Genomic DNA, 53022 nt, shown 5'->3' with positions numbered 1-53022 from the left:
ACCTTCACCCACCAGTACCCCCTACCCAGCGGCCCCGCCTACCTCACCGACCACCTAGGCCTCCAAGCCCGCTTCACGGTCTAGAGCTACCGTCTGGGCGTGGACATTGACTGGGGTGCCGAGGTTGCCGACCAACTGGAGACGCACTGGCAGGAGCTGCTCCGCCCGCGGCTGGACGGGCTCACCGACGACGAGTACTTCTGGCAGCCAGTGCCTGGCTGCTGGACGCTCAGCCGCCGTGGTCAGAGCGCTGCGCCGCTCTCTCTCGGTGCCGGCGACTTCACGATGGACTACCAGCAGCCGCCGCCAGATCCGGCGCCCGTGACCACGATCGCGTGGCGGCTGGCACACCTGTCCGTCGGGCTCGCTTCGACCAGTGCTAAGCGATTCGGGCAGCCTGCGGCCAGTGAAGCGACGTACTCGTTTGCGGGCACGGCTCGGGAGGCCCTGCGGCAACTGGACGACGAGTACGCGGTGTTTGTTGCCGGCGTGCGCGGTCTGGGCACGGGTGGGCTGAGCCAGCCGCAGGGGGAGCCTCCTGCCTTCGCGGAGGCGTCACTGGCGAAGCTGATGCTGTACGTGAACGCGGAGGTCATCCACCACGGCGCTGAGATCTGTCTGCTTCGGGACCTTTATCTGCAGAGAACCTGAAGGCCGGGGCGGCAGCCTAGGGTGATAGATCGGTAGATGATCGATCGCGGAGCGTGGAGGAATTGTGCTCAGGACTGTTGTCACACTGGTGAGTTGCGCGGCTGTGGCGGTTGCGGCGGCGGGGGTGCCTGGACAGGGCGTGGTGCGGGCGGTGGAGACGCGGAGCGTTCAGGTGTGGCTCAAGCCAGATCTGGCTGGTGCTGAGCGGTTTGCCATGGCTGTGTCTACGCCGGGTAGTGCGCAGTTCCATCAGTACTTGAGTCCGAACGAGTACACGGCTCGGTTCGGGCCGACTCCTGCCGCGGCTAAGGCGGTGGCTGATCGGTTAACGGCTGCTGGGCTGAGCGACGTACAGGTCAGTGGTGGGCGGGACTATGTGTCGGCAACTGGACCTGTGTCGAACGTGCCATCGGAGCTCGGTGCTGAGGTGCTAGCGGTGACCGGGCTAAGCACCGGCAGGCGCGCGCTGGCTGCGGCGGCTTCAGGAAAAAAGACACCGCAGTGTTCGCAGTACTGGGCAGAGCACATGCAGAGCTTCAAGCCGGCGTACAAGGGACTGACCACGGCGGCGCTGCCGATCTGCGGCTACAGCGCCAAGCAACTACGTGCTGCGTACGGCGCCTCGCGCGCCTTCAGCGGTCGGGGTCAGACCGTCGCGCTGACCGAGCTTCAGTTCGGGACCTCGATGCAGAAAACCATGCAGGAGTGGGCGAAACGGAACAACCTGCCGCCGCTCAAGCGCGGCCAGTACCGGGAGCAGACGGTCGGTCGCCCGTGTCCCACCGCGAGCACCCGCAGCGCCACCCGGTACGACGACGAGACCGAGATGGACTCACAGGCGGTCTACGCGATGGCACCGGACGCGAAGCAACTGGTGGTCGTCGGCAACGGCTGCAACGAGGACGAGGGGCTACTGAACGCGGTTCACGGCGTGCTGCTGGGAGACGGCCACCGGCCGAGCGCCACGATCGTCTCCAACTCGTGGGGAATCCCCGGCGACGGCGAAACAGGAAAGACCCTGCATGCACTGACACTCCGGGCTGCCGCCGAAGGTGTCGGCCTGTACTTCGCCTCTGGCGACGCCCCCACCCTGGATGCGGTTGGAGAGCAGCCGTTCGCGACTGCCGTCGGTGGCACGACACTCGGCCTGGGCGCGCACAACGAGCGAGTGTTCGAAACCGGCTGGTCGAACAACACCGTCTCGCTCGATGACGGCAAGTGGAACGACCTGGGCGGCGGCTCCGCAGCAGGCGGCGGCACCAGCCTCACCTTCGCGCAACCCGCCTATCAGAAGGGCGTCGTACCGGCGTCGATGTCGCACGTGCGGGTCCACGGCAAGACACACGTCAACCGGGCCTCTCCTGACATCTCTGCGATCGCCGACCCCAACACCGGCATGCTGGTCGGCCATAGCGACGATGACGGCCACTACGTCACCCAGTCGACCGCAGGCACCAGTCTGGCGACCCCAGTGATCGCAGGCCTCATCGCGGGCGCCCAGCAGGGCCGGCGGACGTCGTACGGGTTTATCAACCCAGTCCTCTACCGCTTGCACGGCACTCCGGCGATCCGCGACGTCCTGCCGCTCGGGCCCAAGACACCCCAGCAGAACCGTGTCGCCTACACCCCGGCCACGGCCGACTACACCCCGAGTCTCGAGTACTTCGACTACCAGGGCCCGGGCACCTTGGTCACCGCCAAGGGCTACGACACCACGACCGGCATCGGCACCCCGAACGGCCTGCATTTCCTCCTCGGTCTGCACCTTGCTGCAAAGTGACCCAAAACAGGCCGGGCATGGCTGGCTTTTAAGGTAAGGGTTACCTAATATCTTCCGATGGGTCCCCACGGGGAAGGACCTGACACGGGGTATGCGCGGCGTCACTCTGAGCGGTGCCGAACCTCGTTTCCCCTGCAGCAGAAAAGGAAGAAAAACACCCATGAGCACGACACCCCTGGGACGGCGCGGCGCGGCCGTGACCGCCGCGGTCCTGAGCCTCACGCTCGCCCTCACCGCCTGCGGCGGCGCCGAGGACAAGCCCGGCGCCAAGCCCGGCGGCAACGCCGCCACGACGCACACCGTCAAGGCCGGCAACGGCGACATCGTGGTCCCGGCCGCCCCGCAGCGGGTCGTCACGATCGGCAACACGGACCTGCCGTTCATCGACATGGGTGGCGCGCCGGTGGGCGTCACCGGGGTGGCCCCCTCCGAACTCAGCTTGTTGCCGGCCGACCAGCAGGAAACGTACAAGAAGGCCACGGACGTCGGCGGCGAGGTGGACCTCGAGAAGGTCGCCGCCCTCAAGCCGGACCTCATCCTGGTCCAGATCCCCGATGCCGAGTTCAAGAAGATGGAGAAGCAACTCACGACGATCGCCCCGACCGTCTTCTGGGGCCTCGACACCGAGTGGAAGGCGATCGCCGAAGGGATCGCGGACGCCGGCAACGTGAAGGACTCGCTCACCCGGCAGAAGGCGGAGTACGAGAGCCAGGTCGCCAAGATGAAGCAGACCTACGCGGAGCTCATCAAGACCACCAAGTTCGTCAACCTCGATCGCTACTCCAACTCCGATCCCGGGACGTACGTCGTCGGGGACATCGGCTGCGTCGAGATCGCCCAGGACGACATCGGCTTCAACTACCCCCAGGCGCCTGCAGGCAAGGACCCGCTGGCCTACACGTCCCTGCCGTTCGAGCAGCTCACCAAGCTGTCGTCCCAGTACGACGTGATCACCTACCCCGCCGACGACAAGGGCCAGCCGACCACGGTCTTCGCGCCGGTGGTCGACACCAACACCTGGAAGGCACTGCCGCTAGTGACGTCGGGTCACGCGCTCGGTGTCTTCTGCCCCGGCAACAACTCGTACGGCGCCGTTCTGCGGTACCTGGGCTCACTCGGCAAGGCGCTGGCAACCCTCCCCGCCAAGAAGTGACAGCTCTTACCCTGCGTCGACCCAGCGATCCGGGCACCGTCACGGTGTCCGGATCGCGGCGTCGACTGATCGGCCTGGTCGTCGCGCTCGTCGTGCTCCTGGCGTTGCTGGTGGCAAGCATCATGATCGGGTCAACGGCCATTTCACCCACTGTGGTGTGGAATGCCTTGTTCCATCCGTCGAACGACATCGATCAGTTCGCGATCCGGGACTTCCGCCTGCCGCGCACCATCGTCGGGTTGGTTGTCGGTATGGCGCTTGGCGTCGGCGGTGCGTTGATCCAGGCCCTGACCCGGAACCCGCTGGCCGATCCGGGCATCCTCGGAGTGAACGCAGGCGCCTCCTTCGCGGTCACAGTCGCCGTTGGGCTGCTCGGAATCCGCGACATCCAGAGCTACATGTGGTTCGCCTTTGCCGGCGCGCTGATCGTCACCCTGATGGTGCTCGCCCTCGGTTCGACCCGGCGCGGCCAGTCGCCGGTGATGATGGTTCTCGCCGGGGTCTGCGTCGGCGCGGTGCTCGGTGGTGCCGGTTCGGCCCTCGAGCTGACCAACCCGGACGCCTTCGACGCGATGCGATCCTGGAACGCCGGTTCGATCGTGAGCCGCCCGCTCGACCTGGTGTGGCCGCTGCTGCCGTTCTTCGCGGTCGCGCTCATCCTTGCCTTCGCCGTATCCGGCCCACTCAACGCCATGGCCCTCGGTGACGAGCTGGCCGTCGCCCAAGGCGTCCAGCTGATCCGCACCCGGATCCTCGCGATCATCGCGCTGACCCTGCTCGCCGGCGGCGGTACGGCGATCGCCGGGCCGATCGGCTTCGTCGGGCTGATGGTCCCGCATGTCGCGCGCTGGATCGTCGGCCCGCACCAGCGCTGGATCTTCGCCTACAGCGTGGTGCTGGCTCCCAGCCTGCTGCTGGCCTCCGACATTCTCGGGCGGGTCGTGATGCGGCCCGGCGAGATTCCCGTCGGCATCGTCACTGCCTTCGTCGGTGCCCCCGTGCTCATCGCGCTGGTGCGGCAGAAGAAAGCGAGCGGGCTATGAGCGCACGCGTGGACTTCGGGCGGCGGGTGCTGGTGCTGCGGCGCCAGAGAGTCGCCGTACGGCTTGAGTGGCGCTCGGTCATCGTCTGCTCGGTTCTCGCCCTGGCAGTCGCCGGTACGGCGGTGCTCGCGCTGATGACCGGCTCGTTCCAGCTCAGTCCAGGAGAGGTCGTCTCCGCGCTGACTGGTCAGACAACCGGGCTCGTCCGCGACATCGTGGTCGAGTGGCGGCTCCCCCGCGTCGTGGCGGCGCTGGTGTTCGGTGCTGCGCTGGGGGTGAGCGGCGCTGTCTTCCAGTCGACACTGCGCAACCCGCTCGCCGACCCCGGCATCATCGGCTTCTCGCAGGGCTCGTACACCGGCGCACTGATCGTGATCCTGCTCATCAACGGCACCTACTGGCAGTTGGTCGGCGGAGCACTGATCGGCGGAGTCGCTACGGCCCTCGCCGTGTATCTGATCGCTTACCGGCGAGGTGTGCAAGGGTTCCGCTTGATCATCGTGGGCATCGGCATCTCGTCGATGCTCGGCTCGTTCAACACCTGGCTGATCCTCAAAGCCGATCTTGATCAGGCAATGGCCGCTGCGACCTGGGGTGCCGGGTCACTCAACGGCGTCTCCTGGCCGCAGGTCGCCGTCGGTGGCGCATGCATCGCCGTACTGCTGCTGCTGGCAGCGATGTCGAGCCGGCCGATGCGGCAGTTGGAGCTGGGCGACGATGCGGCCGCAGCCCAGGGAGTGCGGGTCTCAGCGGTTCGTCTCGGGCTGATCCTGCTGGGGGTGGCGTTGACGGCAACGGTCACCGCTGCGTCGGGCCCGATCGCGTTCATCTCGCTGGTCGCGCCGCAGATCGGACGTCGGCTCACCCGCACTGCCGGGATCACCCTGGCTCCCGCCGCCTTGGTGGGCGCGCTGCTCTGTCTGGCGGCGGACTACCTCGCCCAGCACGTCGCACCAACACCGTTGCCGGTCGGCATCGTCACCGTCATCCTCGGCGGCGGCTACCTCGGCTGGCTGCTGATCACCGAAGCCAGGAGACGCCTGTGACCACCCACACCGCCAACGGTCTGACGACATCCTCCGGTGGCTCACGACTGCACGTGGAGTCGGCGACGATCGGCTACGACAAACGCGTCATCTCCCGAGAGCTGTCGGTGGCGATCCCCAACGAGTCGTTCACAGTGATCGTGGGTCCGAACGCGTGCGGCAAGTCCACCCTGCTCCGCGGTCTGTCCCGGCTGCTGAAACCGTCGGCCGGGCAGGTCGTTCTGGACGGTGCCGACATCAACTCCTTCAAGACCAAGGAGGTGGCCCGGCGGGTCGGTCTGCTGCCGCAGTCCTCCATCGCCCCCGACGGCATCACCGTGGCCGACCTGGTGGCCCGGGGCCGGTACCCGCATCAAGGGTTCGCCCGGCAGTGGACCGAGGCCGACGAGAAGGCCGTCGTACGGGCGATGAAACAAACGGCAGTCACCGACCTGTCCGGCCGTCTGGTGGACGAGTTGTCGGGTGGTCAGCGCCAGCGGGTGTGGGTAGCCATGGCGCTCGCCCAGCACACCGACATCATGCTGCTCGACGAGCCGACCACCTTCCTCGACATCACCCATCAGATCGAGCTGATGGAACTGTTCACCGACCTGCATCACGTCGGCCACACCCTGGTCGCCGTACTGCACGACTTGAACCAGGCCGCCCGCTACGGCACTCACCTGATCGCCATGAAGGACGGCCACATCGTCGCCGAAGGCGCACCGGCGGAGATCGTGACCGCCGACCTCGTCCACGAGGTCTTCGGACTGCGCTGCCTCGTCGTCCCCGACCCAGTCGCCGGTACGCCGTCCGTCGTACCGCTGGGCCGCGAACGCCCGGCGCACTTCAAGAAGGGTGAGCGTGCTTCCGTTGACGGCTCATGATCGTTTGCAGCTGACCGCGAGCCAGCGAGGCAACTGGGTAGCGCGAAGCCTCGCTCCTGAGTCCTCGGTGTTCTGCGCGGGCCGGCTGATCTGGCTGGACGGCCCGATCGACCCGATCCTGCTCGCGTCCTCGGTCAGCGCGGTCTTCGCCGAGACCGATACGCTCCGGGCCCGTTTCGGCGACGACGACGGCGTCCCGTTCCAGTACGTCGACACCACCACGACGCTCCCGACCGAGATCATCGACACCGGCCAGGACGACGCCCAGGTCCGGGCCCTGGCCCGCGAACAACTCGCCGGGACGGCCGCCGCCGGAGAGCCCGCGACAACCTCGACACTGGTCCGCCGCGCCGACGGGACCTGGGCCTGGATCCTGGTCACCAGCATCCTGCTCGTCGACGGCTACAGCATCTTCCTCTTCATCCGCCGCGTCGCCGACGTCTACACCGCGACCCAAGCCGGCGAGCCGGTCCCGGACCGCTGGTTCGGCGACTTGAAGAACGTCCTGGAGACCGAGCGGCCTGACACTGCCGAGGCGGCGGCAGACGTCGCGTACTGGAACGGCGTCCTCGCGATCGAGAACGCCGGCCACGAGAACGTCGAAGACGTCGCCGGGCTCTTCGCCTCCTCCAGCCTGCCGGTTGCCGTCCCGATCCCTGACGACCTCTATCCGAGAGTCCAGCAATTCGCCCGCGCCGCGCGGGTTTCCTGGACCGATGCCCTGATCGCCTTGTGGGGCGTCTACACCGCTCTTGCCGACGGTCGTGACTACGTCGCGGTCCGGGTCCCGCTGATGCTGCGCGACGATCGCGAAGCGCTGAAAACACCCAGCGCAATCTCCAGAGCGATCCCGATCGCCACCAGCATCAGCCCACACCACACAATCCAGAACGTCCTCGAAACCGTCGCAGAGCAGTTGAAGACTGCCCGGCGGCACACCACTGCCGAAGACCACCAGATAGCCCGCACCTGGCCCGGCGGCCAGGCGTCCTATCTCGCGCTGCCGACGATCAACATCAAACTCTTCGAGTCGGCACCGCGCCTGGGCGACACCGGTGTGATCACCGAGCGAGTCAGCAGTGGCCCGGTCGGTTCACTCGACCTCGTCATCCACCGCACCCGCGACACCGGAATCCGGCTGGACCTGTCCAGCGGATCCACCGCCGGCGACCCAATCGCGCACGCCGACCGACTCGGCCGCTTCCTCACCACGGTCCTCGACGGCTCCCCCACCCAGACCCTGCACCAAGCAAGCACCAGGCTCACACCCGACACCGACGGCCCGGATCCGTCCTGGGCACAGGGCGAAGCGCTCGAGGTTTCCGGCGCGACTGTTGACGAGCTGGTACGCCGACAGGTGGCAGCAAGCCCGGACTCGGTCGCGATTGTTGCTCATGGCACCGAACTTACGTACCGCCAGTTCGACGAACGGGTCAACGCTTTCGCCCACCACCTGGTCGAGGACGGCGTACAGGTCGGAGACCGGGTCGCCGTCGCGATGACCCGCTCGGTCGACCTTGTCGTAGCACTGGCCGGCGTACTGCGCGCCGGAGCGGCCTATGTGCCGATCGATCCGGAATACCCCGCGGAACGCATCGAACACATCCTCCACGCCGCCGCACCCGCCGTGGTGATCACCGACGAGTACATCGCCGAAGCGCAGGAACGCCTGGCCAAGGGCGCGAAAACCGCTCCCGTTCTGGCCCGGCCGCTGAACGATCTCGACGCTGCGGTCGTCATCTTCACCTCGGGGACGACGGGCAATCCAAAGGGCGTCGCCGTCGCCCACCGCGCACTCGTGAACCGCCTCGCGTGGGGCCAACGCCTACTGGGCTACAGGCCGGACGACGTGGCGATGTCAAAGAGCGGTGTCGGTTTCGTCGACGCCGTGACCGAGTTGTTCGGGCCACTGATCGCCGGCACCCGAATCGTCGTCGTACCGACCGAAACCGCCCAAGACCCAGCCGCTCTGCTCGACACGATCGCCCGGCACCGAGTCACCCATCTGCTGACCGTGCCCAGCCTCGCCGACGTCCTCGTCCGGCACCACGACGCACCCACCGCGTTGGCCACCGTCCGGCACTGGATCTCCTCCGGCGAACCACTGGTCCAGGCCACCGCGAACAGTTCGCGAACCGCCGCACCACAAGCAGAACTGCACAACTTCTACGGCTCCACCGAAGTCACCGGCGACGCCACCACCGGACCCCTTGAGATCGGCGCCCCGGTCGCCAACACCACCGCACACGTCCTCGACACCTGGCTGCACCCGGTTCCTGCCGGAGCAACAGGCGAGCTCTACCTCGGCGGCGTCCAACTCGCCGACGGCTACATCGGCAACCCGGCCCTCACCGCTCAACGCTTCGTAGCCGGTGAAGACGGCACCAGGCTCTACCGCACCGGCGACCTCGTGCGCTGGAACGCCCAAGGACAGCTCGAATATCTCGGCCGCAGCGACGACCAAGTCAAGATCCGCGGAAACCGCATCGAACCCGCCGAGATCCGCTCCGTCCTCGAACAACACCCAGCCGTGTCGGGTGCGGCGATCATCGCACTGGACCACCCCGCCGGCGGGAAATACCTCGCCGCCTACACGACCGGGGACGAGGTGCCGACCGATGAATTGCGCGAGCACCTCGAACGATCGCTCCCGGACTACATGGTCCCCACCACCTACACCCACCTGGACCGATTCCCCGTTACCCCTAACGGGAAACTGGACCGCCGCGCCCTCCCACAACCAGACCTCACCGCGGGCAGCACCGACAGCCGGGCTCCGCAAACCCACACCGAGATCACCCTCGCCGACATCTTCCGCGACGTACTCCACCTCGATACCGAGCTCGGCATCGACACCGACTTCTTCCGCCTCGGCGGACACTCCCTCCTCGCCGCCCGCGTCGTCGCCCGCACTAACGCACTCCTCGGCACCGCACTGACCTTGCGCGACGTCTTCGACCATCCACGCATCAGCGAACTCGCCCGCATCGCCGACGCCAACACCGGGACACCCTCGACACGAATCGGGGAACTACCCCGCCCAGCCGTCCTCCCTGTCTCCTACGGGCAACAAGCACTCTGGCTGATCGATCAGCTCGGTACGCCGGGTGGGCGGTACGTGGTGCCGGTGGTCCTGCGTTTGCGGGGCGATCTGGATCCTGACGTCCTGGCCACGGCGGTCCGGGACGTGGTGTCTCGGCACGAGGCACTGCGCACACTCTTGGTGGAGAACAACGGCACGCTGAGCCAGGTCGTCGTACCGGCGAAAGAGGCGGCCGACCGGCTCTCAATGCTCGTCGAGTACGACGTCACGAGCGTGGATACGCGGGTGGACGCGGTGGTGCGGGCCGGGTTCGATCTGGCGATCGATCTCCCGATCCGGGTCGCGCTGCTCCACGCGGGCGACAACGACTGGGTATTCGTTGTCGCCGTCCATCACCACGCGGTGGACGAATGGTCGTTCCCGTCGCTGCTGGGCGATCTGTCGACTGCCTATCAGGCGCGGGCCGCGGGGCAGGAGCCGGGATGGACTCCGCTACCGGCGCAGTACGCGGACTACGCGATCTGGCAGCGCGACGTCCTGGGCACAGCCTCGGATACGCGTTCACCACTTTTCGAACATCTCGCCTATTGGCGTGACGTCCTCGCGGATGCGCCCGAGGAGTCCACGATCACGCTGGACCGGCCTCGACCGGCCGCGCCGACCCACCGCGGTGCGGATCTGCGCTTCAGCATCCACCCACAGGTGGTGACCGGCCTGCGTCAGGTTGCGGATGCGCACGGCGTGAGCATGTTCATGACTCTGCAGGCCGCGACCGCGTTGACCGTCTCGGCGTTGGGCGCCGGGACGGACGTGCTGATCGGCTCACCGGTCGGCGGCCGCACCGAGGACGGTCTGGAAGAGCTGGTCGGATACTTCGTGAACACGTTGCCGATCCGCCATCGATTCCACGCCGGGGACTCGATCGCCGAGGTTCTGCAGTACACCAGACGATCGGTACTCGGCGGGTTCGAGCATCAGGCCGCGCCCTTCGAGGAAATCATTCGTGCGCTGGGCACCGAGCGCTCCGTTGGCCGGAACCCCCTGTTCCAAACCATGCTCACCCACCGCGTCGTCGGCAGCCGCCGTGCGAACAGCCTGCGCCTCGATGGTGTCGAGACGACATCAACTCCCGTCTCGGTGGGCGCGGTCAAGACCGATCTCGACCTCGACATCTTCGATTCGCACACCGAGCTGAGCGGGAGACTCGCTTACGCGACCGACCTGTTCGACGACACCACCGCGGAGCGGTTCGTCACCGTCCTCAAGTCGGCACTGGCGGCTATCGCTGCCGATCCGAACGCGCGGATCGGCGACCTGGGCCTGTTGCCCGCACCGGAGATGCGGCAACTGGACGCCTGGTCGCGTGGTGAGCCGGTTGAGGTTCCCGAAGCGACTCTTGACGAGCTGGTACGCCGACAAGCCGCGGCGAGCCCGGATGCCGTCGCGGTCATCGCTGACGACGGCACCGAACTCACATACAGCCAGTTCGATGCCCGGGTCAACGCTCTCGCCCACCGCCTTGTTGAGAAGGGCGTGCAGGTTGGGGATCGGGTCGCGGTCGCCCTGCCGCGCTCCACCGATCTGGTGGTCGCATTGACCGGGGTACTCCGCGCCGGGGCGGCGTACGTACCGATCGACCCTGACTATCCGGCCGAACGCGTCAAGCACATCCTCGCGGACGCCACACCCCGGGTGGTGATCGACGACGAATTCGTGCAGCAACACTTCGATGCCGGCGTGGTCGACCCACCGCAGCTCTCGCGTCCGCTCCTTCCGACGGATGCGGCGTACGTGATCTTCACTTCCGGCACCACCGGACGCCCCAAAGGCGTGCAGATCAACCACCAGGCAATCGTCAACCGCCTGTGCTGGATGCGCGACGACTACCAGGTCGGTACGGCGGATCGCGTGCTGCTGAAGACCCCGTTCACGTTCGACGTGTCGGTGTGGGAGTTCTTCCTGCCGCTGATCACCGGCGCCGTAGTTGTCGTAGCTAAAGACGGCGGGCACAAGGATCCGCAGTACCTGCTCGAAGCCATCGACCGGCACGCCGTGACCGTCACCCACTTCGTGCCGTCAATGCTGCAGGCCTTCCTCGCCTCGAGCCCGGACAAGTCCTCAGTGGCTTCGGTACGGCGCGTGTTCTGCTCCGGCGAGGCATTGCCGGTGTCACCCGCGGCCGATGCCGTTGCGCTGTTCGAGAACGCGGAGGTGCACAACCTCTACGGGCCGACTGAGGCAGCCGTCGATGTGACCGCTCACCCGGTGGTTGGGGTCGATGCGGTCAGCGTGCCGATCGGCGGCCCGGTGGCGAACACGATGACGCGGGTTCTTGATGCCTGGTTACGTCCGGTGCCGGTCGGTGTGGCGGGCGAGCTCTACCTGGGTGGAGTCCAGCTCGCGGACGGGTACGTCGCTCGCGCGGGGCTGACCGCCAGCCGATTCGTCGCTGCCGACGACGGCGCGCGGTTGTATCGCACCGGCGACGTGGTGCAGTGGAACACCCAGGGACAGCTGGAGTACCTCGGCCGCGGCGACGACCAGGTGAAGATCCGCGGAAACCGGATCGAGCTCGGCGAGATCAGCGCGGTCCTCGAGCAGCATCCCGCGGTCTCGGGGACGGCCGTCGTCGCGCTGGACAATCCGGCCGGCGGCAAGTACCTCGCGGCCTACGTCATCACGGATGCCGAGGACGCCGCGCTGCGCGAGCATCTCGCCCAGTCGCTGCCGGACTACATGGTGCCCGCAACGTTCGTGCGCCTGGACCGATTCCCCGTTACTGCCAACGGAAAACTGGACCGCCGCGCACTGCCGCAACCGGACCTGGGGGCAGGTGCGGCCGATGGCCGGGCACCCGAGACCGAGACCGAGATCGCCCTCGCCGGCATCTTCCGCGACGTACTGCACCTCGACATCGACCTCGGCGTCGACAGCGATTTCTTCCGCGTGGGTGGCGACAGCATCTCCGCGGCACGACTCGTTGCGTCCGCGCGTGAGCACGGTCTGACGTTCAGCTTGCCGGATGTCTTCGTGCAGCGCACGATCGGCGCCCTCTCTGCGCTGGTTGAGCCGCCGGTGCCTGCGGCCGGGCCGGTTCTGATCCCAACTCCTGCTGCCCTGGAGCGCTTACGCGAGGCGGACGCCGCACTTGACGAGTATGTCTTCACCGAGCTCATCAACGTGCGGACGACCGAATTAATTGTCTCGGAGTTCCGCTCACTCGTCGCCACCACGGATGCGCTTCGTCTCTCGGTTGATGCGACCAGCCGACGGCTCTGGTTCACCTATCTGCTGCCGCCGGAGGCAGCCGAGCCCCAGACCGTGGAGTTGGATGCCGAGAGCAACCTTAGGTCGGCCGCCGTTGAGCTCGTCGACATCTCGGCCGGCCGCCCGGCTGCGCTCGCCTACACACAGACGGCCGCAGTGCTCGCCGTCCACGCGGGAACGGTCGACCGGGCATCGCTGCACCGGCTGGCGGAGGCACTTCGGCAGTCCGCGTCCGGCGGAGTAGCGCTCGTCCCGGCACTCGAAGCCGTTGAAGCAGCCGGTGACGCGATGACTACAGACAGCCTTGATCGCTGGAAGAGTCTGCTCGCCCGGGCTCAGCCGATCGAAGAGGACACCTTTGCCTCCGGCAACGTCTCCGGCTTCCGCTGGGACAGCCCCCTCGCCGAGGACGTCGCGAGCAAAGCCATCCGCGACGCACTCCGCTCAACAGGCATCGTCGTCATCGACGAAGAGGTCCCGCTGACTCCCGATGGCAACCCGATCGGTCCGTTCACGGCGGCTGCCACCATCGCTCTCGACGAGCCCGAGCCAACCAGGACCGCCGAGCTGGCGTTGCTCCGGTACCACAACAAGACCGGACGGAGGGCGTTGCGACGTACCCCCTCCCCCGCAGTACTCCTGACGCGGGTCTACGACGGTGGGTCACCAGGCACGGAGGGCACCGAGCAGCTGTATCGCGCGGTGATCCGCTATCACCTTGCTCCGGACTCGACGACCATCACTTTCCTCGGTTTCGCGGACTCCGTTGTCACCGAACTCCGCGAAGCTCTGAGCCGAGCTTCCTTCAGGTTAGGGTTTTGACATGCCACGCCGCGCCCGTCCGACCGTCGTACACGCCATTGTCCTGCGGGAGCTGGAGGTGGCGCGCATCGTCGACGTCACTCCCGGCCTGCGCCGAATCACCCTGACCGGTGATCAGCTGGGCCCGTTCACCGGACCTGACGGTACGGCGTTCCCCGCGTTCGCCAGCCATGGTTTCGACGACAACATCCGCTTGGTCTTCCCGTACCCCGGCGACACCGAGCCGGTGCTCCCGACGTACAAGGACGGCAAGTACCGCTGGCCGTCCGACCCGCCGTCGCTCTGGCGGATCTTCACGGTCCGCCGCTACGACGCGCAGACGCGCGAGCTCGACATCGACTTCGTGAAACACGGCGTGGGCGTCGCGACGACGTGGGCGTACCGGGCGAACCCGGGCGATCGCCTCCACGTCGGTGGACCATCGGTCTCGAACGCCTTGGCGGCAGGGTACGACCGGTACCTCGTGATCGGTGACGACACGGCCATCCCGGCCATCGACCGGTTGCTCACGGAGCTGCCCGACGAACTGCAGGCCGAGGTCTACATCGAGGTGGCCGAGGAATCGCACCGGATCGACTTCCCCGCGCGCGACGGCGTCGAGGTGACCTGGGTGGTGCGGAACGGAGCGCCGGCGGGCGCCGAGCCCTTGCTGCTGCAGGCGGTCCGCGCGGCCGGCCGGCACGACGGCTCGATGTTCGTCTGGCTCGCCGGGGAGCAGTCCGTCGTCCGTGATCTGCGGCGCTACCTCATCGAGGAGCGCGGTGTCGACAAGGCCGACATCGACTTCACCGGTTACTGGCGGCGCGCCGAGGTGGTGGCGCTGGAAGAGGACCCCGCCGTGCCGGACCCGGAGCGCAACGAGAAGGCCTTCGCGAAGTTCCACGAGATGTCCGAGTTGCTGCCACCACTGGCGATTCGGGCGGCCGCGAACCTCGGGATCGGCGACTGCATCAGCCGCGGCGTCCGCACCGTCCCCGCGCTCGCGCAGCACACCGGCGCGAAAGAACGCTCACTGGCGAAGTTCCTGCGATACCTGCAAGCGATCGAACTCGTGGACCGCGACGGCGACGAGTACAAGCTCACCGAGACCGGTGAATTCCTGACCAGCGAGGCCGTCCTCGACCACCTGGTCGCCGACGGGGTCGACTTCCGGATGTCGCAGGCCTTCCACGGCATCGAGGAGGCGGTCCGCCACGATCGTCCGGTGCTGGAGTCGGTGACCGGCCAGGACTGGGACGCCCTCCGTGGCGAGCCGCCGTTCGAGCACAAGCGGCTGGAGAGCAAGTCCGGGTTCGTGCATCTCCTCGCCGAGCCGCTCGCGAAATCCCCCGTCCTCGCGGGCGTCGGCAAGGTCGTTGTCCACGCCGCCGGCGCCGCGGTCCACGCCGACTACCTCACTGCGACGCATCCGGAAGCAAGCGTCACGATCGTGGCGCTCCCCACCGCGGCGGATTGGTTCCGCAGGGATGTTCCGGCCAGCATCGCGGACGAGTCACAACGGGACCGGATCCGCATCGTCGAGCACTCGGTGTTCGAGCAGACCGAACCCGCGGACGCCGTACTGCTGGTCGAAACGCTCGGGCAGTACCCGGACGCGGAGGCGAGGCTGATTCTTCAGCGGGCCGCTGCGAGCCTCGGCCCCGACGGCCGGCTGTTGTTGGTGGAGGCAACGTTCGATCCCACTGAGCTGGACGAGCACGACGCAGAGCTCGACATCCTGCGGTTGACGCTCCACGGATCCGGCTATCGCACCACGGACGAGCTCGAGGCTGTCATTGCCAGTGCCGGCCTGACAGTGGTCGAGAAGTCGCTCGTCGGATGGGGCAACACGTTGCGAGTGCTGGCCCCCTGACAGGTAGTGCGGTCCTCGTGACCGCACTACACACATCCCGCAGGATCAGACTGCGCTCTTGGTCATGAGGGTACTTCTTCACCGGCTTGCAGCTTCTCGATGACCTCGATCCAGTGCCCGAGGCGCGAGTCCTCGGCCAGGGTGATGAAGTCGATCCGGTCCACGCCCGCGGTGCGCCAGCGCTCCACCAGATCCATCAGCCGGACCGAGTCCATCCCCTGGTCGCGGAGGCTCAGTTCGTAGTCGATCTCCGTCGGCGCGATGTACAGGACGTCGGCGACGTCGGCGATCAACTGCTCGGTGGTAAGACTCATCAGAACTCCTTGTTTCCTTGCTTGTCGATGACTGTCAAACGCCTGCGATCAGGACTTCCTCGCCGCTGTACGGCCGCAGGCCGTCGGTGCGGTCCGCGAAGTAGCGATCGGCCAGGCCTGCTGCCGAGACGTACTCGGCATCGGCGAATCCTGCCTGCCGCACCAGTTCGGTGATCTGGTCAGGCGTGTAGAAGCCGATGAACGGCGTACCGGCCCGTCGAGCACCCTCTCTGGAGGCTCGACGGATCTGCACGTCCTCGGGCAGGAGATCCTCGAGATGCCGGAAGAACGTGAGGATCAGCGAAGAGCCCACCGGCAGACTCGCTACCTGCTTGAGGGTCGCCGCCGTGGCCTCTTCGGTCAGGTACATCGTGACGCCCAGCCAGGACACCACCGCGGGACGCGAGGCGTCGAAACCCGCCGCCTGCAGTCGCTCCCACCAGTCGTCGTTCGCTTCGAAGTCGACCGGGACCAGGCGCAACCACTCCGGGATGCCGTAGCCGAGTTCGATCAGCCGGCTCCGCTTCCAGCCCTGCGTCTCCGGCTGGTCGATCTCGAAGACCGTCATGGCCGAGCCCGCGTCGGGGTGCCGCTGCGCGTAGGTGTCCAGACCGGCGCCGAGGATCACGTACTGGTCGACGCCGCGGCTCGCGGCCTGCGCCAGCAGGTCCTCGGTCAGCCGCGCCCGCCCGACAACCGTGGCCCGCTGTCCTCGTGAGACGGCAGGGGCCACATCCGGGCGCTCCCGCCAGCCGTCGCCGTCCTGCGCCAGCCGGGCGCCCAGCGCGTCCTCGAGAACGTACGGTGGCTCGTCCACCTGCGTGTGCAGGGCGCGCCACAACGCGGTCCGTACTGCCGTGTTGTCCGGCGTACCGACAACGCTGGATACCTTCCCCGCCCCTCCGCCCCGGTCTGGGCTTCCCGTCATGAGCCAGTCCTTCCTACCTTGTTGTTCATGCTCCGTCCGGCCTCCCAAGCGCTCCACAGCACGCCGTACACGCCACCGGCTGCGACCAGCTCGTCGTGGGTGCCGCTCTCGATGATCCGGCCCAGTTCCATGACGACGATCCGGTCACAGGTCGCGGCTTGGGAGAGGCGATGCGCGATCACCAACCCGGTGCGCCCGTGCAACACCGCGTCAGCGGCCCGGTCCAGCAACCCAGCGTGGGTGGAGCCGGCCTCGGCGGTTGCCTCGTCGAGGATCGCCAGTTCCGGGTCAGCGAGCAGGAGCCGGGTGAGGGCGAGCTGTTGGGCCTGCGCATCGGTCAGCGGATGTCCGCCGGTGCCGACCATCGTGTTCAGACCGTCCGGCAGCAGGTCGAGCAGACCGGCCGCTCCCGTCGCATCCAGCGCGGTGTGGATGTCGTCGTCGGTGGCCGTCGGGGCGCCGAGCGTGAGGTTGTCCCGCAGGGTGCCCACGAACACGTGGGTCTCTTGGGTGATCAACGTCGTCCGGCCGGGCTGGGCCACTGTCCCGTTCTCGGGGAGATGGATGCCGGCGATGACGGCAGCCAGCGTCGTCTTGCCGGCCCCGGACGCACCGACCACAGCAGTGCGCTGACCGGTCGGGATGTCGAGGGTGAGGTTGTCGAACAGGCGGGGGCCGTCGCCGTACCGGAAGGCGATGTTGTTGAGCCGCACCGCGACGCCCGCGGTCGCGGTTGCCGACGGCTCGCCTACTTCCTTCGGAATCGTGGCGACACCAATCATCCGGCTGAGCGATGCCAGGGCCGACTGGAGGTCGTTGACGACGAACACCAGTTCGTTGACCGGACCGAGCAGGCGCAGGACGAGCAGCATCGCGGCGGTGGCGGCGCCGACCGTGGACATATCCGCATCGATCAGCACGAAGCCGACGACGAGGACGGTGGCCAGGCTGAGACATTCGCCGAAGTTCAGGCGGATGCTCAGCATGACCCCCACGGCGCGGGCGCGCAGCGTCCACACCGCGACCCCCCAGGACGCGGCCAGCACACTGCGGTGCCGCTGCTCGGTGAGCCCGAGCCCAAGCACGGTGGCGTAGCCACGCTGGGATTCGAGGATCTGCTGGGCCCGGGCGCTCATCGCCGCACGTTCGGCCGCGTAGACCCGCGGGCCGATGCGGAGGTACCAGCGCATGACGAGTACATACACAGGCAGTACGACGGCGAACGCGACGGCGTACGGCCATTCCAGCGCCGCGAGCCCACCCAGCGACACGACAATGGTGAATGCCGTGACAGTGAGCGCAGGGATCACTGCGGGGGCGGCATCGGCGACGGCGGTGACGTCATCGCTGGTCCGGGAGATCAGATCACCCGTCCCGGCGCGTTCGACCAGGTGCTGCGGGAGCGTCATCGCACGGCTCACGAGTTGTTCGCGCAACCCGGCAAGAATGGTGTGGTAGACGCGGGTAGCCAGCACGATCGTCACCGCGGTGCCGGCCGCGCCGAGAACTGCCGAGAGGACCATCGCGACCGTGACCATCGCGACGGTGCCGAGGTCGGCGGTACCTGCCCGTACCCGGTCGACGAGGAACCCGATGATCAGCGGCGGGATCACGTTCACGGCGGTACTGACGATCCCCAGCACTCCGACAGCGGCGAGCCGGAGCCGATGCCCGCGGCTGAGCCGCCATACCTCTCTGGCCGTCTCCCTGCCGCTCGCGACCGGCAGCGCGGCTGATGCTTGGCTCACGACGATCTCCCAACGCGCACCGGTGCGTCCTCGAGCAGATCGACGACGCGGTCACAGCTGTTCAGCAACGCCGGGGACGAGGTGATCAGCAGGGTCGAGCGACCCGCGCGGACGGCGCGCAGCCGCTCCGCGATCGTGTGCTCGGTGACCGAGTCGACCGCCGTGGTCGGGTCGTGCAGTACGAGGATCGGTGCGTCGCTCGCCAAGGCGCGGGCGAGCGCAAGTCGTTGGAGCTGACCGCCGGAGAACCGGTTGCCGTCCGCGCCGACCGGAAGGTCGAGGTCGGCGGCGAAGTCGTCGCAGGCCGCGGCTCGCACCGCCGCTGTCACCAGCTCGGGTGCGGCCGCCGTGGCAGTGAGGTTGTCGCGGATCGTCCCGCTGAACAGCGTCACCCGGTGCGGCGTGAAGGTGACCCGGGCGCGGTACTCCTGCGCACTCAACTCACCCGCCGCGATGCCATCCAGCCGCACCGCGACCTCGCTGCCGGCTTCGCGCGGATCCAGTAGCGCCTCCGCGACGCGAGCCGCAGTCACGTCATCGGTGCGGACTCCCACAAGTTCACCGGGCTCGATCCGGATCGTCGTTGTGGGTGTGGAGATCTCCAGCACTGGCAGTTGCGTAACCGGCGGCGGTACGGCGTCGTCGGACTCGGATGCCACGGCAGCTTCGGCCTGCAACGCGTCGAGGATGCGTGCGGACGACGCACGCGACCCGGCGAGGTTGGGGATGGAGTCGTTCGCGATCGACTGGATCTGCGGCAGCAACGCCTGCGCGAGCCCGACGGCAGCGATCAGCTCGCCGATGCTCAGCTGACCGTCCACGGCGAACCAGCCCGCCAGGCCCATCACCGCTGCGACGAACACGCCGGTGACCACACCGGAGCCCATCAGGAACCGCCCCAGCAGACCCGCGTTGCGCTTGGCGCCGACGAGCGTCTCCTGACTGGCCTGCTGATACCTGCGGGTCGCCTCGGTCTCAGCGCGAATCCCCTTGACCACCCGATATCCGGCCACGACATCCGTAGCCAGTCCAACTGTCGTGGCCAGCAGTCCCTGGTACTCGCGGGTGTCGCGGGACAGCCGCTCGCTGAGCACACCCATCAGCCATACCGCCACCGGCGCCCCCACCAGCACCGCCAGCCCGAGGATCCAGTGCGTCGTCAGCAGTGAGACGGCGATGAAGCCGATGGTCACCACCCTCGCGATCGGCATGATCACGAGCTGAACCCCGTTGGCCATCCGACCGACGTCGTTGGTCATCAGCGAGACAACGCTGCCGTCCGGCGCGTGGGCGCCGCCGGCAACCGGATGCAGTACGCCGGTCGAGAGCGTGCTCCGGAGGCGGTGCTGCAGCAGCTGAATGGCATACGCGGTCAGTTGGATGGCGAACTTCGCCGCCGCCGTGAGCACGACGTACAGGCCCATCAGTACGCCGATCCACAGCACCAGCTGCCCCGCGTCCCCGGTTGCCAGCGCCCGGTCGATCGCGAGTCCCATCACCACCGGGACCGCCGCCTCGCCCACCTGCCACAGGGTCGCGGCCAACGCGGCGGGCACGGTCACCCGCCGTACAGAGAGGATCACGCGCAGCAGAAATCGGCCGGAGGTGGTTTCCGGATCGGCCGCGAACGACTGGACCTCGGGTGGATCGGCGGGCGCCTGCAGGGTCAGAGGTATCCAACGGGTCAACGGTCCCCGGCCCAACTGGGACAGGTCTTCCCGGTCGGGAGGTGGGATGGATGGCGGCACGGCGCAAGGTTAGCCTAACCTTCCTTGATGTGGCAGTGATCGTCACCTCGTCCCGAGAGAAGTGGGTGTGCTTCCGTTGACGGCTTTTGATCGTGTGGAGTTGAGTACGAGCCAGCGGGGCAATTGGGCGGCACGGAAGCTCGCCCCCGAGTCTTCGGTCTTCTGCGCGGGCCAGCTGATCTGGCTGAACGGCCCGATCGACGCCGCCACGTTCGCCTCCTCGGTCAGTGCCGCATTCGCCGAGACCGACGCACTTCGAGTCCGCTTCGGCGACGAGGACGGCGTCCCGTTCCAGTACGTCGACGCGACCACGACGCTCTCGACCGAGATCGTGGACACGGCCCATGACGACGCTCGGATCCGAGCGCTGGCCGGCACCCGGCTCACCACCCCCACCGCCGAGCCGACCACGAGCTCGGCCCTGGTCCGCCGCGAAGACGGAACCTGGGCCTGGATCCTGATCACCAACATCCTGCTCGTCGACGGCTACAGCATCTCCCTGTTCATCCGCCGCGTCGCGGAGATCTACTCCGGCGACCCGACGCCGGACCGCTGGTTCGGCAGTCTGCAGAACCTCACCCACGAATCCAGCACGGAGGCAGGCCGCGCGTACTGGAACGACGTCCTCGGAGTCGAAACCGCCGGCCCGGCGGAGGACCTGTCCGAGGCCTTCGTCGCCTCGAGCCGCCCGGTCGTCGTCCCGATCCCGGACGACGCCTACCCCAAGGTTCAGCAGCTCGCCCGCACCGCGCGAGTCTCTTGGACCGACTCCCTGATCACCTTGTGGGGCGTCTACACCGCGCTCGTAGAGAGCCGCGACTACGTCGCGGTCCGGGTTCCGCTGATGCTGCGCGACGATCGCGAAGCACTGAGAACACCGAGCGCGATCTCACGAGCGATCCCCGTCGTCGCCACCATCAGCCCGTACGACAACGTCGACGACGTCCTCCGGGTCGTCGCGGACCAGTTGAAGACCTCGCGGCGCCACACAGCTGTCGAAGACCACCAGATCGCCCGGTCCTGGCCGGGCGGCCATGCGTCGTATCTCACCCTGCCGACGATCAACATCCGGCTCTTCGACGCAACGCGGAGCTTGGGTGCCAGCGAGACGATCAGCACCGGACCGGTCGGATCCCTCGACCTCGCCATCTACCGCACCCCCGGCGCCGGGATCCGCCTGGAGCTGTCAACGGGCTCGGACACCAGCGATCCCGCTGTGCATGCCGACCAGTTCGGCCGCTTCCTCAACGCCGCCCTCGACGGCGCGCCGACCCTGTACGAACTGATCACCCCCGGCACCTCATCGCCGACACGAGGCGAAACAGTCGAGGTGCCGAGAGCGACTGTTGACGAGCTGGTGCGCCGACAGGTTGCCGCGAGCCCGGACTCGGTCGCGATTGTTGCTCATAGCACCGAACTTACCTACCGCCAGTTCGACGAACGGGTCAACGCGTTCGCCAACGACCTCGTCGAGCGGGGTGTGCGGGTCGGAGACCGCGTCGCGATCACGATGCCGCGTTCGGTGGACCTGGTAGTAGCGCTGGCCGGCGTACTGCGCGCGGGAGCGGCTTATGTGCCGATCGATCCGGCATACCCCGCGGACCGCATCCAACACATCCTCGACGTCGCCGCGCCCGCCGCCGTGATCACCGAAGTGCGGCACGACGGCGAGAAGACCGCACCGGTTCTGGCCCGGCCGCTGAACGACCTCGACACTGCGGTCGTCATCTTCACCTCAGGAACAACCGGTAACCCCAAGGGCGTCAGCCTCTCCCACCGCGCCCTCGTCAGCCGGCTCACCTGGGGCCAGCAAGTACTGGGCTACGGGCCAGAAGACGTCGCACTCTCCAAGAGCGGTCTCGGTTTCGTCGACGCCGTCACCGAACTGTTCGGGCCACTGATCGCCGGCACCCGAATCGTCGTCGTCCCGACCGAAACCGCCCAAGACCCGGCCGGACTTCTCGACACGATCGCCCGGCACCGAGTCACCCATCTGCTGACCGTGCCCAGCCTCGCCGACGTCCTCGTCCGCCAGGACGACACAACACTAACCACACTCCGGCACTGGATCTCCTCCGGCGAAACCCTCACCCGAGCCAGCGTCGACGCCATGCAAATCGCTGCGCCACAAGCAGAACTGCACAACTTCTACGGCTCCACCGAAGTCACCGGCGATGCCACGGCCGGACAGCTTGAGATCGGCACTCCGGTCGCCAACACCACCGCACACGTCCTCGACACCTGGCTGCGCCCAGTACCAGCCGGAGCAACAGGCGAGCTCTACCTCGGCGGCGTCCAGCTCGCCGACGGCTACATCACCAACCCAGCCCTCACCGCCAACCGATTCGTTGCCGACGACAACGGAACACGGCTCTACCGCACCGGCGACCTCGTGCGCTGGAACGCCCAAGGACAGCTGGAGTACCTCGGCCGCGGCGACGACCAGGTGAAGATCCGCGGCTTCCGCATCGAACCCGCCGAAATCCGCGCAGTCCTCGAACAACACCCAGCCGTGTCGGGTGCGGCAGTCGTCGGGCTGGACCACCCGGCCGGGGGTAAATACCTCGCCGCCTACCTCACCGGCGACGAGGTGCCGACCGACGAGCTGCGCGAGTACCTCGCACGATCGCTCCCGGACTACATGGTCCCCACGACCTACACCCACCTGGACCGATTCCCCGTTACTGCCAACGGGAAACTGGACCGCAACGCGCTGCCGCAACCAGACCTGGCGGCAGGCGCGGCGGACGGGCGCGCGCCGGAAACCGACACGGAGATCGCCCTCGCCGGCATCTTCCGCGACGTTCTGCAGCTGAGCGGCGACCTCGGCATCGACACCGACTTCTTCCGCCTCGGCGGACACTCACTCCTCGCCACCCGAGTCGTCGCCCGCGCCAACGCCCAACTCGGCACCGCGCTCACCCTCCGCGACATCTTCGACCATCCCCGCATCAGCGAGCTCGCCCAGCTCGCCACCACGACCACCGCCGGCATCCGCATCGGCGACCTGCCACAGCCCGCCGTCCTGCCGGTCTCCTACGGCCAGCAAGCACTCTGGCTGCTCGATCAGCTGGGCGGACCGGGCGGCCGGTACGTCGTACCGGTGGTACTGCGCTTGAGCGGCAAGCCGGATCCCGCTGTGCTACTCACCGCAGTCCGGGACGTGGTCGCTCGTCACGAGTCATTGCGCACGCTCTTGATGGACAACGACGGCACACTGAGCCAGGTCGTCGTCCCAGCGCCGGAGGCGGCCGACCGGCTCACGCTGCCCGTCGAGGATGTGTCAGACGTAGACGCACGGGTGCGCGCGACAACGCAGACCCGGTTCGAACTGGGGGTCGAGCTCCCGATCCGGGTAGCGCTGCTCCACACCGGCAACGACGGCTGGACATTCGTTGTCACCGTCCACCACCACGCCGTCGACGAATGGTCGTTACCATCACTGCTCGGCGACCTCTCGACTGCCTACCAGGCACGGGCCGCAGGGCACGATCCAGTCTGGGCACCATTGCAAGCGCAGTACGCCGACTACGCGATCTGGCAACGCGAAGTACTAGGTGCGGCCTCTGACCCGTCGTCACTGCTCTCCGAACATCTTGCCCACTGGCGTGACGTCCTGGCCGACGCGCCTGAGGAGTCCACGATCACGCCGGATCGGACCCGGCCGGCGACGCCTACCCACCGCGGTGCGGACCTACGGTTCACCGTCGACCCACAGGTAGTGCCCGGCCTGCGAAAGGTCGCGGCCGAGCAGGGTGTGAGCATGTTCATGACGCTCCAGGCCGCGACGGCGTTGACCGTCTCGACGCTGGGTGCCGGTACGGATGTGGTGATCGGCTCACCGGTCGGCGGACGCACCGAAGACGGCCTCGAAGACCTGGTCGGGTACTTCGTGAACACCCTGCCGATCCGCCATCGGTTCAACGCCGGCGACTCGATCACCGACGTACTGCAGAACACCAAACGAACCGTACTCGGTGGATTCGAGCACCAAGCCGCGCCCTTCGAAGAAATCACCCGCGCGCTGGGCACAGAGCGCTCCGTCGGCCGCAACCCACTCTTCCAGACCATGCTGACCCACCGCGTCATCGACAACAGCCGCACCGGCCTGCAGCTCGGACACGTCACTACCACTCTGACCCCCGCAGCGGTCGGCGCCGTCAAGACCGACCTCGACCTGGACATCTTCGACTCGCCCACCGAGCTGAGCGGAAGACTTGCCTACGCGACCGACCTTTTCGACAACACCAGCGCCGAGCGATTCATCGCCGTCCTCAAGGCGGCACTGACAGCAATCGCCACTGACCCAGAAGCACACATCGGGAACCTGACACTCGCACCAGAACTCACCGCATCGTCATACGGTCAGACAATCGACCTCCCCAGCAAAACCCTTGACGAGCTGATCCGCCAGCAAACAGCCGCCAGCCCCGACGCCATCGCGATCGTTACCGACAGCACTGAACTCACCTACACCCAGCTCGACACACGCATCAACGCCTTCGCGCACCACCTCATCAAGCAAGGCGTGCAGGCCGGGGATCGAGTCGCCGTCACGATGACACGCTCGGTCGACCTCGTAGTAGCACTAGCTGGAGTACTGCGGGCCGGAGCGGCCTACGTACCCATCGATCCGACATACCCTGCGGAACGCATCAAACACATCCTCGACGTCGCCGCACCCGCCGTGGTGATCACCGAAGTGCCGCAACTCGATGGTGCGAAGACTCCTCCGGTCCTGGCTCGGCCGTTGAACGACCTCGACGCCGCCGTGGTGATCTTCACCTCGGGAACGACAGGTCACCCGAAGGGCGTCACCCTCTCCCACCGTGCGCTGGTGAACCGCCTCGCCTGGGGCCAACGAGTACTGGGCTACGGGCCGGACGACGTAGCGCTCTCCAAGAGCGGTGTGGGTTTTGTCGATGCAGTGACCGAGCTGTTCGGGCCGCTGATCGCCGGTAGCCGAACCGTGGTTGTGCCCGCGGAGACCGCGCAAGACCCAGCCGGACTGCTCGACACGATCACCCGGCACCGAGTCACCCACCTGCTGACCGTACCCAGCCTCGCCGACGTCCTCGTCCGCCACGATGCAGCATTGACCACGCTCAGGCACTGGATCTCTTCGGGCGAACCACTCCCCCAGAGCACCGCGAACGCGATGCGAACCGCCGCACCACAAGCAGCACTGCAGAACTTCTACGGCTCCACCGAAGTCACCGGCGACGCCACCACCGCAGAAGACACCACCATCGGCGCACCGGTAGCGAACACGACAGCGCACGTCCTCGACACCTGGCTGCGCCCGGTGCCGGTCGGTGTCGCAGGTGAGCTCTATCTCGGTGGAGTCCAACTCGCCGATGGGTACGTCGCTCGCGCGGGCCTGACCGCCAGCCGGTTCGTAGCTGACATTGATGGTGCGCGGCTGTACCGCACCGGCGATGTCGTGCGGTGGAACGACCAAGGACAGCTGGAGTACCTCGGCCGCAGCGACGACCAGATCAAGATCCGCGGACACCGGATCGAACCCGCCGAAATCCGCGCGGCTCTCGAAGAGCATTCAAAGGTGTCGGGTGCGGCGATTGCCGCTTGGGATCACCCGGCCGGCGGCAAGTACCTCGCCGCGTACGTCATCACGGACGTCGAGGACGCGGTACTTCGTGAGCATCTCGCACAGTCCCTGCCGGACCACATGGTGCCCACAACCTTCACGCGTCTGGACCGATTCCCCGTTACACCGAACGGGAAACTGGACCGCCGCGCCCTGCCACAACCAGACCTCACCGCCGGCCCAACCAACGGACGCGCGCCACAAACCAACACTGAGATCGCGCTCGCCGGCATCTTCCGCGACGAGCTACACCTCGACACCAACCTCGACACCGACAGCGACTTCTTCCGCCTCGGCGGACACTCACTACTCGCCGCCCGAGTCGTCGCCCGAGCCAACGCCCAACTCAGCACCGCGCTCACCCTCCGCGACGTCTTCGACCACCCACGGATCAGCGAATTGGCACGCGTCGCCGACACCACGACAGAGGTCACCGACACGTCCACACGCATCGGCGACCTGCCACGCCCCACCGTCCTACCCGTCTCCTACGGCCAGCAAGCACTCTGGTTCACCGAGCAGATCGCGGGACGTTCGATCTACCGGACCGACGTCGTGTTGCAGGCAGCCGAGAAGCTCGATCTGGACGCACTGATGGCGGCGGTACGCCGGGTGATCACCCGGCACGAGATCCTGCGCACGATCCTCGTGCCCGACGAGGATGCCGCGTCGCTGCACCAGGTCATCTCCCCAGCACCCGACGCCAAGGTACTGGAGGTCGAACACGTCGGCGCCGGGTCGCTCCGCGACAAGATCGCCGAGGTGGCTGCGCTGCCACTCGACTTCACCACCGGGTTCGGGCTGAAGTTCCACCTGCTGCGCCATACCGACGGGGATGTGCTCATCGCCTACGGGCATCACATCGTGACCGACGCGGATTCCTTCCGACCTCTCGTCAACGAGCTGAACCAGTTCTATCTCGAAGCGACAACCGGCACGCCCACTACGATCGCGCCCTTGCCGACACAGTACGCGGACTTCGCGGTCTGGCAGCGCGACGTACTGGGCAATCGGAAGGACCCGGCCTCCCGCTACCAATCGGACCTGCGGTACTGGCAGGACATGCTGTCCGAGCTCCCGACCGAAACCGTCCTGCCGCTCGACCAGACACGAGACAGCACCGAAGACCGAACCATCCGGCCCGTCACCACGTCTCTCACCAGCGACGAGACCGCCACGGTCGACGAGTTCCTAATCGAGCACAAGGCAACCCCGCTGCAAGCGTTGATCGCGGCCTTCTCCTTGGCGCTCTGGGACGAGGGGGCCGGCGATACCGTCCCGATCGGTACTCCGGCCAGTCTGCGCGACCTGCCCGAACTGCAGGACCTGATCGGCTACTTCGTGAACACCGTCGTAGTGCGCGCCGATATCGATGCCGAAGCCGGGTTCGCACAGACGCTGCTCCGGTGTCGCGATCGCATGCTCGAAGCCGCCGACCACAAGCTCGTTCCGTTCGAGCACGTCGTCGAGGCGGTGAATCCACCGCGGCGGGTCGGGATCAGCCCGCTGTTCCAGGTGATGGCCGCCTACTTGGATCGCCGTGGAGATTCCGGTAGGACGCCACCGCTGACCAACTACGCCTCGACCGCCACCGACGACTCGCCGGCGCAGCCCGCGCTGTTCGATCTCGTGTCGAGTATCGAACGGCTCGACAGCGGCGCCTTCGGAATGAAGCTGAACGCGACTCGCGAGTTGTTCGGCGCGGAGACCACCTCACGGTTGCTGCGGAAGACAGCACAGTTCCTGGTGCTCGGTTCCCGGCACCCGGAGGTGACGGTCAAGCAGCTCGCCCAGATCGTGCGGGCCTGCGACGAGATCGTCGACAACGCCGGTCCCGTCCGCCGCTTCCAGCTCCCGCTTGCGGATTTCGGCATCAGTACGGCGCCGCTCTGGCGGGTGGCGATCGACCACGTCAGTCACGCGTTGTCGGGAGCAGGCCTCGCCCTGCGCTTGGCGGTCCGCGACGACGGCACCGGTGCGCTGGTCGCCGAGACCAGCAATCCTGAGCTGCTGGACGCGGTCCGAGAGAAACTCACCGAGCTGGTCACCGCCTATCAGGCGAGCATCCCGATGGTCGTCGCCCCGGCTCGGACCGCGACTGAATACAGCGACGACGAATTGACCGCCATCGTGGACGATCCGTTCTGGGAGGACTGGGTCGACGAGCTCGCTGACGCGACCGACACCGTACTGCGGCAGCGCGGCGACTCGGCAGCTTCGAGTGGCACGGCCACGCGAGCTGCTTCCACCGCGGACGGGGCTTCGCTGCGGTCCGTAGTACTGGCGGCCGTGGCCAAGTCTTTGGCCGAGGTCACCGAAGGCGATCTGCTCGTGGAGCTCCACGAGTCCGACGGTCCCAGATTCCCTGTCCTGCTTGACGATGGTGATGTCGTCGGGCTGAGCCCGGAGCGAGCCGCCGAGTACGCCGCGCTCGTCGGACACCCGCGGTTCAGCCGCTTCTTCGATGATGTCCCGGCGCCCCGGATCCGCGTGGGCGTGTTCCGTAGCGAAGCAGAGTTGAGCACCGCCGCACCAGAGGATGGGCTCGACATCCATGTCCTCGTTGCGGGTTCCGCCGTACGGGTCTGGGTGGAGTCGGCGCGCACTGTCGATGTCGATCCGGAGGCGTTGGCCACCGCCATCACGCAACAGATCGTTGGAGTTCCCGCCGCCGGCCGCGAGCGTCGAGCCGCGTTCACGCTGCGGCGCGCTGACCGGGTCACGCTGACGCCCGGCGAAGAAGAATCCATCCGGGCCCGGTACGGGCGCGACGCCCAGATCCTTCCGCTTGCTCCGCTGCAGCGCGGATTGTTCTATCACCTGCTGCGGTCCCAGGAGTCCGACGACCACAACACCTACGTCTCGCAGATCCTTCGGCAGCTCAAGGGAGATCTCGATCCCGAGCGGATGACGGCTGCCATCACCAGCGCGATGGACAGGTACCCCAACCTGCGGGCAGCGTTCGTCCCGCCTGGCGACGTACAGGTGATCCCATCCGGCGTCGAAGTTCCGGTGCGGGTCGTCCGCGGCGACGAGTGGAGTGGCGATACGGAGCAGTTCCTGGCGGCCGAGCGAGGTGAACCCTTCGACTTCGAGACCCCGCCTCTGATCCGCTTCACACTGCTCGAACACGGCCCCGAAGCGTGGACGTTGGTCATGAGTTTCGAGCACATCCTGCTGGACGGCTGGTCCATCAACTCGCTGCTGGCCGAGATCCTCACCAGCTACGGCGATGCCGGGTACGTCGACCGGGTGCCTCCGGCGTCCTTCCGCTCCTACCTGGACTGGGTCGACGACCAGGACCCCGGTGCCGCCTATCGCGCCTGGGACGACTACCTGACGGAGCTGACCGGCCCGACGCTGCTGTGCCCGGACTTCGTCGACCGCGGTGACGCCCAGGGTGAGATGGGCGAGCTGCAACTCGATCTCAGCCCGGCCGAGGCTGCGACGGTGTTCCAGGCCGCACGAGACGCCAAGGTCACGGCGGGCACCTTGCTGCAGACCGCTTGGGGGATCACGCTCAGCCGGCTCACCGGCAGCAATGACGTTGTCTTCGGCAACACCGTCTCCGGCCGGCCGCCGGCGTTGGCCGATGCCGACCGCATCATCGGGCTGCTGTTCAACACGGTCCCGATGCGAGTGAATCTGCCGCCGTTCGCCACGAATCGGGAGCTGCTCGCCCAGGTCCAGTCCGAGCTGTTGCGCGTCATCGACCATCCGCAAGCCGCGCTGACCCAGATCCAGACCAATGCCGGCGTTCCGGTTCTGTTCGACACGCTGTTCGTGGTGCAGAACATGCCGTTGGCCAAGACCGGCGGGAAGGACACGGGCGGGTTGGAGGTCGTCGGCGCCAAGGTTGACGACGCGACCCACTACCCAGTGACCTTCGCGGTCGACCCGGAGGAGCGCGACGGAGCGGCGACCGTGCACGTGCGCTTGTCCTACCGCCGCGACGTCTTCGAGCCGTCGGCCGCGGAGCTACTGCTCAAGCGCTACGCACAGGTGCTCGTTGCTCTGACTCGCAAGCTGGACGAGCCCGTTGGCATGTTGTCCGCGCTGTTGCCGGACGAGACCGACCCACACACGGGCATCCCCGCTGATCTCGCCCGCGAGATCGAACCGGTCACGGTCGCCGAGCTGCTGAACCGGCAGGTACGGCTGTCGGGATCGGAGACGGCGCTGGTCGCCGGCGAGCGCCGGTTCACCTTCGATGAGTTCTCCGCCGAGGTGAACCGCTACGCCCGGCTGCTCCTGGCCGACGGCGTGCGCCCGGAGCATCGGGTCGCGCTGCTGCTGCCACGCGACGAGCGCACGGTCATCGCGATGTTCGCGGTGTTCGCGGTGGGTGCCGCCTACGTCCCGGTGGACTGCGAGCTGCCGGACGAGCGGATCAACTACATGGTCGAGGTCGCCGAACCGACCGTCACACTGGTGACCGACCGCGACGTGGATCGAATCACCGGCGCCGCCGGCCAGGTGATCAACCTGGATTCGGCACCGACACTGGAGCGCCTCGCACAGACCGCTCCGGATCCGATCACGGCCGCCGAACGAGGCGGTGAGGTCTCGCTCGACCATCTCGCGTACATCATCTTCACCTCGGGAACCACCGGCCGCCCCAAGGGAGTCGCCGTCGGCTACCGCGGACTGACCAACATGTACGTCAACCACGTCGAGAAGATCTTCGATCGCGTGGTGGACCACCAGCGCGGACGCCGGATGAAGATCGCGCATACGACGTCGTTCTCCTTCGACGCCTCCTGGGAGCAGCTGTTCTGGCTGCTGAACGGGCACGAGGTCCACGTCATCGACGAGGAGATGCGCCGCGACCATCAGCGGCTGCTGGCTCACTACGACGAGACGTGTATGGACGGGTTCGACGTGACCCCGTCGTACGGGCAGCTGCTCGTCGAAGAAGGGCTGCTCGATCGGGACCGGCCGGCCGGCCGGTCCGTGGCTTCCGACGCACCCGGCGTCGTGTTCGTCTCCCTGGGTGGCGAGGCCGTCCCCGACCGGCTATGGCAGCAACTGCGCGACGCCCCCGGCGTCGAGTCGTACAACCTCTACGGACCGACCGAGTACACGATCAACGCGCTCGGTGCCGACCTGGCCGACAGCACCACGTCGAGTGTCGGTACGCCGATCTTCAACACCCGGGCCTACATCCTGGACGAGAACCTGCAGCCGGCCCTGCCCGGTGTCGCCGGCGAGCTCTACCTGGCCGGCGAAGGAACCGCACGCGGCTACTGGGGTCAGTCCGCGATGACCGCCGAACGATTCGTCGCCTGCCCGTGGGAACCGGCGGAACGGATGTACCGCACCGGCGATCTCGCCCGGTGGAAGGACGACGGGATGATCGACTTCCTCGGTCGCGCCGACGAGCAGATCAAGATTCGCGGTTACCGCATCGAACCGGACGAGATCCGGGACGTGGTCCAAGGGTTCCCCGGGATCACACGCGCCGAAGTCGTCGCCTTCGAGCACACCACGGGGCTGCAGCTGGCTGCTTACTACAGCACGACCGCGGACGTCGACCTCACTGAGCAGTTGCGTCACCATCTGGCCAAGTACCTGCCTGACTACATGGTTCCGGCGGCGATGATCGTGGTGGACACGTTCCCCCTTACCCCGACCGGGAAGCTGGACCGCCGCGCGTTGCCTCCGGCTGAGGTCGCCGCGTCGGGAGTCAGCACGGGCCGGGCGCTCGAGTCGGAGACGGAGCTGGCGGTGGCCGCGATCTTCCGGGCCGTGCTCGACCTCGACGAGGGACTGGAGCTCGGGGCCGGGAACGACTTCTTCCGGCTCGGCGGGCATTCGCTCGCGGCCATGCGGCTCGCCTCGCAGATGAATCGCACGTTCCCGGTGAACATCGCCATGCGGGACGTCATCACCGCCTCGACGATCGGCGAACTGAGTTCGGTCGTCGACCAGAAGCTGCAGCCGGATACGGATCCAGCGGTCGGCATCACCGCCATCGCCACCCGTCTCGTCCCCTCCCTGAACGGCCGGACGGTGTTCTGCGCGCACCCGAAGTTCGGCGCCTCGTTCATGTACGCGGAACTGTCGCCGTACCTCCCGGACGGCGTCGGGCTGGTCGGGATCGACGATCCGGCGATGGCCGGCCTGGAGATCGAGTTCGACGACCTCGACGATCTCGCCTCGACCTATGCCGATGTCATCCAGGGTCTGCAGCCGGCCGGACCGTACGAACTGCTGGGTTGGTCCTACGGCGCCCATGTCATGTTCGCTGTGGCGCGCCGGCTGCTGGCCCGGGGCGAGCGCGTCGGGTCCCTGGTGATCGTGGATGCGATACCGGCCGGTGCGGAGAACACGACCGAGCGCCTCGCCCGGCCGGGATCCGCCGAGTCGATGCGCGACGAGATGCGGAAAGCCTTCGGCGAGGAAGCGTTCGGCGAGTTGCTCGCCGACGCGAAGCAGCTCAAGGCTGTCGAGACGGCCGGCCGTCGATGCGACGTCATGACATCGGCGCCGACGCAGGGCATTCTCGACGTCGAGGCGCTCGTGATCGCGTCGTCCGCGACTCATGAGCCCCGAGTGGCCGAGGTGGGTCGTGAGGACTCGCTGGGATGGGTCAGTCACCTGACGAACTTCACGTTCTTCGTCGCCGAGGACGAAGACCACCAGTCCATCCTCGAGCCCGGTTCCGGGGTCCCGAAATGGGGGCCGCTGCTGACGAAGTTGCTGAACAGCTGAGTGGATCCCACCGTCCGGTGCGGTACGGAACGTCGTACCGCACCGGAGTTTCCTCAGGTGATGGCGGCGGCGTCCTGCAGGCTGTCGAACAGGGCGGCGCGGCGCATGTAGGCGCGCGCTGTCTCGAGCTGCTCGGCGGTACGGCGCAACGCGTCGAAGTTCTTCCGCCGTACGTCGGGGTCGCGTTCTTCCAGCAGCCGCTTGTTGGCGATCGTCTGGGCCTGGACATAGTTCACTGCGGCATGGCGACGCTGGCGGCTGTAAAGGTCGAGCAGGTCGTCGCTGCTCGCACCGGCGATCACCTTCGCGAGCTTGTCCGTCAGGTTGATGGCGTCATGGATGCCGCCGTTCATCCCCATGCCGCCGATCGGGTTGTTGACGTGCGCGCTGTCGCCGGCGAGCAGGATGCGCCCCTGCCGGAAGGTCGCGGCCACGCGCTGATTGACGCCGTACACGTTGATGTACTCGATGTGGTACGGGCCGCTCTTCGGGAGGAATTTCTGCAGCCGCGCCTCGACGCGCGCCGGCGACAACGCGGTGGCGTCGTCCTCGTCGGCGCCGATCGGCAGAATCACCCGCCAGAGCCCCGCAGGGGATTCTCCGCGCACCTTGAAGACGTTGGCCCACTCATCGGGGTCGGAGAAGTAGTTGCGGAACGTCAACTCCGGCTTGATGGTCTGGAGGTCGAAGCTGGTCGCGATCTTGATGAACCGCTCCTGATAGGTGAAGCCTTCGAACTCGATACCGGCGAACTTGCGCACCGTCGATCGGCCGCCGTCACAGCCGATGACATAGGCCGCCGACAGACGTTCGGTGCCGGCCGGTGAGGTGTACTCCACCTCGATTCCACTCGCGGTCTCGGTCAGACCGGTCAGCGTGTGGGAGAACCGTACGTCGAAGTCGGACTCGTTCGCGTATTCCGCGGCAATGACAGCGGTCAGCTTGTACTGCTCGTACTGCAGGACGTACGGGAACCGGATCTCGTCCTTGAGCCGGCCGAGATCGAACTCCGCCACGACCTCTCCGGTCGGCCGGTCGTGGAACCGGTAGGTGGCCGACGGCAGGCTGTGCGGCCGGATCTTCTCGGTGACGCCCAGCTCGTCGAGCATCTCCAGCGTGCTCGGATGGATAGTTGCTGCGCGCTGGTCCTGCACCGGCGCCGGCTCGGACTCGAGCACGGTCACCGGAACGCCCAGCCGATTCAGAGCCAGCGCGCAGACCATTCCGACCGGGCCTGCGCCCACGATGACGACACGTGTGGTCTTGGTCGCCATTCGCCTAGTAGTTCAGTTCGCGCTGCAGGCGCTTGCTGACCTTGCCGACCGCGGTGTACGGGAACTCGTCGACGACCTCCACGACATCGGGAAGCTTGAACGTGGCAAGGCCTTTGTCGCGCAGGAACTGGCGCAACTTGCCCAAGGTGAGCTCGGCCGCGCTCTCCGGCGACCGGGGAATCAGGAACGCCTTGACCCGCTCGCCGAGGACGTCGTCATCGATGCCGACGACAGAGACGTTATGGACGCCGGCGTGCGTGAGCAGCGCGTTCTCCAGCTCCTCGGGCGCGATCTTCTCGCCGCCGCGGTTGATCTGGTCCTTCGACCGGCCCACGACTCGGATGAATCCGCGCTCGTCGCGCTCGACGATGTCACCGGTGCGGTAGAAACCATCGGCGGTGAACGCCAGCGCATTCTGCTCGGGGTTACGGTAGTAGCCGCGAATCACCGACGGTCCACGCGTCAGCAAGTGACCAGGTGCGCCGGGCGGTACGTCGTTACCCTCGTCGTCGATGACCTGGATCTCGTCGGCTGCTGAGGCCGGGATGCCCTGGTAGCGCACACTGGTGGCGCGATCGACGTCGGCAGGATTGCTGACGACGAGGCCCTCCCCCATCCCGAAGCTCTGCGACAGCTGTACGCCGAACTCCGGCTCGACCCGGCTCGCCACGGCTTCGACCAATTTCGCGCCGCCGCACATGAGCGTCTTCAGGCTGGACAGGTCGTAGGACTTACGCAGCGATGAGTTCAGCCAGGCCAGCAGGATCGGCGGGACCAGCGAAACGCGAGTCACCCCGTGCTTCTCGATCAGCGGGAACGCCGTATCGGGGCTGCCGTTCGGTGCGATCACAATGGTGGCGCCCACGCTGAACGCCCCGAGGAATCCGGGCGAACGCGTCGACATGCTGTGGCAGATCGGGATCACCAGCAAATGCACGGTGCGCTCGGTGATACCGCGTTCCCCAACGCTTCGCCGCAGGGCGTAGCCGTACGTCTGGTGCGTATGCGGCATCAGCTTCGGAACGCCCGTCGTACCGCCTGACATCTGCAACAGCGCGACGTCCTGCGGGCTGCACCGGCGCGCGTGCTCGAGCGATCCTTTCGACTGCAACGCCTCGTACTCAGCGCCGCCGCCATCACGTTCGAGTACTACGGTGTGCTCCAGCTGGGGCCATCGGGCCTTCAGATCGGCCGCCATCGCAGCGAGATCGGTGCCGCTGTCCGAGGCGACCGTGATGTAGGCCCGCGCCTCGCCGATCTCGATGAAGTGCTCGATCTCGGCACGACGGTGCGCGACGGGAGCGACGATGGGGACCGCCCCGATCTCCCACAAGGCAAAGACGAAGGCAATGTATTCATAGATGTTGGGCAGATGCACGACCACCCGGTCGCCACGGTTCAGCCCGAGGTCCTGCAGGCCGGCCGCGAGGCGCAGTACCTCGTCCGTCAGTTGCGCATAGCTCAGCTCGGCCTTGCGGTCGATGACAGCGAGCTTGTCGGGAAAGCGCTCCGCGGTGGCGAACAGCAGCTCTGGAAGCGTCTGATCGCGCCAGTGCCCCTCGGCGAGGTACTCGGCTGCCGTCTCCGGCGGAAACGGAACGACCCCGTCAAGGGCCAGCGGTTCGATGCTCATGGGTTTCCCTTGATGCCTGTCGTTGCTACGGGTCAGCCGAGCTTCAGTACGGCGTCGAGGCCGACTGTCACTCCGGTGAGATCCGAGACGGCGCGGAGCGAGGTGAGCACACCAGGCATGAGCGACTCGCGGGTGATGGAGTCGTAGCGCAGCCTCAGAATTTCGCCGTCGACTCCGAACAGAACCTCTTGCGACGACATGAACCCACGGACCCGGACCGCGTGGACGCTGACTCCCTCGATCCGCCCGCCGCGCACACCATGGGGGTCGAGGTAGGTGGCATCGGGTGACGGGGCACAACCCGCTTCGGCGCGAGCGCGACCGATCAGTTCGGCGGTGTGCTGCGCCGTTCCCGACGGTGCGTCCACCTTGCCGGGGTGATGCATCTCGATGATCTCGACAGACTCGTAGTACGGGGCTGCCTGGGTGGCGAACTTGGCCATCAGCACCGCGCTGACCGAGAAGTTCGGTACGACGAAAACGCTGACCTCACTGTGGTCGACCAGCGCGTCGCGGATCTGGTCCACGGACCGGTCGTCGAAGCCGGACGTCCCCACCACGACGTGAATCCCCTGCTTGATGCACCACTGGACCTGCTCGTGGGCAACGTCCGGCGGCGAGAACACGAGCACGACATCAGCGTTGTTGTCGACGGCGTCCTGAATGTCGTCGTCGATGTCGATCTCGGCCGCGACGGTCAGATCGGAGCTGGCCTCAATGGCGCGGATCGACGCCACACCCATCCGCCCACGGGCGCCCACCACAGCAATTCGAGTCATATGGATAGCCTAACCTAACTTCACCGCCCCGCTCCAGTGTCCTGAATCTCACGGGCCAAGATCTGCGAGCGGGGCGACGGTGGGTGATCGAAGCTCACGCCAAGCGAGCAGAGACCTGATCATCCGCTCCGGGGACCGGCTCGGCAAGGTCGTTGCCTAAGGCAATGATTTGGTTCTTGGCGTCGACGTGGACGACCTTGGGCTGGTAGCCGACCAGTTCGGAGTCCTCGGCCTGCAGGAACGACATGATGATCACCAGATCGCCGGGGTGAACCAGATGGGCCGCCGCGCCGTTGATGCAGATCTCGCCGCTTCCGGCCGGACCGTTGATGATGTAGGTCTCGAGACGAGCCCCGTTGGTGATGTCGACGACCTGCACCTTCTCGCCCTCGATCAGGCCTGCGGCCTGTGCGAGGTCCACATCGAGGGTCAGCGAACCGACGTAGTGCAGGTCGGCCTGGGTGACAGTGGCGCGGTGGATTTTTCCGCCCAGGACTTCGCGACGCATGTTCGGCTCCTCTATGAGTTGGTTGGTGTGTACTGGGAAATGTGATCGCGTAACGACTTCGGGCGGATGTCGGTCCAGTGCTCGTCGATCCAGTCGAGTACTTCCTGGCGCGGTTTGCCGCTGGGGTCGCCGTACGCGATGCTCCAGCCGGCCGGGACCGGCTTGAACGTCGGCCACAACGAATGCTGCTCCTCGCCGTTGATCAGCGCGTAGAAGGAACCGTTGTCGTCGTCGAACGGGTTCTGGGCCATCAGTGCTGCTCCTCGTCGTTCCTATCGCTGCTGCAGGGCGTGGTGATCGGGGTGGGATGCGGGCTGCTCGTCGGTGATCGCCCGCAGGATGTCGGCGGCGCGGACCGCGACGTTGGACAGCAGGGACGAGGTCAACCCATGACTGTGCTGGACCCCGCCGTTGAGGAAGATCCGCTCGGCCATGCTGGGCAGCCGCAGCCGGTAGTCACGCTCGACGATCGGGAGATCCCCCTCGAACGAGGACGACCCGTCGATGCTCGGCCCAAGCATGCCGCGAGTGTCTGCCGGGCGGAAACCGGTGGCGAAGACGGCAGCATCGACCTCGAGGGTGGTGCTGCCCCGGTCTCCCAGGTCACGGATCGTCGCGGTGACCCCGTCGGAGCCCTCACTCAGTTGCTCGATCCCAGTGACCTTGTGCACGATCAGCCGGCGCACACCACGCGTACTTTCGTCGTACTCACGCTGGTAGAGATCCCTGATCAGGTCGGCATCGACGGCGGAGTAGTTGGTCTGCCAGTGATAGTCCAGCAGTTGCTGCTTGAGCTCCGGCGGTGCTGTGTAGAACTCGTCAACCGCGGCCGGATCGAAGATGCGGTTGGCGTAGGGCGTGTCATCGGACGGGGAGTAGCCGAACCGGCGGAAGGACGCATGCACTTCCGCATCGGGATACGAATCGTGCAGGTACGCCGCGACCTCCGCCGCGCTTTGCCCGGAGCCGACGACCAGGAACCGGCCGTGCGGCCGCGAGGGCAACTCGGCCAGCTTGGTCAGCAGTTGATGGTTGTGAAACACCCGGGCGCCCGGCACGATCCCCTCCGGCAGCACCGGCCGGATACCGGCGCCGATCACGACATGCCGGGCCGCGACCCTTGTCGTCTCCGAACTGTCGGCCACGGACTCGAGCGTGACCTCGAACCGGTCGCCGCTCCAGTCGATACGGGTCGCCCTCGTACCGTAGGAGACCGGAAGGCCGATCCGGCCGGCGGCCCAGCTCAGGTATCCGTGGAACTCCCGCCTGGTCGGGAAGAACGTCTTGAGATTGATGAAGTCGGACAGCCGCCCCTGCTCCTGCAGATAGTTCAGGAACGTGAACGGACTGGTCGGGGTCCGCAGCGAGACCAGATCCTTCAGGAAACTGATCTGCATGGTCGTGCCTGGCAGCAACATCCCGTCGTGCCACCCGAACTGCGGCCGGACATCGACGAACCTCGCCGTCAGCGGCCGATCGGCACCCCGACGATCGTTGAATTCCTCGATCGCGATCGCCAGGCTCAGGTTCGACGGCCCGAAACCGATCCCGAGAACGTCGACCGCACCGCTCAACTCATCCATCGTCATCCGGTAATCGGCCCCTTGCGCCACAGGTCGCGAACGAACGGCGCAGTGACTGGCCATCCCCCAACGAGCGATGACAATAGCATCACAACTTAGGCAAGCCTACCTTTAGTCGCGTACGCCTCACTCCGGCTCAGGCGAGCGAGCCTGCGCGGCGCCCGATCACCATTCCCGCAGTCAGGCCGGCCCCTGTCGGGTAGTTCCCACTGAAGAGCCCGCCGAGCGTTTCACCGCACGCGAAGAGTCCGGGGATGGATTCACCCGACCGATCGAGCACCCGGCCGTCGACGTCACCACGAAGACCACCGAAGGTAAAACTGATTCCACAGGTCACCGGATACGCGTAGTACGGCGGCGCCTCGACCGCCGAGGCCCAGTTGCTCTTGACGGGCTCCACCGCTGCGCTGCGGCCGTCCTTGATCGTCGGATCGAGCGGGCGACCGGTGTCGATCGACGAGTTGAACTCATGAACCGTCTGCACGAACCCGTCGACATCGACGTCCATGGCCGCGGCAAGCTCTTCGACACTGTCGGCGACCACCGGAACAATCCCGGGCATCTCGTACTCGTACGCCGCCAGCATCGAGCGCGATGTCGCATCGAAGACCTGGTACGCCACCGAGCCCGGCTGTTCGAGGATCACCTTGCCGTACTTCGCGTACGTGTAGTTGCGGAAGTCCGCGCCCTCGTCGAGGAACCGTTGCCCCCGGCGATTGACGACGATGCCGAGCGGATAGCCGTACCGGCTGAGCCGGTTCGTCAAACCACGATTGCTCTCGTTCTCGGGAAAGGATGCGTCCCACGGAACACTGTGGCAGGTCGACCAGTCGCCGCCACGATCTGCACCGATCTCCAGCGCGGCGTGGATCAGGTCACCGGTGTTGTACGGCGTGCCACGCACCTTCGCGTGCTGCCAGCCGTCTCCCAGGTAGCGCTGACGCCATTCCGCATTCGCCTGGAAACCGCCGCTGGCGATCACCACCGACTCCGCCGGCAGCTCTTCATCACCGATCCGAACGCCAACGACCGCACCCCCATCAGTCATCAACCCGGTGACCGAGCAGTCGTAGCGCACCTCGACTCCGAGCCGGGCGGCAATCTGCTCGTGGACCGACATCAGCCCGGGTCCGCCATCGACGTTGCGCACGTGCGATCCACCCCAGAACTCGAAGGTCCCGTCGGGACGGTCGTGCGCTTGCCGCTCGTACATCAACTCGAACCGCAGACCCAATGCGTGCAGCCAGCGGACGGCGTCACGCGAGCCGTCGACGACGGCCTCGGCAAGTTCCTTGTCGCCCCGCCCTCCGGTGACCCGCTCCAGATCGGCCAGGAACTCCTTGGCCGAGTACGGCGGGACCTCAGTGCGGGCGTGGCGCTTATCGGGCTCGAGGACCTCGAGCAGGTCACCGAGCCCGTCGTGCACCATCCGGGTCGAACCCAGTGTGTAGTAACTGTTCCCGCCGGCCTGCGCCCGCGGCGCCTTCTCCAGCAGCAGCACGCGTCGCCCACGCTCGGCCGCCGCGTGAGCCGCGCAGTACCCGGCGTTCCCGCCGCCGACGACAACTACCTCCGGATTGCGCATGGCCATTAGCTTAGCCTTGCCTAAATCGGGCGGTGATGTGTCCTGGCCCACTGCGAGGTGACATGACGAAGGCCCGGACCAGATGGTCCGGGCCTTCGTGAAAGTAGCGGGGGCAGGATTTGAACCTGCGACCTCTGGGTTATGAGCCCAGCGAGCTACCGAGCTGCTCCACCCCGCGCCGCTTCCTTACAAGTAGGAGTCTAGGCGATGGCCGACGAGCGTCCAAATCAGGCCCCGTCCACACCCGGAGACGCTCGTTGTGCCGCAGCACAACAGCCGCCTCATGGAACCAGTTAGTTGATGTGGATGGTCGTCACCTGGCCGTACTTTTTATCGATCTTGTCCCACTTGTTGAAGGTGTGCCGGTACAGCCATCCGTCACCCGGCTCGTACTCGAACCAGCCGGAATTGTTTCCCGCATTGAATCCACCGACGGGACCTTGGTCGATCCACATCTGACCCGCGTTCGCGTAGCACACCCAGACCTGGGGGCCGGCCGGCACATCATGGAAGGCGAGGTACTGCCCGTGGTTCCACTGACATTCAGCGAAGTTGACCCCGTTGATGGCGAAAGCGGGCGTGGCCGTCAGGCCGACGATGCCTGTCGCGACAAGCCCGGTGATTGCGGCCGTTCTCAGCTTCTTCTTCATCCCTGTCTCCTCTGGATTGGATTCGACGCCGCGGAGCCGCCGCCGTTACCACGTGGTAACGGACCTCCGCGCTTGGCCGCGCCGGTGAATCCGCCTACCCGGAGCCACCCTGACACCCATCTAAGCCTGTAGCAAATAATCTGCAATCGGATGCAGATTCTTTGCATTCAATGGGAAAATTATGCCAGCTTCATTCTCGGTTCGATGGGGGGTGCGGCGCTCGGCGCTCTTCCGACTTCGACCATGCCCGCCTCCACCCATGGACTGCCATGACTACAACCCGGGCGGCGGATCCAGGACATCGCCGAGGAGTTCCCGATCACCGTGGGCGGCACGAGCAAGGTGGTCGACCGCCTTGAGGTGGCGGGCTTGTGCAACCGGCGCGCGAATCCGGACGACCGGCGTTCCTCGATCGTCGAACTGACGACCAAGGGCCGGAAGCTGGTGGACAAGGCGATGGTGGCCTTCGAGGCCGAACTGGAGTTGCGGATCGGCGCGGTGATCCCCGCCTATTAAGAAGGTGGAGGCGTACACCATTCGGCTTCAGACCGTGGCCAGCCCGCCCTGCCGGACATGACGAAGGCCCGGACCAAATGGTCCAGGCCTTCGTGAAAGTAGCGGGGGCAGGATTTGAACCTGCGACCTCTGGGTTATGAGCCCAGCGAGCTACCGAGCTGCTCCACCCCGCGCCGCTTCCTTACGTTCGTAAGTCTAGGGGATCGCTGGTGTGCAACCAAATCAGTTATTGGTGCGGCCGAAATTCCATGTCGCACGGACGGCGCCGCGGCGTACCGTCCGGGTATGGCTCGACTCGACATTCGGCCGTTCGAAGCAACGGACCTACCTGCTGCGGCGGCACTTCTGGCGGAGCGGCATCGGCAGCACCGCACGCGGCATCCGTTGCTGGCTGCCGGTTACGAGGACCCACGGCGCGCGCTGGTCGAGGTCACTGCTGTCTGGGAGTCCGACGATGCTTCGGGCACCGTCTTGCGCGAGGGTGCCGAGGTGACCGGCTACTTGCTCGGGGCACCGAAGAAGTCGCCGGTGTGGGGACCGAACATCTGGGTGGAGGCGGCCGGACACGCAGTGCGAACGGCAGAGCACATCAGAGACCTGTACGGCGCGGCCGCGACCAGGTGGGTCGACGATGGCCGGATCGCGCACTACACGCTCGTACCGGATGATCCGGCGCTTCTCGATGCCTGGTTCCGGCTTGCCTTCGGCTCGCAGCAGGCGCATGCGATTCGGCCGGTTCCCGAATCGCCGATCCCGGCGCCTACGGGCCTGACCATCCGGCATGCCGTGCGAGATGACATCCCTGTACTTGCTCAGCTGGAGCTTGCGCTGCCGCAGCATCAGGGGTTGTCGCCGGTGTTCTCAGCAGGAACTGTGCCGACCTTGCCGGAAGTCCTGGACGAGTGGGAAGAGGACTTCGACGACTCCGACTACGTGACGTTTGTGGCCGAGAGCAACGGCAAGGTGATCGGTTCGGCGGTCGGCACCTCGATCGAGAAGGGGAGCACCCACAGCGGGCTGTCCCAGCCGGACAACTCCGGTTTCCTCACGTTCGCCGCTGTGTTTCCCGAAGCTCGTGGTCTGGGTGCCGGGCGGGCGCTTGGCGAAGCAGTGCTGAACTGGTCGGCCGAGGTCGGCTACGACGCCGTCGTCACCGATTGGCGAGTGACGAACCTGCTGTCGTCGCGCGCCTGGCCGGCGCTCGGATTCCAGCAGACCTTCCACCGTCTGCATCGCCTCATCGGGCACTGAATCCGTCGAGTTGTCCACAGATCTGAAATCGGCCCTCAGGACAGGCCTGCGATCCCTGCATCTTCTTGGGCAGAGGCGCCACGCGAAGGAGTGCGGCGCCGAGGAGACAGTCCAGGAGGCAGCCATGTTGCAATCGTCCCGTCCTTCCCGAGCCGTGCCACATCTGAGCCGTATGGTGGCGGGCAGTGCGGTGGTCCTCGCCTCCCTGGGTGTCTGGACGGCCGCCACCGCGGCGGCCGTCGGATCCTCGGCGCCGCATGCCGCGGTCTCCCCGTCGATCGAGCAAAGGGCACGCACCGTGGACGGCTTCGTGATCGAGCATCTCCCCGGCGGCATCGGGAAACCGAGCGACTTCGAGTACGAGTGGGAGGACGTGATCTTCCACAGCCGGGTCTGGGAGACCGGCCCCGATCCCGACGGCGCCTTCAAGGTCGACCTGACGGCGAAGACCCTGCGCGGCGAGAAGCTCACCGATCTCGAGGCGCTGAAGACCTTCCTGGTCGAGTACGAGGAGAAGGATGCCGCAACCTGGGAGCTGCGCCCGGTCAAGATCGGCCCGTACGACGGCCTGGCCGCGGCCGACGAGGTGTTCTACTTCGTCTCCCCCGGGCTGGCCGCTGAGGTCTCGCTCGACCGTGACCGGTTCACCGAGGACGACCTGATCAGTACGGCGATCGGCTTCCACCCGGAGGCCTGACCGATGCCGTAGGCAACGAGAAGGGCGGTGACCCGGCCGTTGCCGTGGTCACCGCCCCTCGCGGACTATCTCGTGCGCAGAGGTCAGCCGGTGGGTGAGCTCGGCGGAGTGCTCGTCGGCGTGCTCGATGGCGTCCCCGACGGTGTCGGGCTCGGAGTGGTCGTCGGAGCCGAGCCGGCCGCGGCAGCCCGGTCGACGGCAGCCTTCATCTTGTCGATCTCGCGGGCGTAGGCAGCCAGGTCACCAGCCTTCAGAGCAGCCTGTGCGGCGGTGTAGGCCGCTTGGGCTTCCGCGAGCGCCTGCTTGATCGTCTGGTTGGCCGGCGGCTGGTTCCCTGGTGGCGTGTCGCCGCCCGGATCCTCGCCGGTGTCGACCTTGGTGTTGAAGACCTTTGTCAACGCCTCTTGCAGCGTCGATCCGAAGGCGACCCGGTCACCGAAGGAGACCAGCACGTAGCGCAGTACCGGATAGCTACCCGGTCCGCTGGTCCGCACCGAGTAGACGGGCTGCACGTAGAGCAGACCGCCACCGAGCGGCAGCGTGAGCAGGTTTCCGAACTGTGCTCGCGCACCACTGTTCGGCTGGTTCAGCGGCAGCAGCGCCGTCCGGATCCCCTCATCGGTCTGGAACTTGTTGAAGACCTGTCCAGGACCGGGGATCTGCACGTTGCCGGGCAATCGGAGGATGCGGAACTTTCCGTAGTCCTTCGAGGTCGCCTCGGCATCGACCGCCATGAACGCGGTGAGGTTCTCCCGCTCCGCGTTCGGTACGTACACCGAGGTCAGCGAGAACTTGGGTTCCGGCTGATCGGGCATCCGCAGCGAAAGGTAGAAGGGAGGCTGGTTTTGAGGAGTCGTGTCAGTGCTCGACGGGACTGCCGTCGGGTCGGCCGGAACACGCCACAGGTCGCTGTTCTGGTACCAGGTGGTCGAGTCCGTCACGTGGTACTTGGCCAGCAGATCCCGCTGGACCTTGAACATGTCCTCGGGGTAGCGCAGGTGCGACATCAGCGCCGGCGAGATGTCCGAGCGCGGCTTGACGGTGTTCGGGAAGGCCTTCATCCAGGTCTTCAGCACCGGGTCGCTCTCGTCCCACGCGTACAGCTCGACCGAGCCGTCGTAGGCGTTCACGACCGCCTTGACCGAGTTGCGGATGTAGTTGATCTCCTCGCTCGGCTGCTGCGCGATCGTGCCCCGGCCGGTGGTGGTGTCCCGGGTGCTGTCGTCCAGGGCCACCTTCTGCGCGTACGGGTAGTTCGCCGAGGTGGTGTAGCCGTCGACGATCCAGACGACCTGGCCGTCCACGATCGCCGGGTACGGGTCACCGTCCGGCGTCAGCCACGGTGCGGCCTTCTCGACCCGCTCGCGCGGCGTGCGGTCGTAGAGGATCTTCGAGTCGGGGTTCACCCGGCTGGACAGCAGCAGGTTCGCGTCGCGGAACTTGGTGGCGTAGAGCAACCGGTTGCCGAAGCTGCCGATCCCGATGCCGCCCTTGCCGTCGTAGGTGTTCAGCGTCGGGTCGCCGCCGACCTTGCCCTCCGGGGTGTCCAGCTCGACTGCCTGGCCACCCTTCGGGCCGCCGACGATCGAGTACGTCGGCGACTTCTCACCGAAGTAGATCCGCGGCTCGTAGTCACCGAGCTGACCGACCGGCGGCAGGTCCTTCTCCGAGAAGACCGGCGTACCGTCGTCGGCGCGCTGGTTGCCGTTGGCCGCCACGACGCCGTAGCCGTGGGTGTAGACGGTGTGGTCGTTGTTCCAGTTGCGCTGACCCGCCGGGAGCTTGTCGATCTGCACCTCGCGCACCGCGATCACGGTGTCAGCGGTCTTGTTGCCGATCTTGTAGCGGTCGACGTCCAGGTCCTCGGGGAACGAGTAGAAGCCCCGGACCTGCTGCAACTGCTCGAAGGTCGGTCCGACGACGCTCGGGTCGATCAGCCGGATCCCCGGCAGCACCTCGGCGTCCTGGGTGAGCTCCGACGGGGTCGCCGTGGTTTTCGCCTGGTAGTTGACGACCTCGGTGCCCTCGAGACCGTAGGCCTGCCGGGTCGCCGCGATGTTCTTGTCGATGTACGGCGCTTCCTTGACCGGCTCGCTCGGGCGGACGCGCAACTGCTGCAGCGCGGCCGGCCAGAGTGCGCCGAGCAGAATCGCCGACAGGATCAGCACGACGGTGCCGACCCCCGGGAGCAGCCAGGTCTTGCGCACGACGTTCGCGAAGAACAGCCCTGCGCAGAGCACCGCGATGACCGCGAGAATCTCCTTGCTGGGCAGGACTGCGTTGTCACCGGTGTAGGAGATACCGGTGAACAACCGGCTCTTCCCGGTGGTCAGGCCGTAGCGGTCGAGCCAGTAGCTGAAGGCCTTCAGCAGGACGAGCAGGCCCAGCAGGATCGAGAACTGCACCTGTGCCGCGCCCGAGGCCTTCTGCCCCTTCGCCGACGGACGGAAGCCGCCGTACAGGTAGTGGGTGATGATCGCGGCGACCAGCGAGAGCAGCACGATCGAGTAGCCGAAGCCGAGCAGGACGCGCAGCCACGGGTAGTCGAAGACGAAGAACGCGATGTCCTTGTTGAAGTGCTGGTCGGTGACACCGAACGGAGTCCGGTTGCGCCAGGCCAGGAAGACCTTCCACTCACCCGACGCGGCCGAGCCGCCGAAGACCAGCATCAGCGCAGCGATCACACCGATCGCGATCTTGCCGCGCTGCTGGAGCAGGTCGCCGTAGCGCTCGAAGCCGGGGCTCGGGGACGGCGCGAGGGCCACCCGCGGCCGGGTCCGGAACGCGACGATGACGTTGGCCACGACCGCGGCGGACATCACCAGGCCGACCGCCACGAACAGCAGCACCCGGGTGCCCAGGACGGTGCTGAACACCGAACCGAGGTCGATCGAGCGGTACCACAGGCGCTGGGTCCAGACGTCGGTGAAGACGCTGAACAGGATCAGCAGCACGATCAGGGTGGCGATCGTCGGGAGCAACGCCCGGGGGCGTCGCCCCGGTGGTCGCGCCCGGCGCGGCTCGTCCGGCATGTCGTAGACGCCGTCGCTCATGGTCGGTTCTCCTCGTCGTCACTGCTGCCGTCGACCCCAGGACCCGCGCCCGGCCAGTCGCCGGTCGAGGGTTCGAATGTCAATGACAGTACTTCGCACAGAGTGGGGACCAAGTCGGTGCCGGTCAGTACGGCGCTGTCCTCGTCGTGGGAGCGCAGCCGGACGGCGCCGAAGCGGTTGCCCTCGCGCAGGACAGCCGCAACCATCCGGACCTCGTGGCGGCGCGGATCGCTACCGGCCATCCGGGCGAGCTCGGCGTCGGCGTCGGTGCTGGACAGACCGGCCTCGGCCGCGGCCGGCAGGACAATCCGCTCGATGGCCAGCGCGCAACCGCTGACGCCCTCGGGCCACTCGATCCGGGCCAGTGCATCGGCCAGGTCCTCGTCCTCGACGGAACCGGGCAGCTCGCCCTGGGCCACCGGGGTGAGCGGCTGGGACAGGTCGTCGGCCCCGAGCTCGGCGGCCAGCTGGGGCTCGGCCCGCAGCAGCTCGTCGGTGGGGACCAGCGCGAACAACTGCGCGGGCTGGTCCCAGCCCGCGCTGCTTACATGCTTCTCGATCTCGATCACCGCTCGACTGAGCGCGTCAGGAGGCAGGATGTCTACGGATTCCATACCGCCAGATCTCTCCTTCGGCCGGCAGATTCTTCTTGATGACTCACGACTTCTTCTTGATGGTTCACGATGCGCATCCGGGAGCAGTGCCTGTCCCGCTGCTGACCGCCTTCAAAGCGGCGATCGCGTCGTCCAGGGTGCTGATCTTGACCAACTGGATGCCCTTCACATCGGCATGCAGCGCGGCCGCACAGTTCGGGGCCGGCACCAGGAACACGGTGGCGCCGTCATCCTTGGCGCCGGCGATCTTCTGCTGGATCCCGCCGATCGCGCCGACCTGACCGAGAGCGTCGATCGTGCCGGTGCCGGCGACGTGCTTGCCGTCGAGCAGCGCGCCCGGGGTCAGCTTGTCGTAGATGGCCAGGGCGAAGGCCGTCCCCGCGCTCGGGCCGCCGATGTCCTGGCCGAGGTTGACCGTCACCTTGACCTGCGAGTCCACACCGATGCTGATGCCGACCATCGGCCGGGCCTCTTCACCTGGAGTGGCCGCGGTCTTCAGCTGGACGGTCTGCTCTTTCTTGTCCCGGCGGATCAGGAAAGTGACGGTCTCGCCGACCTTGTGCTTACGGACCGCGTCACCGACCTGCGGGATCTGGGTCATCGGCAGGCCGTCGACCTGCAGGACAACGTCACCGGGCTTCAGCTTGCCGTCGGCCGGCGATCCCTTGGCGACCGTCGCGACCTTGGTGTGGAAGGGCACCTTCGCCGCTTGCAGAGCCGCTGCGACCGCGCTGTCCTGCGAGCCGGTCATCTCCGCGGTGTTCTGCTCCTCGACCTCGTCGGCGCTCTGGTCCGGCGGGTAGATGATGTCGCGCGGGAACAGGTCGTGGTGCGGGTCGAGCCAGTTCCGCATCGCCTGCGGCAGCGTGAGCTCGCGGTCCGGCGAGGTGACCGAGACCGTGGTCAGGTCGAGCTGACCACTGGTCGGGAAGGTCTCGTAGCCGGTGATCTCGATGACCGGCTTGTTCTTCGCCGTCCCCAGCGTGTCCTTGACCGGACCCGGGCTGAACGACACGAACGGCACCGGGAAGGCGGTGAGCAGCCCGAGCGAGATGACGAGCACGACGATCGAGGTGACCAACGTTGCGGTACGACGTGTCACGAACCCTGCCCTGCGGTCTTGGTGGAATCAGGTGTCTCGGCCGAACCGAGCTTCTTGCCGACGTGCCCCGCTGCCGAGTCCAACGACCCGCCCGGGCGGGTCGTCCCCGTCGTGACCGAAGTGTTGCGTGAGCGCGCCAGCCGGTCCTTGAAACCACGGCGGCGCGGCGTGGCCTCCGGGCCGGGAGCGGCCAGGGCGTCGCTGAAACGGCGGAAGTCCTCGACCGCGGCGAAGGCTCCGCCGGAGCGGCGCGGACCACGGCTGCGACCGCGCCACGCGGCCCAGCCCATGGCCAGGACGGTGGCGGCCAGCGGGAACGCCAGCCACGCCAAAACCTTCATCCGGCCACCTTCATGCGCCCAGGGTACGGGTCAGTGCGCGCCGACCCACTCGCTGGCACCGTCGGTGAAGTGCTGGTGTTTCCAAATCGGAACCTCGGACTTCAGGTCGTCGATCAGTTGCCGGCAGGCGGCGAACGCGACGTCCCGGTGCGCGGCGGCGACGGCCACCACGACGGCGGCGTCCCCGATCTTCAGATCGCCGATCCGGTGCACAGCAGCCAGCGCGGTCACCGCCGGGTCCGCGCAGATCCGCTCGGCCACCAGTCGCAGCTGCTTCAACGCGTCCGGGTGAGCCTCGTAGCTGAGCCGGTCGACGGGCTTGGACTGGTCGTGGTTGCGCACGGTTCCGATGAACAGCGCAGTGCCACCTGCTGTGGGGTCGGACACAGCGGCGAGTACCTCGTCGCTGGACAGCGCTTCCGCGCGGATGTCCAGCAGCCTGATCGGGTCGCTCATGTCCCCCATTCTCCCCTGATCCGTCCCCTGGTTCACCACACCCCCGTTCGCCGGAGGCGGAACCGGCCGGTGGAACCAGTACGTTGGAGTTGTACGCCGTACCCGCACAGGAAGGCCACTCCGATGAGCGACGAACCGGACAACCCGTTCAAGGGAACTCCGTTCGAGGCCATGTTCCAGCAGTTCTCCGGTGCGGCCGGCGCGGGTGGCACGCCGGACCTGAACGCGATCTTCGCGCAGGTCCAGCAGCTGCTGAGCGGTTCGACCGACGGCAGGCCGGTGAACTGGGACCTGGCCAAGGACATTGCCCGCAAGACGGTCTCGGCCGCCGGCGACCGGTCGATCACCTCGACCGACACCGACCGGGTCGCCGACGCGGTCCGGCTGGCCGAGCACTGGCTGAACGAGGCGACCACGCTCCCCGACGCATCCACTACATCCGCGGCCTGGAGCCGCGCCGAGTGGGTCGAGAACACACTGCCGGTCTGGCAAACAGTCGTCGACCCGGTCGCCGAGCACGTCGCCGGTGCAATGGGCGGCGCACTGCCCGCCGAGGCCCAGCAGCTCGCCGGACCGATGGCCGGGATGTTGCGTCAGCTCGGTGGTTCGATCTTCGGCGCCCAGGTGGGCCAGGCGCTCGGCGAGCTCGCGGGCGAGGTCGTCAGCTCGTCCGACATCGGGCTGCCGCTGGGACCGACCGGCCAGGCAGTACTGCTGCCCGACAACATCGTGAAGTTCGCCGAAGGCCTCGAGTTGGCGGACGAGGACGTCCGGCTCTACCTCGCGCTGCGTGAGGTTGCGCACCAGCGGCTGTTCGCGGGAGTGCCGTGGTTGCGGCAGCACCTGTTCGCTGCGGTGGCCGACTACGCGTCCGGGATCGAGGTCGACCGCGGCAAGATCGAGCGCGCGATGGCCGACATCGACCCACAGAACCCGGAGGCCATGCAGGAGGCGCTGGCCGGTGGGCTGTTCGAGCCCGAGGACTCCGAGCAGCAGAAAGCAGCACTCGCGCGACTGGAGACGGCACTCGCCCTCGTCGAAGGTTGGGTGGACGACGTCGTCCGGCAGGCCACCAAGGACCGGATGCCCGCAGCCATCCAGCTCGCCGAGACGGTTCGCCGTCGTCGGGCCGCCGGTGGTCCCGCTGAGCAGACGTTCGCCACGCTGGTCGGTCTGCAACTGCGTCCCCGCCGCCTTCGCGACGCCGCGAACCTCTGGGCTGCCGTCCGCGATGCCCGAGGCGTCGACGGTCGCGACAACCTCTGGTCGCATCCTGACCTCCTCCCCAGCACTTCCGACCTGGACGACCCGATCGGCTTCGCCCAGCACACCGGTGAGCTCTCCGACATCGACATCAGCGCCTTCCTCGACAACCCGCCGCTCGACAACCCGCCGCTCGACAACCCGCCGGCCGACAACCCGCCGACCGATGAGGACAAGCCCGACTCCAAGTAGGCCCGACGTACCGGTTGTTCCACTCCCGGGTGCGGAGGGGAACAACCGGGTTGGGATGCTGGCCGCGTGCTTCTCGAGGATGCGGTTGGGGTTTTGACAGGGTGGGCTGCGCCGGATGGCGAGCAGGAGGAGCTGCGTCAGCACTATCTGCGGCACCTGGCGGCCAATGCGGATGGGATGTGGCGAGAGTGCCGTCCCGAGCATGTGACGGCCAGTGCGCTCGTGGTGAACCAGTCCGGTGAGCAGGTGCTACTGACACTGCACCGGACGATCGGGCTGTGGCTGCAGCTCGGCGGGCACTGCGAGCGTGGCGACACCACGCTGGCGGGGGCTGCACTGCGAGAAGCGACCGAAGAGTCCGGTCTGACGGGACTCTCGATCAACCCGGTGCCGCTGAGGCTTTCGCGGCACCAGATTCTCGCGGGCGGATGCGCCGGGGCCTATCACCTCGACGTGCAGTTCCAGGTGACGGCCGACGCCGGTACGGCGTATGTGGTCAGCGAGGAGTCGCACGATCTCGCCTGGTTCGGAGTGAACGAACTGCCGGCCGGCATCGACGACTCAGTCCGTCAGCTTGTCAGCGCTGGTCGCGTGCACTGACATTGCCGATCAACTGATTGATGGCGAAGTCGAAGCGGTCGTGACCGCTGCCTGACGTCAACTCGACCGCGTAGCGCCGCGTGTTGGGGAACCGATCGTCCGGGAGCGCATCGAACCGGGCGATGATCTCCTCAGGGCTGAGCACCCAGTCGGCGCCTTCCTGCTGCTGGCGCTGCACCACGAGTGAGCGCTCCAGTGCATAGGCATTGACGTAGAGCGTGAGCGCGTCGCGCGCCCAGGCGGCCGTCTGCGGTTTGATCCCACCGGCGAGCAGGATCGCCAGGATGCCTTCACTGACCCGGAGCGCTTCGAGATGCGTGGGGACTGTCGCCAGCGCGGCACGGGACAGCCCGGGGTACTTCAGATATTCGTCGCGAAGCTGGCCGTACACGTCGAGGATCTGCCGACGCCAGGAGTCCGGTTCAGGCTCCGGCAGCACGATCGCGGCGTACAGGCGGGCGATCAGCAGGTCGTCGAGATCGTCCTTGTTCACGATGTGCGCGTACAGCGACGACGGGCCGGTCCCGAGCACGGCGGAGACCCGGCGGATCGTCAGCGCGTCGTACCCCTCGGCTTCGATGACCTGCAGCGCAGCGTCGGTGATCCGGTCCGCGGTGATGGGCTCCTTGCGCGGTTTGGCCGGTACGGCGGCCGCGGCGGGCTGGGCGTGGCGAGCGGCACGGCGCTGTCTGGGGTCGGCAGGCATGGTCATGACTATAGCTTGACACGAACTTAGTTCGAAGCGTAGAACATTGTTCGTGACTATCGAACTAAGTTCGTCAGAGCGGATGACCGTGGCTCCGCTCCCCCTTCGCCAGGCGTGGCTCGTCCTTGTGGTCGTGGTCATCGCCGAGCTCATGGACCTCATCGACACCAGCGTCGCCAATCTCGCCGGTCCCTCGATCCGCGCCGACCTCGGCGGCGGCCCGATGACGCTGCAGTGGATGCTGTCCGCCTACACCGCCGCGTTCGCGCTCGGACTGATCACGTCCGGCCGGCTCGGTGACCTGATCGGCCGCCGCCGGCTGTTCCTGATCGGGATGGTCGGATTCACGCTCGCGTCCCTGGCCTGCGGGCTGGCGCCCAGCCCCGCGTTTCTGATCGTTGCCCGCGTCTTCCAGGGCTTGTTCGGATCGGTGATGATCCCGCAGGGCATCGCGCTGATCAAGATCGTGTTCCCGCGCGAGCATCTGCGCAAGGCACTGATGCCGATGGGCCCGATCATGGGGCTGGCCACGGTCGCCGGCCCGATCCTGGCCGGGTGGTTGCTGCACCTCGACCTGTTCGGCAGCCAGTGGCGTTCGATCTTCCTGATCAACATCCCGTTCGGCGTTCTGTCGCTCGCGATCGGCTGGCGCGTGCTGCCGCGCCACAGCGGCGAGGACCGCAGCACCCGCCTCGACCTGGTCGGTGTGGGCCTGCTCACGGCCGCCTCCGCCTTGCTGATCGTGCCGCTCATTCAAGGCCGCGATCTCGGCTGGCCTGCCTGGACGTACGCGATGCTCGCCGGTGCTGTCGTTGCGCTCGGTCTGTTCGTCGGTTCCGAGCGGCGAAGCCGGCACCCGGTCATCACGCCGTCACTGTTCGGCAAGCGCAGCTTCGTCGTCGGCCTGTTGATCACCGGCGGCTTCTACGCCTCGCTGAGCGCATTCATCCTGATCGTGAATCTCCTGCTGCAGTCCGGCCTGGGCTGGACGCCGCTACAGACCGGGTTCGCCTTGATTCCCTGGGCTGCCGGTACGGCGATTGCCACGCTGGTGTCCGGCGCAGTCCTTGCCGAGAAGCTCGGCCGCGCGAATCTTCAACTCGGTCTCGGCCTTGCCGTCATCGGGCTGCTCGGTCTCTGGTGGACCACTGCGCACTTCGGTGCCGGCATCACCATCTGGAAGCTGACTCCGGCGCTGTTCCTGACCGGTGTCGGTGCGGGGTTGTTGTTCATCCCGCTGTTCGATTTCATCCTCGGCGACGCCACGCCTGCCGAGGTTGGTTCCGGTGCTGGTGTCCTGAACGCCGCACAGCAGTTCGCCGGTGCGATCGGTGTTGCCGCTCTCGGCACGGTGTTCTTCAGCCGGGTCGGTCAGCCCTCCACGCACTCGTACTTCGCCGCGGCCCAACTGGTGATGGCGATCTGCGCCGCGCTCTATCTGCTGGCGCTGCTGCTCGTCTGGCTACTGCCGAGGAAATCTCAGCAGGCCGGCCACTGAGCCGCCAAAGTCCTTACCTGACTGGGTTTTCGATGACGGCGCCGGGGTGAACACCTACCTGCTGTGTTCACCCCGGCGTTGCGTCTGTGGTGCCTCACTACTGCCCCACAATCCCCGTGTCCCCCCATACTGCTTCCC

The 53022-nt window shown here is 66.9% G+C and carries 33 protein-coding genes and 2 tRNA genes; 15 read left to right on the top strand and 20 right to left on the bottom strand.

The window, feature by feature from the left end:
- Positions 1-99: 99 nt before the first annotated feature.
- The 8 genes from E1263_RS17710 (at position 100) to E1263_RS17675 (ending at position 15523) form a co-directional block, all read left to right on the top strand.
- Positions 100-651 (top strand): DinB family protein, encoded by a 552-nt coding sequence (locus E1263_RS17710; RefSeq protein ID WP_238161305.1) that lies wholly within the window; start codon positions 100-102, stop codon positions 649-651.
- Between the two features lie 151 nt (positions 652-802).
- Complete coding sequence (locus tag E1263_RS17705) at positions 803-2431, top strand: S53 family peptidase (RefSeq protein ID WP_202868934.1); 1629 nt, start codon at positions 803-805, stop codon at positions 2429-2431.
- Between the two features lie 160 nt (positions 2432-2591).
- Entirely contained in the window at positions 2592-3584 is a 993-nt protein-coding gene (locus E1263_RS17700; protein ID WP_132168667.1) for an ABC transporter substrate-binding protein, read from the top strand.
- A complete protein-coding gene (locus tag E1263_RS17695; RefSeq protein ID WP_132168665.1) occupies positions 3581-4627 on the top strand; it encodes a FecCD family ABC transporter permease in 1047 nt (348 codons plus the stop codon). Before E1263_RS17700 ends, E1263_RS17695 begins: the two co-directional genes overlap by 4 nt.
- Entirely contained in the window at positions 4624-5673 is a 1050-nt protein-coding gene (locus E1263_RS17690; RefSeq protein ID WP_132168663.1) for a FecCD family ABC transporter permease, read from the top strand. Before E1263_RS17695 ends, E1263_RS17690 begins: the two co-directional genes overlap by 4 nt.
- A complete protein-coding gene (locus tag E1263_RS17685) occupies positions 5670-6539 on the top strand; it encodes an ABC transporter ATP-binding protein (RefSeq protein WP_132168661.1) in 870 nt (289 codons plus the stop codon). Before E1263_RS17690 ends, E1263_RS17685 begins: the two co-directional genes overlap by 4 nt.
- Positions 6517-13671, top strand: a complete 7155-nt coding sequence (locus E1263_RS17680) for a non-ribosomal peptide synthetase (protein ID WP_165956657.1) — start codon at positions 6517-6519, stop codon at positions 13669-13671. The genes E1263_RS17685 and E1263_RS17680 overlap by 23 nt, the downstream gene beginning before the upstream one ends.
- Position 13672: 1 nt before the next feature.
- Positions 13673-15523, top strand: coding sequence for a siderophore-interacting protein (locus tag E1263_RS17675; RefSeq protein ID WP_132168657.1), 1851 nt, complete (start codon positions 13673-13675; stop codon positions 15521-15523).
- 62 nt (positions 15524-15585) lie between these two features.
- On the opposite strand, the gene E1263_RS17670 is transcribed toward E1263_RS17675, so the two are convergent.
- Genes E1263_RS17670 through E1263_RS17655 form a run of 4 tightly spaced genes read right to left on the bottom strand, consistent with a single transcriptional unit; the run spans position 15586 to position 20261 of the window.
- Positions 15586-15837: a phosphopantetheine-binding protein gene (locus E1263_RS17670; protein ID WP_132168655.1), complete on the bottom strand. Its 252-nt coding sequence runs from the start codon at positions 15835-15837 to the stop codon at positions 15586-15588.
- Positions 15838-15871: 34 nt separating this feature from the next.
- The gene (locus E1263_RS17665; protein WP_132168653.1) at positions 15872-16765 is read right to left on the bottom strand and encodes a class I SAM-dependent methyltransferase; all 894 of its coding nucleotides are present in this window, start codon (positions 16763-16765) and stop codon (positions 15872-15874) included.
- Entirely contained in the window at positions 16762-18513 is a 1752-nt protein-coding gene (locus E1263_RS17660; RefSeq protein ID WP_132168651.1) for an ABC transporter ATP-binding protein, read from the bottom strand. Before E1263_RS17660 ends, E1263_RS17665 begins: the two co-directional genes overlap by 4 nt.
- Positions 18510-20261, bottom strand: coding sequence for an ABC transporter transmembrane domain-containing protein (locus tag E1263_RS17655; protein ID WP_202868933.1), 1752 nt, complete (start codon positions 20259-20261; stop codon positions 18510-18512). The genes E1263_RS17660 and E1263_RS17655 overlap by 4 nt, the downstream gene beginning before the upstream one ends.
- A 100-nt stretch (positions 20262-20361) precedes the next feature.
- Here E1263_RS17655 and E1263_RS17650 point away from each other — a divergent pair, with 100 nt between their 5' ends.
- Positions 20362-32583 (top strand): non-ribosomal peptide synthetase, encoded by a 12222-nt coding sequence (locus E1263_RS17650; protein ID WP_165956656.1) that lies wholly within the window; start codon positions 20362-20364, stop codon positions 32581-32583.
- A gap of 53 nt (positions 32584-32636) precedes the next feature.
- On the opposite strand, the gene E1263_RS17645 is transcribed toward E1263_RS17650, so the two are convergent.
- The 9 genes from E1263_RS17645 to E1263_RS17605 form a co-directional block, all read right to left on the bottom strand.
- On the bottom strand, positions 32637-33857 hold the full coding sequence (locus E1263_RS17645; protein WP_132168647.1) for an FAD-dependent oxidoreductase: 1221 nt from the start codon (positions 33855-33857) through the stop codon (positions 32637-32639).
- Between the two features lie 4 nt (positions 33858-33861).
- Complete coding sequence (locus E1263_RS17640; RefSeq protein ID WP_132168645.1) at positions 33862-35490, bottom strand: (2,3-dihydroxybenzoyl)adenylate synthase; 1629 nt, start codon at positions 35488-35490, stop codon at positions 33862-33864.
- A gap of 32 nt (positions 35491-35522) precedes the next feature.
- Positions 35523-36269, bottom strand: a complete 747-nt coding sequence (gene dapB, locus E1263_RS17635) for a 4-hydroxy-tetrahydrodipicolinate reductase (protein WP_132168643.1) — start codon at positions 36267-36269, stop codon at positions 35523-35525.
- A gap of 94 nt (positions 36270-36363) precedes the next feature.
- Positions 36364-36777 carry an aspartate 1-decarboxylase gene (gene panD / locus E1263_RS17630; RefSeq protein ID WP_132168641.1) on the bottom strand — a complete coding sequence of 138 codons (414 nt, stop codon included), beginning with the start codon at positions 36775-36777 and terminating at the stop codon, positions 36364-36366.
- An 11-nt stretch (positions 36778-36788) separates the two neighbouring features.
- Positions 36789-37028, bottom strand: coding sequence for an MbtH family protein (locus E1263_RS17625; protein ID WP_132168639.1), 240 nt, complete (start codon positions 37026-37028; stop codon positions 36789-36791).
- Between the two features lie 21 nt (positions 37029-37049).
- Positions 37050-38366, bottom strand: a complete 1317-nt coding sequence (locus tag E1263_RS17620) for a lysine N(6)-hydroxylase/L-ornithine N(5)-oxygenase family protein (RefSeq protein ID WP_202868932.1) — start codon at positions 38364-38366, stop codon at positions 37050-37052.
- A 130-nt stretch (positions 38367-38496) separates the two neighbouring features.
- The gene (gene tcuA / locus E1263_RS17615; RefSeq protein WP_165956655.1) at positions 38497-39945 is read right to left on the bottom strand and encodes an FAD-dependent tricarballylate dehydrogenase TcuA; all 1449 of its coding nucleotides are present in this window, start codon (positions 39943-39945) and stop codon (positions 38497-38499) included.
- Between the two features lie 104 nt (positions 39946-40049).
- A tRNA-Met gene (locus tag E1263_RS17610) sits at positions 40050-40123 on the bottom strand.
- A gap of 115 nt (positions 40124-40238) precedes the next feature.
- On the bottom strand, positions 40239-40595 hold the full coding sequence (locus E1263_RS17605) for a hypothetical protein (protein ID WP_132168633.1): 357 nt from the start codon (positions 40593-40595) through the stop codon (positions 40239-40241).
- 291 nt (positions 40596-40886) lie between these two features.
- Between E1263_RS17605 and E1263_RS17600 the strand changes: the two genes are divergently transcribed.
- The gene (locus E1263_RS17600) at positions 40887-41111 is read left to right on the top strand and encodes a MarR family winged helix-turn-helix transcriptional regulator (RefSeq protein WP_132168631.1); all 225 of its coding nucleotides are present in this window, start codon (positions 40887-40889) and stop codon (positions 41109-41111) included.
- A gap of 99 nt (positions 41112-41210) precedes the next feature.
- Here the strand turns inward: E1263_RS17600 and E1263_RS17595 are convergent.
- Positions 41211-41284 (bottom strand) — tRNA-Met (locus E1263_RS17595).
- 112 nt (positions 41285-41396) lie between these two features.
- Between E1263_RS17595 and E1263_RS17590 the strand changes: the two genes are divergently transcribed.
- Together E1263_RS17590 and E1263_RS17585 are read left to right on the top strand one after the other, a co-directional pair.
- Complete coding sequence (locus tag E1263_RS17590; protein WP_132168629.1) at positions 41397-42362, top strand: GNAT family N-acetyltransferase; 966 nt, start codon at positions 41397-41399, stop codon at positions 42360-42362.
- A 124-nt stretch (positions 42363-42486) separates the two neighbouring features.
- Positions 42487-43059: a hypothetical protein gene (locus E1263_RS17585; RefSeq protein WP_238161304.1), complete on the top strand. Its 573-nt coding sequence runs from the start codon at positions 42487-42489 to the stop codon at positions 43057-43059.
- Between the two features lie 83 nt (positions 43060-43142).
- Here the strand turns inward: E1263_RS17585 and E1263_RS17580 are convergent, their stop codons facing one another.
- From E1263_RS17580 to E1263_RS17560, 5 genes are all read right to left on the bottom strand, one after another.
- The gene (locus E1263_RS17580) at positions 43143-46112 is read right to left on the bottom strand and encodes a UPF0182 family membrane protein (protein WP_132168627.1); all 2970 of its coding nucleotides are present in this window, start codon (positions 46110-46112) and stop codon (positions 43143-43145) included.
- The gene (locus E1263_RS17575; protein WP_202868930.1) at positions 46109-46726 is read right to left on the bottom strand and encodes a PPA1309 family protein; all 618 of its coding nucleotides are present in this window, start codon (positions 46724-46726) and stop codon (positions 46109-46111) included. The genes E1263_RS17580 and E1263_RS17575 overlap by 4 nt, the downstream gene beginning before the upstream one ends.
- 64 nt (positions 46727-46790) lie before the next feature.
- On the bottom strand, positions 46791-47828 hold the full coding sequence (locus E1263_RS17570) for a YlbL family protein (RefSeq protein ID WP_132168625.1): 1038 nt from the start codon (positions 47826-47828) through the stop codon (positions 46791-46793).
- Positions 47825-48169 (bottom strand): hypothetical protein, encoded by a 345-nt coding sequence (locus E1263_RS17565; protein WP_132168623.1) that lies wholly within the window; start codon positions 48167-48169, stop codon positions 47825-47827. Before E1263_RS17565 ends, E1263_RS17570 begins: the two co-directional genes overlap by 4 nt.
- 30 nt (positions 48170-48199) lie before the next feature.
- On the bottom strand, positions 48200-48625 hold the full coding sequence (locus E1263_RS17560) for a molybdenum cofactor biosynthesis protein MoaE (RefSeq protein ID WP_132168621.1): 426 nt from the start codon (positions 48623-48625) through the stop codon (positions 48200-48202).
- A gap of 123 nt (positions 48626-48748) precedes the next feature.
- Here E1263_RS17560 and E1263_RS17555 point away from each other — a divergent pair, with 123 nt between their 5' ends.
- Together E1263_RS17555 and E1263_RS17550 are read left to right on the top strand one after the other, a co-directional pair.
- Positions 48749-50080 (top strand): zinc-dependent metalloprotease, encoded by a 1332-nt coding sequence (locus tag E1263_RS17555; RefSeq protein ID WP_238161303.1) that lies wholly within the window; start codon positions 48749-48751, stop codon positions 50078-50080.
- 66 nt (positions 50081-50146) lie between these two features.
- Positions 50147-50680 carry an NUDIX hydrolase gene (locus tag E1263_RS17550; protein WP_132168619.1) on the top strand — a complete coding sequence of 178 codons (534 nt, stop codon included), beginning with the start codon at positions 50147-50149 and terminating at the stop codon, positions 50678-50680.
- On the opposite strand, the gene E1263_RS17545 is transcribed toward E1263_RS17550, so the two are convergent.
- Complete coding sequence (locus E1263_RS17545; protein ID WP_165956654.1) at positions 50658-51386, bottom strand: TetR/AcrR family transcriptional regulator; 729 nt, start codon at positions 51384-51386, stop codon at positions 50658-50660. The two genes, E1263_RS17550 and E1263_RS17545, sit on opposite strands and share 23 nt — an antisense overlap.
- Before the next feature lie 52 nt (positions 51387-51438).
- On the opposite strand from E1263_RS17545, the gene E1263_RS17540 reads away from it, so the two are divergent.
- Complete coding sequence (locus E1263_RS17540) at positions 51439-52884, top strand: MFS transporter (RefSeq protein ID WP_238161302.1); 1446 nt, start codon at positions 51439-51441, stop codon at positions 52882-52884.
- The last annotated feature ends 138 nt before the right edge of the window (positions 52885-53022 follow it).

The sequence above is a fragment of the Kribbella antibiotica genome, assembly GCF_004349055.1.
Lineage (GTDB): Bacteria > Actinomycetota > Actinomycetes > Propionibacteriales > Kribbellaceae > Kribbella > Kribbella antibiotica.
The sequence above is the reverse complement of the archived record's forward strand: the minus strand, read 5'-3'. Positions and strand labels throughout refer to the sequence as shown.

Excerpts from the sequence above, each read along its gene's own strand:
- E1263_RS17585 (WP_238161304.1), top strand. The coding sequence starts at position 42,487 with ATGTTGCAATCGTCCCGTCCTTCCCGAGCCGTGCCACATCTGAGCCGT.
- E1263_RS17665 (WP_132168653.1), bottom strand. The coding sequence starts at position 16,765 with ATGACGGGAAGCCCAGACCGGGGCGGAGGGGCGGGGAAGGTATCCAGC.
- E1263_RS17645 (WP_132168647.1), bottom strand. The coding sequence starts at position 33,857 with ATGGCGACCAAGACCACACGTGTCGTCATCGTGGGCGCAGGCCCGGTC.
- E1263_RS17555 (WP_238161303.1), top strand. The coding sequence starts at position 48,749 with ATGAGCGACGAACCGGACAACCCGTTCAAGGGAACTCCGTTCGAGGCC.
- E1263_RS17690 (WP_132168663.1), top strand. The coding sequence starts at position 4,624 with ATGAGCGCACGCGTGGACTTCGGGCGGCGGGTGCTGGTGCTGCGGCGC.
- E1263_RS17580 (WP_132168627.1), bottom strand. The coding sequence starts at position 46,112 with ATGAGCGACGGCGTCTACGACATGCCGGACGAGCCGCGCCGGGCGCGA.
- E1263_RS17625 (WP_132168639.1), bottom strand. The coding sequence starts at position 37,028 with ATGGCCCAGAACCCGTTCGACGACGACAACGGTTCCTTCTACGCGCTG.
- E1263_RS17545 (WP_165956654.1), bottom strand. The coding sequence starts at position 51,386 with ATGCCTGCCGACCCCAGACAGCGCCGTGCCGCTCGCCACGCCCAGCCC.
- dapB (WP_132168643.1), bottom strand. The coding sequence starts at position 36,269 with ATGACTCGAATTGCTGTGGTGGGCGCCCGTGGGCGGATGGGTGTGGCG.
- E1263_RS17565 (WP_132168623.1), bottom strand. The coding sequence starts at position 48,169 with ATGAAGGTTTTGGCGTGGCTGGCGTTCCCGCTGGCCGCCACCGTCCTG.
- E1263_RS17640 (WP_132168645.1), bottom strand. The coding sequence starts at position 35,490 with ATGAGCATCGAACCGCTGGCCCTTGACGGGGTCGTTCCGTTTCCGCCG.
- E1263_RS17605 (WP_132168633.1), bottom strand. The coding sequence starts at position 40,595 with ATGAAGAAGAAGCTGAGAACGGCCGCAATCACCGGGCTTGTCGCGACA.
- E1263_RS17620 (WP_202868932.1), bottom strand. The coding sequence starts at position 38,366 with ATGACGATGGATGAGTTGAGCGGTGCGGTCGACGTTCTCGGGATCGGT.
- tcuA (WP_165956655.1), bottom strand. The coding sequence starts at position 39,945 with ATGCGCAATCCGGAGGTAGTTGTCGTCGGCGGCGGGAACGCCGGGTAC.
- E1263_RS17670 (WP_132168655.1), bottom strand. The coding sequence starts at position 15,837 with ATGAGTCTTACCACCGAGCAGTTGATCGCCGACGTCGCCGACGTCCTG.
- E1263_RS17700 (WP_132168667.1), top strand. The coding sequence starts at position 2,592 with ATGAGCACGACACCCCTGGGACGGCGCGGCGCGGCCGTGACCGCCGCG.
- E1263_RS17590 (WP_132168629.1), top strand. The coding sequence starts at position 41,397 with ATGGCTCGACTCGACATTCGGCCGTTCGAAGCAACGGACCTACCTGCT.
- E1263_RS17560 (WP_132168621.1), bottom strand. The coding sequence starts at position 48,625 with ATGAGCGACCCGATCAGGCTGCTGGACATCCGCGCGGAAGCGCTGTCC.
- panD (WP_132168641.1), bottom strand. The coding sequence starts at position 36,777 with ATGCGTCGCGAAGTCCTGGGCGGAAAAATCCACCGCGCCACTGTCACC.
- E1263_RS17675 (WP_132168657.1), top strand. The coding sequence starts at position 13,673 with ATGCCACGCCGCGCCCGTCCGACCGTCGTACACGCCATTGTCCTGCGG.
- E1263_RS17575 (WP_202868930.1), bottom strand. The coding sequence starts at position 46,726 with ATGGAATCCGTAGACATCCTGCCTCCTGACGCGCTCAGTCGAGCGGTG.